Source organism: Enterobacter sp. 22466 (genome assembly GCF_052044775.1).
GTDB classification, from domain to species: Bacteria; Pseudomonadota; Gammaproteobacteria; order Enterobacterales; family Enterobacteriaceae; genus Enterobacter; species Enterobacter dissolvens.
On the sequence record NZ_JBQENX010000007.1, the window covers coordinates 115,344 to 171,008 of the forward strand.

Sequence of the window (55,665 nt, forward strand, 5' to 3'; positions counted from 1 at the left end):
CTGTGGGAGCAGGGCGTTGAGGGCATTGAGAAATACAATGAGATCAACAAAGTCGAGCCGATGAACCGTGCGCTGAAAGAGCTGAACGCGCAGACCTGGTTTGCCGGTCTTCGCCGCGAACAGTCCGGCAGCCGGGCCACGCTTCCGGTGCTGGCCGTGCAGCGCGGCGTGTTTAAAGTGCTGCCGATCATCGACTGGGATAACCGGACGGTGTACCAGTACCTGCAAAAACACGGACTGAAATACCATCCGCTGTGGGACCAGGGTTATCTGTCAGTGGGGGATACCCATACCACGCGCAAATGGGAACCGGGAATGGCGGAAGAAGAGACGCGATTCTTTGGGCTGAAGCGCGAGTGCGGGTTGCACGAAGGGTAATGATTTTTCCTCCCTCTCCCGGTGGGCTGAGGGTTCTCCACAAAATAATGCCTGCACGGAGGACCCCCTCTCCCTTGAGGGAGAGGGTTGTGGTGAGGGCATCAGGCCGCACGACGTCAAGCTTTCCCCGCTTTCGCCAGCTCCTTCACCAGCGGCAGCATCACTTTCACCACATCGCGGCTGCGATGCTCAATCCGCTGCGGTAATGCGCTATCAATGTGCTGCTGATTATCCAGCATCACGTTATGCCAGCTCGTGCCGTCTGGAAAGGCTTTCGTTTTCGTCCGCTGCTGATAGCCATCTTTCTTGCCCAGCGCCCAGTTTGTGGCTTCGACGTACAATACCGGAATACCCGCTTTATCGAACACTTCGCCGTCGTTACAGCAGCCCGTTCCGCGCGGATAAGCAGGATTGCCACCCGGATTGGTTGTGGCATAGACACCATGGCTGCGCGCAATCGCCAGCGCACGGTCACGGGTCAGTTTACGCACGGTACCCGGCGTACTCTGTCCGCTATTAAAATAGAGCTTATCGCCAACGATTAAATTATCGAGGTTAATCACCAGCAGCGTATTTTTCTTCTCCTCCGCGCTCATGCGCTTAAGGAGATTCTCAGCGCCGAGTTTGCCTTCCTCTTCACCGCTGGTGGCCACAAAGCGAATACCGTATTTTGTCGGGATGTCTTTCATTCGCTCGGCCAGTTCAAGCATCACACCGAGACCTGCCGCGTTATCGTCCAGGCCCTGCAGCGTCAGCCCACCCAGATTGTTATCGGTATCGGCGTCACTCAAGGGGGCGTAGGTGTCCAGGTGCGCCATAATAATGATCTGCTCAGCCGAGCTACCTTCGTGTGCCGCAATCACCGTACTGCCGGTCACGTTATGCCAGTTTTTGGTTTTATTGCGTGAGGTATAGATGTAGCGGCTGTGAAACGACCGGATATCGCTCTGGTAGCCCATATCGGCAAACTGCTGGCGAAGATAGTCAGCGGAGAGCATTTCCGCGGGTGAGCCGGTCATGCGGCCGGGAAAAACGGTGGCAATATGCCGCGCCTGCATATTGGCGATTTCACCATACGGTTGATTTTTTGCCTGAGCCGGAAGGATAAAGCAAACGCCGAGCGCCAGGGCTGCAATACGGTGGCGCGTTGCGGAAAACATAGTGAGTCCTTAAAAACAGAGCAAAATTTTAACCCGCTTAGTATGAAACTGTGATCGCCTGGACACAATTTGAATTGCTCTTAAATGCCCGAAATTTCGCGTGTTAAGCACTTTTTGATATTTGCTTTTCCAGAGCGTTATTCCATTGAGTAACTACTCATTCCAATTCGTAATTTCATTCGGTCTAAACCGCCCCCTATAGTCCCACTATTCCTGATTTTGAGTGAGTGTGCGTTTGTGGACTATCTGCCCCTGTTTGCCGCGATAAAAGAGAGACCCGTACTGGTTGTCGGAACGGGTGAGATCGCCGATCGCAAAATCGCGTTTCTTGAGCGTGCAGGGGCGCAAGTGCGGGTCGTGGACGAGGCGGAGTTCGACGAGTCACAAATCGACAGCGTCGTGCTGGTGATTGCGGCAACGGAAGACAGCGCACTCAACCGCCGGATTTCCGACGCGGCTCAGGCACGTCACCGGCTGGTGAACGTCGTGGACGATCAGCCGCTGTGTTCGTTTATCTTCCCGTCGATTGTCGATCGTTCGCCTCTATTGGTGGCGATCTCCTCCGGCGGTACCGCGCCGGTGCTGGCGCGCGTGCTGCGTGAAAAGATCGAAGCGCTGTTACCCACCAGTCTCGGCCGTATGGCAGAGAAAGCGAGCTACTGGCGCAACCATCTGAAAACCCGCCTGACCAGCGTAACGGAGCGCCGTCGCTTCTGGGAGCGGGTATTCCGTGGCCGCTTTGCCAGCCTGATGCATGCCGGTAATGAAACGGCGGCGCAGCAGCTCCTGGAAGACGAACTGGATAATCCCGGCAGCACGGGCGGGGAGATCATTCTGGTGGGTGCCGGGCCGGGTGATGCCGGGTTACTGACCTTACGCGGCCTGCAGGTGCTACAGGATGCGGATGTGGTGTTCTATGACCATCTGGTCACCGATGGCGTGCGCGAGCTAATCCGTCGCGATGCCGAGCAAATCTGCGTGGGTAAACGCGCAGGCGAGCACTCGGTACCGCAGCACGACACCAATCAGATGCTGGTTGCCGCGGCAAAAGCGGGTAAAACCGTGGTGCGCCTGAAAGGGGGCGATCCGTTCATCTTTGGTCGCGGTGGCGAAGAGCTGCAGGCGGCCGCCGAAGCGGGCGTGCCGTTCCAGGTGGTACCGGGCATTACGGCGGCCTCCGCGGTAACGGCCTATGCCGGTATTCCGCTTACGCACCGCGATTACGCCCAGAGCGTGACCTTTGTGACTGGCCATTATAAGGCCGACAGCACGCCGTTTGACTGGTCGCATCTGGCACAGAGCCGACAGACGCTGGCTATCTATATGGGCACGATGAAGGCGGCGGATATCAGTGAACAACTTATTCAGCACGGTCGCGAGGCGACAACGCCGGTGGCTGTCATTTCTCGCGGCACCCGCGTCGATCAGCGTGTGGTGACCGGTACGCTACAAGACCTTGCAATCCTGGCGAAAGACGCCCCGATGCCCGCGCTTATCGTGGTGGGCGAAGTGGTACAGCTGCACAGCACGCTCGCCTGGTTTCAACATACAACAGACTCAGAGGGGTTTGGCTCCTCTGTGGTGAATCTGGCTTAAGGAACGGTTATGGACCAAAAACGACTTACTCACCTGCGACAGCTCGAAGCGGAAAGTATCCATATTATCCGCGAAGTGGCCGCCGAGTTCTCTAACCCGGTGATGATGTACTCCATCGGCAAAGATTCCAGCGTGATGCTGCATCTGGCGCGTAAAGCGTTTTATCCGGGCACGCTGCCGTTCCCGCTGCTGCATGTTGATACCGGCTGGAAATTCCGTGAGATGTACGAGTTCCGCGACCGTACCGCCAAAGCCTACGGCTGTGAGCTGCTGGTGCATAAAAACCCGGAAGGGGTGGCGATGGGCATTAACCCGTTTGTTCACGGCAGCGCTAAACACACCGACATCATGAAAACCGAAGGGCTGAAGCAGGCGCTAAACAAGTACGGTTTTGACGCCGCTTTCGGCGGCGCGCGCCGTGACGAGGAGAAATCCCGCGCCAAAGAGCGTATTTATTCCTTCCGTGACCGCTTCCACCGCTGGGATCCGAAAAACCAGCGTCCCGAGCTGTGGCACAACTACAACGGCCAGATCAACAAAGGCGAAAGCATTCGCGTCTTCCCGCTCTCCAACTGGACCGAGCTGGATATCTGGCAGTACATCTATCTGGAAAATATCGAAATCGTTCCGCTTTACCTGGCGGCTGAGCGCCCGGTGCTGGAGCGCGACGGCATGCTGATGATGATCGATGATGATCGTATCGACCTGCAGCCTGGGGAAGTGATCAAAAAACAGATGGTGCGTTTCCGTACTCTCGGCTGCTGGCCGCTGACCGGCGCGGTGGAGTCCAACGCGCAAACGCTGCCAGAGATCATCGAAGAGATGCTGGTATCGACCACCAGCGAGCGACAGGGCCGCGTCATTGACCGTGACCAGGCAGGCTCGATGGAACTGAAGAAACGTCAGGGTTATTTCTAAGGAGCCGCCATGAACACCACAATTGCCCAACAAATTGCCAATGAAGGCGGCGTAGAAGCATACCTGCATGCGCAACAACACAAGAGCCTGCTGCGCTTTCTGACCTGCGGTAGCGTTGATGACGGTAAAAGCACGCTGATTGGTCGTCTGCTGCACGACACGCGTCAGATCTATGAAGACCAGCTCTCTTCCCTGCATAACGACAGCAAACGTCATGGTACCCAGGGCGAAAAGCTCGACCTGGCGCTGCTGGTGGACGGCCTGCAGGCGGAGCGCGAGCAGGGCATCACCATTGATGTTGCGTATCGCTATTTCTCCACCGAGAAGCGCAAATTTATTATTGCCGACACGCCGGGGCATGAGCAGTACACCCGCAACATGGCCACCGGTGCATCAACCTGTGAGCTGGCGATCCTGCTCATCGATGCCCGTAAAGGCGTGCTGGATCAAACCCGTCGTCACAGCTTCATCTCCACGCTGCTGGGGATCAAACACCTGGTGGTGGCGGTGAACAAAATGGATCTGGTGAACTTCAGCGAAGAGACGTTTGAGGAGATCCGCCAGAGCTACCTGACCTTTGCTGAACAGCTACCGGGTAACCTCGATATCCGCTTTGTACCGCTCTCCGCGCTGGAAGGGGACAACGTCGCCTCCCAGAGCGCCAACATGCCGTGGTACAGCGGCCCGACGCTGCTGGAAGTGCTGGAAACGGTTGAAATTCAGCGCGTGGTGGATACCCAGCCAATGCGCTTCCCGGTGCAGTACGTTAACCGCCCGAACCTCGATTTTCGCGGCTTCTCCGGCACCCTCGCCTCGGGCTCCGTCACGGTGGGGCAGCGCGTCAAAGTGTTGCCGTCCGGTGTGGAATCGTCCATTGCCCGTATCGTCACCTTTGATGGCGATCTGCAGGAAGCCGGCGCCGGTGAAGCGGTAACGCTGGTGCTGAAAGATGAGATTGATATCAGCCGCGGCGATCTGCTGGTGGATGCGCACGAAACGCTGGCAGCGGTGCAGGGTGCTGCTGTGGATGTGGTGTGGATGGCTGAACAGCCGCTGACGGCAGGTCAAAGCTACGACATCAAAATTGCCGGTAAGAAAACACGCGCCCGCGTGGACGGTATCCAGTTCCAGGTGGACATCAATAATCTGACCCAGCGTGAAGTGAGCGAGTTGCCGTTGAACGGTATCGGCCTGGTGGATCTCACCTTTGACGAGCCGCTGGTGCTGGACAAATACCAGCAAAACCCGGTAACGGGAGGGCTTATCTTTATCGATCGCCTGACCAACGTCACCGTCGGTGCTGGCATGGTGCGCGAGCCTAATCAACAGGCGACAGCGGTGTCGGAATTCAGCGCCTTTGAGCTTGAACTGAATGCGCTGGTGCGTAAGCACTTCCCGCACTGGGGTGCGCGCGATCTGCTGGGAGGCAAGTAATGGCCGCCCATGATGAGAACGTCGTCTGGCATCCTCATCCGGTCACCGTCGCTCAGCGCGAGCAACTCCACGGTCACCGTGGGGTTGTGCTGTGGTTTACCGGGCTGTCCGGCTCCGGTAAATCGACGGTTGCGGGGGCGCTGGAAGAGGCATTGCATCAGCAGGGCGTAAGCACCTACCTGCTGGACGGCGACAACGTGCGTCACGGCCTGTGCAGTGATTTGGGCTTCAGCGATGAGGATCGCAAAGAGAATATCCGTCGGGTTGGGGAAGTCGCCAGCCTGATGGCGGATGCCGGGCTGGTGGTGCTGACCGCGTTTATCTCGCCTCACCGCGCCGAGCGCCAGATGGTGCGCGAGCGCGTCGGTCAGGATCGTTTTATCGAGGTGTTTGTCGATACGCCGCTGGAAATCTGTGAAGCGCGCGATCCGAAAGGGCTGTATAAAAAAGCCCGCGCGGGTGAACTGCGAAACTTCACCGGCATCGACTCGGTCTACGAAGCGCCTGAATCCCCTGAGATTCACCTGGAAGGTCAACAATTGGTAACAAATTTAGTAAGCCAATTATTAGACCTGCTCAGACGGGACGATATTATCAGATCCTGAGACGGTATCGTTCGGGAGCTGTCTCCCCGAACGATGAGTCACGGTCACAGGATTAGCTATGCGCAACAGTGAAAACTACATGATTACCACCGGGTCGGATCCGATAGCGACCGACGACGAGACGACCTGGTCATTTCCCGGGGCCTTCGTCGGCTTCGTCTCGTGGTTGCTGGCGCTGGGCATCCCGTTTCTCATCTACGGCGGTAACACGCTGTTCTTCTTTCTCTACACCTGGCCCTTCTTCCTGGCGCTGATGCCCGTGGCGGTTGTCGTCGGCATTGCCCTGCATTCGCTGCTTAACGGCAAACTGCTTTACAGTACCGTTGTCACGATTGTGACGGTGGTCCTGATGTTTGGTCTGTTATTTTTGTGGCTCATGGGCTAACTTCAGCCATAATTCAAACCGTAACCAACTGTGTGACGATATTGTGCAGGGCGATTCTGCGGAAAAAATGTGGTACATTTGCCCGCGATGTTGCGGCATCTCTGTTACTCCGGCATAGAGCGCCGGGGGCGTTGTGGGATGAAGATGCCGTTTTTCAGGGGGCAGGATGGGTAAACTAACGCTGCTGTTGCTGGCTTTGCTGATCTGGCTGCAATATTCGCTGTGGTTCGGTAAGAACGGACTGCACGACTATAGCCGGGTAAGCGATGACGTCGCGGCTCAGCAGGCAACAAACGCCAAACTTAAGGCGCGAAACGATCAACTCTTTGCTGAAATTGATGACCTCAATGGCGGGCAAGAGGCGATTGAGGAACGCGCACGCAATGAACTCAGTATGACTAAGCCGGGCGAAACCTTTTATCGTCTGGTTCCGGATGCGTCTAAACGCAATCAGGGCTCAGCACAGAACAATCGATAATCAGGCCCAGGATTACGACATGGCAGTGACTTTTTCGGACGTATGCGCCGTGGTGCCGGCCGCGGGTTTTGGCCGGCGCATGCAGACAGAATGTCCCAAGCAATACCTCTCTATTGGCGATAAAACGATCCTCGAACACGCTGTGGCGGCGCTGCTGGCGCATCCCCGAGTGACGCGCGTGATCATCGCTATCAGTCCGGGCGATGCCCGATTCGCACAGTTACCGCTGGCACATCATCCGCAGATCACCGTCGTTGATGGCGGCGCCGAGCGCGCCAATTCCGTGCTGGCGGGCATCCAGGCCGCCGGCGATGCCCAATGGGTGCTGGTCCACGACGCTGCACGCCCGTGCCTGCATCAGGACGATCTTGCGCGCCTGCTGGCGCTAAGTGAAACCAGTAAAGTCGGTGGCATTCTGGCCGCCCCGGTACGCGACACCATGAAGCGCGCTGAGCCGGGTAAACAGGCTATCGCCCATACCGTTGAACGTGTCGATTTATGGCACGCGCTGACGCCACAATTTTTCCCCCGTGAATTACTCCACGACTGCTTAACGCGCGCGCTTACGGAAGGTGCGACCATAACGGACGAAGCCTCTGCGCTGGAGTATTGCGGTTTCCACCCAACGCTTGTTGAAGGGCGCGCTGATAATATAAAAGTGACGCGTCCGGAAGATTTACAGCTCGCGGAATTTTATCTTACCCGTTCGACCCATCAGGAGAAGGCATAATGCGAATTGGACACGGTTTTGATGTACACGCCTTTGGAGGCGTTGGCCCAATTATCATTGGCGGCGTGCGCATTCCGTATGAAAAAGGGCTGCTGGCGCATTCTGATGGCGACGTGGCGTTACACGCCTTAACCGACGCCTTACTGGGTGCTGCGGCGCTGGGCGATATCGGCAAGCTGTTCCCGGACACCGATCCGGCGTTTAAAGGGGCAGACAGCCGTGCGCTGTTGCGTGAAGCCTGGCGCCGTATTCAGGCGAAGGGCTACACCCTGGGTAACGTCGATGTGACGATCATCGCTCAGGCCCCCAAAATGCTGCCACATATTCCTCAGATGCGCGTATTTATCGCTGAAGATCTGGGTTGCCATATGGATGACGTTAACGTCAAAGCGACTACCACGGAGAAACTGGGCTTTACCGGTCGCGGCGAAGGCATCGCCTGCGAAGCCGTGGCGCTGCTGGTGAAGGCGAGCAAATGACCGATTTTGACAACCTGACCTACCGGCACGGTAAACCGCAGGAGAGTGGTCTGCTGAAAGCCAGCCCCGAAGATTTCGTGGTCGTGGAAGATTTGGGCTTTGAGCCGGACGGCGAAGGCGAGCATATCCTGGTGCGCATCCTCAAAAATGGCTGCAATACCCGCTTTGTGGCCGATGCGCTGGCGAAATTCCTCAAAATCCATGCCCGCGAAGTGAGCTTCGCGGGACAGAAAGACAAACACGCGGTCACCGAACAGTGGCTTTGCGCGCGCGTTCCCGGTAATGCGATGCCTGATTTAAGCAAATTTGAGCTTGAGGGCTGTAAGGTGCTGGAGTACGCGCGCCACAAGCGCAAACTGCGTCTGGGGGCGTTGAAAGGTAACAACTTTACTCTGGTGTTGCGTGAAGTGACCGACCGTGACGACGTGGAAAAGCGTCTGCAGGCCATTAATGACCACGGCGTGCCGAACTACTTTGGTGCGCAGCGCTTTGGTATCGGCGGCAGTAACCTGCAGGGCGCACTGCGCTGGGCGCAAAGCGATGCGCCGGTGCGTGACAGGAATAAACGCAGTTTTTGGTTGTCGGCGGCCCGCAGTGCGTTGTTTAATCAGATCGTAAGCGAACGGCTGAAAAAACCGGACGCGAATCAAGTTGTTGTCGGCGATGCGCTACAATTAGCGGGACGCGGCAGCTGGTTTGTGGCAACGGCTGACGAAATGGCCGATGTTCAGTCGCGTGTGGACGCCAAAACGCTGATGATCACCGCGGCCTTGCCTGGCACGGGCGACTGGGGTACGCAGGGTGACGCGCTGGCCGCGGAGCAGGCAGCCGTTGCCGAAGCGCAAGAATTACAATCATTGCTGGTGCGGGAAAAAGTCGAAGCAGCACGCCGGGCGATGTTGCTCTACCCGCAGCAGTTAAGCTGGAACTGGTGGGATGACGTAACCGTTGAGTTACGCTTCTGGCTACCGGCAGGTAGCTTTGCCACCAGTGTTGTCAGGGAACTTATCAACACGTCGGGTGATTATGCGAATATTGCTGAGTAACGATGACGGGATCCATGCGCCAGGCATTCAGACGCTGGCGAAACACCTTCGCGAATTTGCGGATGTGCAGGTCGTGGCTCCCGATCGTAACCGCAGTGGAGCGTCTAACTCATTGACGCTGGAGTCGTCGCTTCGCACCTTTACCTTTGAAAATGGCGATATTGCCGTGCAGATGGGCACGCCGACGGACTGTGTGTTTCTGGGGGTGAATGCGCTGATGCGCCCGCGCCCGGATATTGTTGTTTCCGGGATTAACGCCGGGCCGAATCTTGGCGATGACGTGATCTACTCCGGAACCGTGGCGGCCGCAATGGAAGGCCGTCATCTTGGGTTTCCGGCGCTGGCGGTGTCGCTAAACGGTCACACCCACTACGACACCGCAGCCGTGGTGACCTGTTCTATCCTGCGGGCGCTGAACCGTGAACCGCTGCGCACCGGGCGTATTCTTAATATCAACGTGCCGGATCTCCCGCTGAATGAAATCAAGGGCATTCGCGTCACGCGTTGCGGAAGCCGTCATCCGGCCGATCAGGTTATCCCGCAACAGGATCCGCGCGGCAATACGCTTTACTGGATTGGCCCTCCTGGCGATAAGTGCGATGCGGGGCCGGATACCGACTTTGCTGCCGTGGATGAAGGCTATGTCTCGGTGACGCCACTGCACGTAGATTTAACCGCGTATAGCGCGCATGATGTGGTGTCGGGCTGGCTTGATCGCGCAGGAGTGAACGCGCAATGGTAAGCAAACGTGTACAAACTCTTCTGGAACAACTTCGCGCACAGGGGATCCGCGACGAGCATGTGCTGCATGCGCTCGCCCAGGTTCCGCGTGAGAAATTTGTAGATGAGGCGTTTGAACACAAAGCGTGGGAGAACGTGGCGTTGCCCATCGGGCAAGGCCAGACGATTTCGCAGCCCTACATGGTGGCACGCATGACGGAGCTGCTGGAGCTCACCCCCGACTCCCGCGTGCTGGAGATTGGCACCGGGTCCGGGTATCAAACTGCGATTCTGGCGCATCTGGTGCATCATGTGTGCTCGGTTGAGCGGATCAAAGGTTTACAGTGGCAGGCGCGTCGTCGCCTGAAACAACTTGATTTACACAATGTTTCGACACGACACGGTGATGGATGGCAGGGTTGGCAGGCTCGCGCCCCGTTTGACGCGATCATCGTGACGGCCGCTCCACCTGAGATCCCTGCGGCCCTGTTGTCGCAGCTGGATGAGGGGGGCATTCTTGTTCTGCCTGTTGGCGATGAGCAGCAGCTGCTGAAGCGCGTTCGTCGACGTGGCGACGAGTTTATTATCGATACCGTAGAAGCCGTGCGCTTTGTGCCTCTGGTAAAGGGGGAACTGGCCTAAGACTCGGAATTATCCAGGGTTATTAAGGCAAATTCAGCGTATGGTGTGGCGCGAAAGAGTCGTGCCATCACGGTTAATTTTAAGTCACTGGTAGTTAACACATTCCTGGGGGATAAATGAGCGCGGGAAGCCCTAAATTCACCATCAGCCGTGTTGCGGCATTATCACTGGTTTCGCTCTGGCTGGCAGGCTGTACGAGTTCTAACAATGCACCTGCGCCTGTCAGTTCCGTCGGCGGAACCAGCGGCTCCGGTAACACGTCCAGCGGAATGTTGATCACGCCGCCGCCTAAAATGGGTACTGCTGCGCCGCAGCAAACACCACAGATTCAGCCTGTGCAACAACCTGTTACACAGCCAACACAGATTCAGCCAGTCGAACAACCTGTTCAGACCCAAAATGGCCGCATAGTGTATAACCGTCAGTATGGGAACATTCCGAAAGGCAGCTATACCGGCGGCAGCACCTATACCGTGAAACGTGGCGATACGCTGTTCTATATCGCGTGGATCACCGGGAACGATTTCCGTGACCTCGCGCAGCGCAACAACGTCCAGGCACCGTATGCGCTGGAAGTCGGGCAGACGCTCCAGGTGGGCAACGCGACGGGTACGCCGCTTACGCCTGGTAACACCGTTTCTGCAGCGGATGTGACCGCGCAAAATAACAGCGTTAAGCCTGCACAAAAATCCACCACGGTGGTTGCTTCACAACCTGTAATTACGTATTCTGAAGATTCAGGTGATCAGACTGCTAACAAAATGTTGCCGAATAATAAAGGGACTGCGACTGCTGTCACAGCACCGGCTACGGCACCTGTGGTTAGCTCTACTGAACCGACTGCCAGCAGTATGAGTTCCAGTTCGGCAATCTCAACCTGGCGCTGGCCAACTGACGGTAAGGTTATCGAGAACTTCTCTTCCTCCGAAGGAGGGAACAAAGGGATCGATATCGCAGGAAGTAAGGGACAGGCTATCATCGCGACCGCAGACGGACGCGTTGTGTATGCCGGTAACGCTCTGCGCGGTTACGGTAATCTTATCATCATCAAACATAACGATGATTACCTGAGTGCCTACGCCCATAACGACACAATGCTGGTCCGGGAACAACAAGAAGTTAAGGCGGGGCAAAAAATCGCTACCATGGGTAGCACCGGAACCAGTTCTACACGCTTGCATTTTGAAATTCGTTACAAGGGGAAATCCGTAAACCCGCTGCAGTATTTGCCGCAGCGATAAATTGACGGGGCATGCCAGCCAGGGTGTCTCGTTCAGGGATCACGGGTAGGAGCCACCTTATGAGTCAGAATACGCTGAAAGTTCATGATTTAAATGAAGATGCGGAATTTGATGAGAACGGAGCAGAGGCTTTTGACGAAAAAGCCTTAGTAGAAGAGGAACCCAGTGATAACGATTTGGCTGAAGAAGAGCTGTTATCGCAGGGTGCCACACAGCGTGTACTGGACGCGACTCAGCTTTACCTTGGGGAGATTGGTTACTCCCCACTGTTAACGGCCGAAGAAGAAGTCTATTTCGCACGTCGTGCTTTGCGTGGTGATGTTGCCTCGCGCCGTCGCATGATTGAAAGTAACTTGCGTCTGGTCGTGAAAATTGCCCGTCGTTACGGCAATCGTGGTCTGGCTCTGCTGGACCTGATTGAAGAGGGCAACTTAGGTCTCATCCGCGCAGTAGAGAAGTTTGACCCTGAACGTGGGTTCCGCTTCTCCACCTACGCGACCTGGTGGATTCGTCAGACCATCGAACGGGCGATTATGAACCAAACCCGTACGATTCGACTGCCGATTCACATCGTCAAAGAGTTGAACGTCTATCTGCGTACCGCGCGCGAGTTGTCCCATAAACTGGACCACGAGCCAAGCGCAGAAGAGATTGCTGAGCAACTCGACAAACCGGTTGATGACGTAAGCCGCATGTTGCGTCTCAACGAGCGCATTACCTCGGTTGACACCCCGCTGGGTGGCGACTCCGAAAAAGCGCTGCTGGATATCCTGGCCGATGAGAAAGACAACGGTCCGGAAGACACCACGCAGGACGATGACATGAAACAGAGCATCGTCAAATGGCTGTTCGAACTGAACGCCAAACAGCGTGAAGTGCTGGCACGTCGTTTCGGTTTACTGGGGTATGAAGCTGCGACACTGGAAGACGTCGGCCGTGAAATTGGCCTGACCCGTGAACGTGTTCGTCAGATTCAGGTTGAAGGTCTGCGCCGCCTGCGTGAAATTCTGCAGGGGCAAGGTCTGAATATCGAAGCGCTGTTCCGCGAATAAGCAACCTTTCGTCAGAAAAAGGCCCGTCGTGAGACGGGCCTTTTTTATCTCTCACGGCTGCGCTGTTTCGTGCAGCAGACGCCAGCTGATCGTCTCGCCTTCCCGATTGAGCACCGCGGTTGACCAGCGTACGTTGACGGGCTGGTCCGGGCGGGTCTGCGTCTCCCGGTAATGAAGCACCGCACCGTTATCCCATGACTGAATCGTGGCTAACTCATCAATGATGATTTTCAGGCCGGGTCGGCTTCCACGCTGGGCGTGCAGAAAACGGGCAAGGGCGTCATGGTTTAAATGCGCCCCACTCGGGGGAACCATCAGAAAGTCAGGCTGGAAACGGGCGAGCAGGGTATCAACATGACCTTCACCGGCACCCAGCCAGCTTTCCAGTGCGATATGAATATCAATGATGTCGTGTTCGAAAGGCGTCATGGTTTCTCCTGTTGCAGTTGTGCAAGCACCTGCGGGTTGTTAAGACGAAATACAGAGATGACGGGCACCAGGGTGATGGCCGAAGCAACCAGAAACATCCCCTGCCACGCGGCGACGGGGGGCAAATACCTCTGGGCCAGATCCAGCACCTGTGCCAGCAGAAAGGCACCCGTAAAAAAACTCAGCTGACGATTAAGATTCCACAGCGCGCTGGCATCAGCCAGCTCTTCCCGACGCGTTGTCAGAAATGCGCTGCTCTGCGCCGTACTGCTGCAAAGGCTGCCTCCTGCGCCCATTAATGCAAACGCAACGGTCGCTGGCAACGTGCCCGTGGTCGCACTGACGTTGAGCAAAAGCAGAATACCTGACGCCTGAAGCAGGCATCCCGCGATCAACAGAGGTCGGGGGCCGACACGGTTAAAGTAACGGCCCGTTGCGGTGATGGCCATAAACGATGCCAGAGACCACGGCAGCATCAGCATGCCCGTCGCGGCTGGCGTCATGTTGGCCACGCTCTGCAGATAAAACATGCCCGTGACGTTTATTCCGATAAACATGCCGGGGACACATACATAAACCATCATGGAAACGCGCAGAAGCGGATCGGCGAGCAAACTCAGGTTCAGCAGTCGGTTTGCTTTTATCGCTGGCATTTCATGCTTAAGCCACAGACAGGCCAATGCAAAGGTCAGGAGAGCAACCGGGAGGGTAGCAAAAAATACCCACCGCCAGCTTAAAGCCTGAACCAGTAGGCCCCCTAACGCAGGTGAGAATGCGGGGGCAAGCAGTGCAACCAGCATGACGGCGGAAGAGAGCCTGGCGCGTTCATGCGCTTTAAACTGTTGCCAGGTCAGCGCCTGCCCTACGGGGATCAATAAGCCACCGCCCACGCCTTGCAGCACCCGCCAGGCAATCAGAGTTTCAAGTGTGGCAGACAAGCCTGCCGCGGTGGAGGCTACGCTAAAGAGAACCAGCGAGAGAAGGATGACGTGCTTTGCCCCGATGCGGCGCGTCAGGGCACTGCTGAACGGGATCACCAGCGTCAGGCCGACAATATACCCGTTACTGACCCAGGCAAGTGCAGAGGGCGTAGCGTGATAGGTCTGCGCCATTGCCGGAAAGGCGACGCTGGCGATAAACATGTTGATCAAATCAAGAAAAAAGCCCAGCAGATAGACTACGGCGACTTTGCTGCGATACGTCATGGTGGATCCTCCGGTGAGGGGGCGTATCGTATCGGCTTGTCCGGTGCCGATAAACGCAACAATTCGCGATATACTGTCAAAACTATTTTGACAATAATGAAGGTTAACGATGCTGAATCTCCAGCGAACGGCGATGTTTGTGGCGGTAGCGGATGCGGGCAGTTTTACTGCCGCCGCAGAGTCGATGGGGCTGACAAAGGCCGTGGTCAGCTTCAATATTCGCCAGCTGGAAGATGAGCTGGGAGTCACGCTGCTGCTGCGATCCACCCGTCGCCTGACGTTAACCGAGGCGGGCGTGCTTTTTCATCAGCGAAGCGTCAGGCTTTTACAGGAGGCTGAACGCCTGCAGGATGACGTTCGCGCTAACCATGCCGGCCTGACCGGGGAATTGCGGATCACCACCACGCCCGAGTACGGTTCGCAGGTGGTTGTGCCTTTGCTGGCCGAATTTAGCCAGCAGCACCCGGACCTTCGCGTTCGTCATGTTTCGTCGTCTCACCATGCCGATCTCATCTCGGAGCGCTTTGATGTCGCCATCCGGCTGGGAACACTCGCTGATTCGCGCTACCACGCCGCCCTGATTTCACACTTTTCGATCCTGCCGGTTGCCGCCCCCGGGTGGCTGGCTAACCATCCGGTTGAATCTCTCGAACACCTGGCCCAGGCAGAATGGATCGTTCACGAGCGTTTACCTTCGCCGCTGCACTGGCAGGTGAAAGATGCGGATGGCAATCTGGTTGCCTTTGAGATTAAAAAAGCCTCGCGCCTGTACGCCGATAGCGCCCAGGCGCTGATGGCTTTCGCACATGCGGGATGTGGAGTGGCGCTGCTGCCGGAGTGGCTGGTGCGAAACGCACTGAATTCGGGCGATCTGGTATCGATTTTACCGGGATACACCTTTGCTCAGCAGGGCATCTATGCCGTTTATCCGGATGCCCAGCATGTGCCCGCTAAGGTCCGGACATTTATTGATTTTATGCGTGCCCGCGTGAACTAATCGTGCATCATCTTTTTGATCAGTGCCGTAAATTGTTCCCGCTCATCTTTGCTGAGACGCCCTAAAAACGCCTCATCCACCTCGTTGCCGACCGGTTTACAGCTTGCAAGCAGGGCTTCCCCTTCAGGCGTGAGGAAGACAAACCGGCGGCGCTTATCCGCAGGATCATGTTCGCGCTTCACCAGCCCACGTGATTCCATGCGGCTCAGCATTTCGGCCAGCGTCGCTTTTGTGCTTACCGCCACTTCCGTCAGGGCGACCTGTTCGATTCCCGGATTTTCGGCAATAGAGCGCATCACCGCATATTGTGGCTTGGTCAGCTCCGGTAAAGCATGTTGCCAGTGGGCCGTATGCTGTTGAAAAAGCTGCCGTAACAGGTGGAACGCTTCTTGTCTCAGTTCCATGAACACTCCGACGAAAAAATTCTCCCCCTATGATAGCCGCTATTGCCTGCGATTTTAACGCAGCAGTTTTTAGCATTTAGTGTGATCGTATGCGAACGATCTTGTCAGGCAGGCGTTCCGGGAGTAGTTTACTCAATATGTTCGTATGCGAACGAATTGATTGAGGTGCTGAATGAGATTGATAGTCGGAATGACGGGGGCAACAGGTGCTCCGCTGGGGGTGGCTTTACTGCAGGCGTTACGCGACATGCCGGAGGTCGAGACCCATCTGGTGATGTCGAAATGGGCAAAAACCACCATCGAGCTGGAAACGCCTTATACCGCGCAGGATGTCGCCGCCCTGGCTGATGTTGTCCACAGCCCGGCCGATCAGGCCGCCACCATTTCATCCGGCTCGTTTCGCACCGACGGCATGATCGTCATTCCCTGCAGTATGAAAACGCTGGCGGGGATCCGCGCGGGCTATGCCGAAGGGCTGGTGGGCCGTGCGGCAGACGTGGTGCTGAAAGAGGGGCGCAAGCTGGTGCTGGTCCCGCGTGAAACGCCGCTCAGCACTGTTCATCTGGAGAACATGCTCGCGCTTTCCCGCATGGGTGTGGCGATGGTGCCGCCCATGCCTGCGTATTACAACCACCCGCAAACCGCCGATGACATCACCCAACACATCGTGACCCGCGTGCTCGACCAGTTTGGTCTGGAGCATACAAAAGCGCGTCGCTGGAACGGTTTGCAGGCGGCGAAACATTTTTCACAGGAGAATAAAGATGGCATTTGATGATTTGAGAAGCTTCCTGCAGGCGCTCGATGAGCAAGGGCAACTGCTGAAAATTGAAGAAGAGGTCAATGCGGAACCGGATCTGGCGGCGGCCGCCAACGCGACGGGACGAATTGGTGACGGCGCACCTGCGCTGTGGTTCGATAACATTCGCGGATTTACCGATGCCCGGGTGGTGATGAACACCATCGGCTCCTGGCAAAACCACGCTATCTCCATGGGATTGCCTGCAAATACGCCGGTAAAAAAGCAGATCGACGAATTCATTCGCCGCTGGGATAAATTCCCGGTTACGCCCGAGCGGCGCGCCGATCCTGCGTGGGCGCAGAATACGGTAGACGGCGAAGATATCAACCTGTTCGACATTTTGCCGCTGTTCCGTCTGAACGACGGGGACGGGGGCTTTTATCTCGACAAAGCGTGTGTCGTGTCGCGCGATCCGCTCGACCCGGACCACTTCGGCAAGCAGAACGTCGGTATTTATCGTATGGAGGTGAAGGGCAAACGTAAGCTCGGCCTGCAGCCAGTGCCGATGCACGATATCGCCCTGCATCTGCATAAAGCCGAAGAGCGCGGTGAAGATCTGCCGGTGGCGATTACGCTGGGCAACGACCCGATAATCACCCTGATGGGTGCGACGCCGCTGAAATACGATCAATCCGAATATGAAATGGCCGGGGCGCTGCGTGAAAGCCCGTATCCGATTGCCACGGCACCGTTGACCGGTTTCGATGTGCCGTGGGGTTCAGAAGTGATCCTGGAAGGGGTGATTGAAGGCCGTAAACGTGAAATCGAAGGGCCGTTCGGTGAGTTTACCGGGCACTATTCCGGCGGGCGCAACATGACGGTAGTGCGAATTGATAAAGTCTCGTACCGCACCAAACCGATTTTCGAGTCGCTCTATCTGGGGATGCCCTGGACCGAGATTGACTACCTGATGGGGCCGGCGACCTGTGTGCCACTGTATCAGCAGTTAAAAGCAGAGTTCCCGGAAGTCCAGGCGGTGAATGCCATGTACACCCACGGCCTGCTGGCGATTATCTCCACCAAAAAACGCTATGGCGGTTTTGCCCGTGCAGTTGGCCTGCGTGCCATGACCACGCCACACGGTCTGGGCTACGTGAAGATGGTGATCATGGTGGATGAAGACGTGGATCCGTTCAACCTGCCGCAGGTGATGTGGGCGCTGTCCTCGAAAGTGAATCCGGCAGGCGATCTGGTGCAGTTGCCGAACATGTCGGTTCTTGAGCTCGACCCGGGCTCCAGCCCGGCAGGGATCACTGACAAGCTGATTATTGATGCCACCACGCCTGTCGCGCCGGATAACCGCGGTCACTACAGCCAGCCGGTGCAGGATTTACCTGAAACCAAAGCCTGGGCTGAAAAGCTGACCGCGATGCTGGCAGCACGTCAATAAGGAGGAAAAGATGATTTGTCCACGTTGTGCCGATGAGCATATTGAGGTGATGGCCACATCACCGGTGAAAGGGGTCTGGACGGTTTATCAGTGCCAGCACTGTCTGTATACCTGGCGCGATACCGAGCCGCTGCGTCGTACCAGCCGTGAACATTATCCGGAAGCGTTCCGCATGACGCAGAAGGATATTGATGAGGCGCCGCAGGTGCCAACCATTCCGCCATTGTTGTAAAAAAAAGCCCGGTGGCGCTACGCTTACCGGGCGGTAACATCGTGCGGTCTGTTTTGCCGGGTGGCGGCTTCGCCTTACCCGTCCTACAAAACCCGTAGGCCTGGTAAGCGCAGCGCCACCGGGCAAAGAGCGCAGAGAACTACACCAGATTCTTCAGCCGATAAATCCACTCCAGCGCCTGACGCGGCGTCAGGGAATCTGGATCGAGATTCTCCAGCGCTTCAACGGCGGGGGAGGTCTCTTCCGCAGGAGCCAGCAGCGACATCTGCGTGCCATCAATCTGGGTGGCGGCTGCATTCGGGGACAGACTTTCCAGCTCGCGCAGTTTCTGACGCGCGCGTTTAATCACCTCTTTAGGCACACCCGCCAGCGCCGCGACGGCCAGACCATAGCTCTTGCTCGCCGCACCATCCTGCACCGTGTGCATAAAGGCGATAGTATCACCATGCTCCAGTGCATCCAGGTGGACGTTTGCCACGCCTTCCATTTTCTCCGGCAACTGCGTCAGTTCAAAGTAGTGCGTCGCGAACAGCGTCATGGCCTTGATTTTATTCGCCAGGCTTTCGGCACACGCCCACGCCAGCGACAGTCCGTCGTAGGTTGAGGTGCCGCGTCCGACTTCATCCATCAGCACCAGACTGTGTTCTGTTGCGTTGTGCAGGATATTGGCGGTTTCAGTCATTTCAACCATGAAGGTGGAACGACCGCTTGCCAGATCGTCCGCTGCACCCACGCGGGTGAAGATACGATCGATGGGGCCAATCTCCACTTTTTGCGCCGGCACGTAGCTGCCGATGTAGGCGAGCAGGGCGATAAGCGCCGTCTGGCGCATATAGGTACTTTTACCGCCCATGTTCGGACCGGTAATGATCAGCATTCTGCGCTGCGGTGACAGGCTCAGCGGGTTGGCGATAAACGGTTCGTTGAGTACCTGCTCCACCACCGGATGGCGGCCTTCGGTAATGCGAATGCCGGGCTTATCGGTAAAGGTCGGGCAGGTATAGTTCAGCGTTTCAGCGCGCTCTGCCAGGTTCACCAGCACATCCAGCTCCGCCAGCGCACCTGCGCTTAACTGCAGGTCCGCGAGGTGTGGCATCAGCATGTCGAACAGCTCGTCGTAAAGCTGCTTTTCCAGGGCCAGCGCTTTGCCTTTCGAGGTGAGAACTTTGTCCTCATACTCTTTCAGCTCAGGAATGATGTAGCGCTCAGCGTTTTTCAACGTCTGGCGACGCACATAGTGAATCGGCGCCAGATGGCTCTGTCCGCGGCTGATCTGAATGTAGTAACCGTGTACCGCGTTATAGCCAACTTTCAGAGTATCGAGCCCGAGACGTTCGCGCTCGCGGATCTCCAGCTTGTCGAGGTAATCCGTTGCGCCGTCAGCCAGCGCGCGCCATTCGTCCAGCTCTTCGTTATAGCCAGGGGCAATGACGCCCCCGTCGCGGACCAGAACCGGCGGCGCATCAACGATCGCGCGCTCGAGCAGATCGCGGAGTTCAGCGAACTCGCCCATGGTTTCGCGGAGTTTCTGAACCGGTGCGCTGTCAACGTCACTCAGCTGAGCACGCAGTTCCGGCAACTGCTGGAAGGCGTGACGCATCCGTGCAAGGTCGCGAGGCCGCGCCGTGCGCAGTGCCAGGCGAGCCAGAATACGCTCCAGATCGCCCACCTGACGCAGCACAGGCTGCAGCTCGGTGTAGCGATCCTGCAGCGCGGCAATGGTCTGCTGACGACAAACGAGCGTATCCGTATCGCGGACGGGCATATGCAGCCAGCGCTTCAGCATGCGGCTGCCCATCGGCGTCACGGTGTTATCGAGGACGGATGCCAGCGTGTTCTCGACGCCCCCCGCCAGGTTCTGAGTGATCTCCAGATTCCGGCGCGTGGCCGCATCCATAATGATGCTGTCCTGCTGGCGCTCCATGGTGATAGAGCGGATATGCGGCAGGGCGGTGCGCTGGGTGTCTTTCACATACTGCAGCAGGCAGCCTGCGGCGCACAGCCCGCGCGGCGCGTTTTCCACGCCAAAGCCAATCAGGTCACGCGTGCCGAACTGCAGATTGAGCTGCTGGCGCGCGGAATCAATTTCAAATTCCCACAGCGGACGGCGGCGCAGACCGCGACGACCTTCGATCAGCGCCATTTCGGCGAAATCTTCGGCATACAGCAGTTCTGCCGGGTTGGTGCGCTGGAGTTCGGCAGCCATGGTTTCCCGGTCAGCCGGCTCGCTCAGACGAAACCGCCCGGAGCTGATATCCAGCGTGGCGTAACCAAACCCTTTACCATCCTGCCAGAGTGCTGCCAGCAGGTTGTCCTGGCGCTCCTGGAGCAGGGCTTCATCGCTGATGGTGCCTGGCGTGACGATACGCACGACCTTGCGTTCTACCGGGCCTTTTGAGGTGGCCGGATCGCCGATCTGCTCACAGATGGCCACCGACTCGCCCTGATTCACCAGCTTGGCCAGGTAGTTTTCTACCGCATGATGCGGAATGCCTGCCATCGGGATGGGTTCACCTGCCGATGCGCCACGTTTGGTCAGAGAGATGTCGAGCAGCTGCGATGCCCGTTTAGCATCGTCATAAAACAGCTCGTAAAAATCGCCCATACGGTAAAACAACAGGATTTCCGGATGCTGTGCTTTCAGCTTCAGGTACTGCTGCATCATTGGGGTGTGGGCGTCGAAATTTTCAAGTGTACTCATTAGGTTACCGTGTCCATTTTTTTTCAATTTCAATGAGTTGTCTTTTTTATTGTCAGGTTTCTTACTCTCTCATTGGAACGCATGACATCCTGCGTTTCTTATCATGAATCGTTCACGGACCATGATAACGGACTCTGCTGGACAGGAAAACAGACGTGCAGGCTCTTTCGACTAAAATGCGTACCTGATTCCAGCGGTGCTGAAGACGTAGGCCTGTCTTGCCGCAATTGCGGCAGGCGCGCTGGTCCGGTAACGCTAAAGGAACACCGCGCGATATTCCTTGCGTATTAAACGTAAACGGGAATAAAGGCGTCAGAATATAACGTGAACCTTTCTTTTTCTGTTTCAGAAACGTATTTGTCTTCGATGTGGGCACAATATTCTATTATGCTCATATTATTTTTATTTCAGCGTTACTGCTGAACAAACGCCATAACTTACTGCTTTGACAAGGAATATTCGCAGAGTATACTTGCTAACTCTGGCAACAGTTTTCTGATTCTGTTTATTGCATAGTGAGTATCATATGTTCTGGATAATTAACGATAATATTAAATTTTGTCCAGAGAAAAACTTACTTGTCTCTATGGCCCGACCGGAGTTAAGCGTCATTCTGACCACGCCAGCCAGTCGTTGCCTGGTTCTCCTGCTAGAGTCCGCCCCGGAAGTGGTTAATCAAAGGGATTTCTTCACAAAAGTTTGGGGTGAAGACGGAATGTTAGTTCCGGCCAATACCCTTTATCAGAATATCTCCATCATCCGGCGTGGGTTGCGCACGACGGGAGAGACTGATGACACGCTGGTTGCCACGGTACCCAGAAAAGGGTTCCAGATTAAAAAAGAAGTTAAGGTCGCCCGAATTGAAAACGACGTAACAGAATCAGAAAGCGCGAAAGCAGAAGCCCGGCCTGTCACCGTCCCGAAAGAGGTGATTGCGGAAACTGCTGCCGTTCAGGTGAAGGATAAGACCCCGCGTCATCACTATCGTCGCTATCTTCCACTGCTTTTTATGGCCCTCTCTTTTGGGCTGGGCTATTTTATTCTCCATCTGGCCGTGCATGACTATTCAAAGAAAGATTTTTTTAAAGATTACACCATAAGCAGCACCGAAAATGGGTGCCATTTTTTCTCACGAAACGATGATATTAAAAGCATCGGAAACTACACGCGTTATAAAAAAATTATCATGCAAACGGGGCTCGATTGTAAAAAATACCCGTGGGTCTATTTCTCCTCAACCAGTACGGCTCCGGCACTTTCGGTACTTATTTGCAGAAAACCGTATGAACAAGAAGAAGATGCAGGGTGCGTTACGCTTTATTTCAGGGGGTACAATCAGTGACTAAAAAGTCCACTGCCATAATGTGTCTCTTACTGTTTGCTGCGGGCGCACTGGCGTCCTGGCTTTACCATTATCGCTTAGAAAAAAAACATGATACGGAAGCCTGTTCAGTTTCTGTTGTTGTTTATCATGAGGATGTCCGTGCACACCTTACGCTGGACTTTATGTATACCATGCAGAAGCAGACCGGTGTTGTCGCGGTAGGCGGTACGTATTTTAAAAACGATAAGGCGATAGCGTCTATCCGAAGAGACGTGTCTTATATCTGGACTGAAAACAAAGACTCTTTCCAGTTTACCTCCGTTAAGATCCATGACGTTAACGAAGATTCTCTGCCGGATAACGTGCTCGGCGACGTGTTGCCTGATTTCTTTATTTACCCGAACCATAAATTGAACTATACCATTCTGAAACAAGGGCCCAGAGGGTTTCTATTTACCGTCGGTAAGCGTCCTATTTTCTTCTGCTCTCGCTGAGATCTTCTTTCAGTAGTTCGATGACAATTTTCCCCTGTTCAACGCCCACCCGCACCTGAGAGTGGGTGGTAAACCCTGCCTGCTCAAGCCAGTCGCCTTTTAAGCTTAATGCCGCATGTACGCTGTAGCGTGTCGGGATTTTGGTTTTCCGGTTTTCGTGACGTTTTCTGAAATAACCGACTTTTAAGTGGCGATAGTGTTTGGTCATAGCGATCTCTTGCATACAGCCTCCATAACGACGGGCAATGTGTGTTCGTAATGCCTGTATAAAATACCAGTAAAAAACGGCGAGTGTGGGCTTAATAGTGGAAGGTGGCTTCAGAAAACGACATGCAACAACTGAAAATCAGGGTATAAAAAGGTATTATTGATGCATGTTTCAAACGGTGAGCTGCTATGTCTGGTAAACGAATTTCACGAGAAAAAAAGACGATCGCCAGAATGATCGCTCTGTATGAAAAGCAGTGCCCGGAGGCATCTCAGGAAGCGGGGCATTATCAGGTGCTGAACGCCTATGCGGATAAGCGTCTGGATAAGTGTGTCTTTGGTGAGGACAAACCGGCCTGTAAACAGTGTCCGGTACACTGCTACCAGCCTGCCAGGCGTGAAGAGATGAAGCAGATAATGCGTTGGGCAGGGCCACGCATGCTATGGCGTCACCCGATCCTGACGGTTCGTCATCTGCTGGACGATCGTCGTCCGGTGCCGGAATTACCGGAAAAGTATCGCCCCAAAAAGTAACGGCTTCAGCCCCTGAAGGGGCGACAAATGACGTTCAGGGCGACCGCGCTGCATAACGGGAACAGGGCCAGCAGCAGCCAGGGATACATTGCCTGAGGTGAGGGCACCAGGGCGCGATCCAGCAGACTGCCAAACAGTAAATTTCCCGCCAGCACCGCAACACCGCCAGCGGTGGCGAGTGCGCCGTAGTGCGCGCCAAGCGTCGACTCCTCTGCAAAGCGTGGAACCAGATCCTTTGCCGAGGGCACCAGCAGCATCTGCCCCAGCGTCAACAGCGTCACAAGACACACGGACGGAAGTAACCGCAGCCAGCCTTCTGATGGCGCAGCCGGGGCGAACATCGCCACGCTCGCAAAGGAGGCCGAGAGCAGCAAAAAGCCCACCGGCAAAATTCTTACCGCGCCCACGCGTCGGGCGAAACGCGCCAGCGGAAGCTGCAAGGTGATGATCAGCACAGAGGCCAGCATAAACAGGGGGCCGAGATCTTTCTCGTTACCGCCGGCGCGCTGGATCTCCACCGGCAGCGCCAGATAGAGCTGGTTGTAGCTCAACAGCCACGAACTGTAGGCGATGATAAAAGCGACAAAACGCGGCTGACGGAAGGTCGTCCACCAGGGAACAATTGTGAGTGTCTGCTTGCTGTGTCGCGCAGCCGGAAGGCAGAAGTAGAGCACAATCAGCGCGACGACGAAGACCCCCGCGCCAGCCAGTGCCACCTGGCGAAACCCCAGCCCCGTGAGCAAAGCCCCGGCAACCGGGCCCAGCACCGCGCCAAGTTCACCGCAGACGGCAAAGAGCGCAAACCACTCAGCGCGGCTGCGTTTCCCTTTAGTCTCGCTTTGCGTACCCGCCTTTGCCAGCAGCGCTTCGATGGAGGGAGAGAACAACGCGCCGCCAATGCCGGTCAGACAGGCGCCAAGGATGATGGGCCAGAGAGCGTGTCCAAACGCCAGCAGCAGATAACCAGCAACGCGGATGATGCAGCCGCAGAGGATAATGATTTTGGCACCAAAGCGGTCGGAGAGCGCACCGCCGACGATGAACATCCCCTGCTGCGAAAAGGTACGCAGCCCCAGAATCAGCCCGATAAGCCCGCCGGAAAGCAGCATATCGTCGCGCAAAAAAATCGCCAGGAAGGGGACAACCGCGTAAAAACCGATGTTAAACACAAACTGGCTGCCCAGTAAGACGGGCGGCCAGAGCGTCGTGGCAGGGCGCAGGGGCATCATTCTAGTGGCGCCTAAACCATAAAATGGATGTGCTTTTTGCCATGGAACGGCGAGATCTCGATTTTGGTTTTCACCCGAAACACGTCCCACAGCAGCTCCTCTGAGAGGATCTCCTGTGGCGTTCCGGTGGCTACGATTTGCCCCTTCTGCATCACAATCAGCGAATCACAGAACATTGACGCATGGTTGAGATCGTGAATGGCGACAATGCTGGTCACCGGCAGGTCGCTTATCAGGTGCATCAGCTGCATCTGATGGTGAATATCCAGGTGGTTGGTCGGTTCATCCAGCAGAATTTCGGTCGGCGTCTGCGCCAGCGCCCTGGCGATATGCACGCGCTGGCGCTCCCCACCGGAGAGGCTCAGCCAGCCCTGATCGCTTTTTTCCAGCATATCCACCCGCTGCAGGGCCGCGGTGACGGTCTCGTCATCCTGCTTGCTCCAGTTTGAGAACGGGGAGTGATGCGGAATGCGGCCCAGTTTGACGACATCGCGAACGCGCATATTGGCATCGGTCATGCCGTGCTGTTCAACGAAGGCGACCCGGCGCGCAAGCTGCTTTTTGGCGATGCGGGAGATGTTCTGACCGTCCAGCGTCACACAGCCTGCATCCGGGCGGCGCAGGCCAGCCAGAATGCGCAGAAGCGATGATTTACCGCAGCCATTGGGACCAAGCAGTCCTACCGTTTCACCCTGCGCCACGTTGAGCGACACGTCATTGACGATGACCTTTTTGCCGACCTTCCAGGTAATATTTTCAGCGCAAATACTCATCACTTATTCCTTGAACGGTAGATGATCACGGCAAAGAACGGCACGCCAACCAGCGCGGTCACCACGCCCACCGGCAGACTTTGCGGGGCAATCAGCAGACGCGAAGCGATATCTGCCAGCACCATCAGGATGGCACCTGCCAGCGCGCTGGCAATCAGCAATGTGCGATGAAGGGGGCCGAAGAAGAAGCGCATCATATGCGGAACCACCAGCCCGACAAAGCCGATTGAGCCCGCCATGCTGACGATGGTTGCGGTGATCAATGCGGTGGTGGTAAAGAGCGCCAGGCGGACCCACGGAACGGCAATCCCCAGCGAGGCGGCGGCGTCATCACCAAAGGTAAAGGCATCCAGCGCCCGGGAGTAATAAAGACAAATGGCAAGGCCAGCCAGTACCACGACCAGTACCAGTTGAAATTCTGGCCATCGCACCCCGCTGAAGCTGCCCAGCAGCCAGAACATCACATCACGCGCCTGCTGCGCGCTGGCAGAGGTGCTGATGGTATAGGCGGTGATAGCGTTGAATAGCTGTGACGCGGCCACACCTGCGAGGATGGTGCGCTCGTTGCCGCCGCGCGCGCCGTTGGTCAGAAAAGCGACAAACGCAAAGGCGGCGAATGCCCCGGCAAACGCGCCCGCAGAGAGCGACACCGCCCCGGTCCCTATCCCCAGCACCACGACGGAAACCGCGCCGGTGGACGCCCCCGCAGAGACGCCGAGCACGTAAGGTTCAGCCAGCGCGTTTTTCAGCAGGCTCTGCAAAACCGCGCCGCAGATAGCCAGCCCCGCGCCGCAGCAGGCCGCCACCAGCGCACGGCTCAGGCGGAAGTCCCAAATCACGCTCTCGTAGATGCGGTTAAGCGGAACCGCGGTCAGCCCCAGCTTATTACCGATAGCATAAAAGACATTGGACAGCGGAATCGACAACTCTCCGACGCTTACGCCAAGGGCTATCACCAGAAACAACAGGACAATAGCCAGCAGAGCGGAAGTGGTCAGGAACAGGCCCTGCCGGGCCTGAAGTACGGCTGCCGTCATCAGTTCAGCCCCAGTTTTCTGAGCTGTTCGCCCACCTGTTCAGCGCCATAAATGGTACGGATCGTCGGGTTCATTGCCTGGCCGTCCATCACCACGATATGGCCTTTTTTGACCGCATCAAGCTGGCTGACGGCCGGATCGCTTTTCAGGAATTTGATTTTCTCTTCCGCGTTATCCAGCGCCCAGCGGTTACGGTCGAGGCTTGAGACCACAATCACATCCGGGTTAGCGGCAATGATGCTTTCCCAGCCCACGGTTGGCCATTCGGTCTCGGAGGTAATGGCGTTATGCCCGCCCAGTACGTTTGCGATAAACCCGGAGGCGCTGTTCTTACCGCCCACGTAGGCATCAGCAGAAGGGGATGAACTGGAGAACCAGAAGACAAAAGAGAGGTCTTTTTTGCTCTTGCCAAACTCCTGACGCAGGTCTGCCTCCCGCTTTTTGAAATCGGCGATCACGGCCTGGCCACGATCTTCAACGTTGAAAATTTTGGCGAAATCTTCAATTTCTTTATACAGATATGTCATATCCCACAGCTTCTGGCGGCTGCCGTACATATCGCCCGAGGCTTTTTTGGTGGCGCACATACCCGGTGATAAATAGCTGTTCACGCCGACGGTAGCCAGATCCTCACGTTTTGCGACCTTACTTTCTGGCCCGAGCAGCAGCGGCAATTGTGCAGGAACAAAATCGGGGTTTTGCGCAAGGATAGATTCCAGGGTAGGAATTTCGACGGTGAGCGTTTTGATTTTGGCATTCTGTTCCGCCAGCTGCGGCAGCACTTTGGTCGGCCAGAAGGCGCTGGCCTTCACCTTATCTTCCAGACCCAGCAGAAGCAAAATCTCAACGGTATTTTGACCAAGGGCCACGACGCGTTCCGGCGCTTTGGTGAAGGTCTCTTTATAACCGCAGTTTTCAATGGTCAGAGGATAAGTGGTTGCCAGAGCAGAACTGACCGACGCAATCGCCAGGCCTAACGCGCAGATGACCTTCTTCATTAAACGCTACCCTTCATTAAAATTATTATTGATGCAAATGAAACTCATTATTAAGGCGGAATTTTATACAGAGGAATCGATTTTGTGTCAATGAGGGACAATAACGCAGGGTGATGAAAGGCGGTGTCAAAAAACACCGCCGGAATGCGCCTTAAATCAGGCTCTCTTTATCAATTCCGAGACGCTTCATGCGCGACAGCAGGGTGGTGCGTTTTAACCCCAGCCGCTGGGCGGCCCCTTTCGGTCCGGCCACCACGCCGTTGGTCTCTTTCAGCACGCGGACAATCAGCTGATATTCATCTTCCCCGTCCTGAGCCACATCGGTCGCCGTAACGGGCGTTTCCGCCAGAGAGACCTCCGGCAGGGAGAGTTGCAGCACATTTCCGCGTGTCAGCAGCACCGCACGCTCGATAACGTTTTCCAGCTCGCGCACGTTGCCGGGCCACTCCATCGATGAAAGGGTACGTAACGTCTCGGCAGGAATACTGTCGATGTTGCGTCCCATCCGACGGGCAATTTTGGCGGTAAACGCTTTGACCAGCAGCGGGATATCTTCCGGACGCTCGCGCAGGGGCGGCAGGCAAATCGGGAACACGTTCAGACGATAGTAGAGGTCGCTGCGAAACTCGCGGTCGGCGACCATTTTTTTCAGATCGCGGTTGGTGGCGGCAATCAGCCGCACGTCGGTCTGAATCAGCTTATTGCTGCCAAGACGTTCGAACTCCTGCTCCTGCAGCACACGCAGCAGTTTCGGCTGCAGCTCCAGCGGCATATCGCCCACTTCATCGAGGAACAGCGAGCTTTTATCCGCCAGCTCAAAACGGCCCAGTCGCTGGCTGCTGGCGCCGGTAAACGCGCCGCGCTCATGGCCAAAGAGATCGCTTTCCAGCAGACCCGCAGGCATGGCGGCGCAGTTCATTTTCACCATCCGGCGGCTGTTGCGGTTGCTCAGATTGTGGATCGCACGGGCAATCAGTTCCTTGCCGGTGCCGGTCTCGCCCAGGATCAGCACCGTGCTGTCGCTTTGCGCCACCATTTCCACCTGTTTGAGTACGCTGTACATGGCGTCGCTGCGTCCGATGATTTCACCAAACTCGCTGTCGACATTGTTAAGCTGTTCCGTCAGCGCCAGGTTTTCATCCACCAGCCGTTCTTTCAGACGGTGGATCTCCTGATACGCCAGCGCGTTATCCAGCGCGATAGAGATACGCTCTGCAATCTGACGCAGCAGCTTCAGGTTGGCGGTGGTGAACACCCCTTCCTCACACTGCGCCAGCTTGAGAACGCCCAGCATGGTGTTACCGGACATCAACGGCAGCAGGCACAGAGTCTGGATTTTGTTGCCCCAGATGTTAAACAGCATCCGCTCGTAAGGCGCCATCACATCCTGCTCGCTGAGATTGAGCAGCAGGATCTCCTTACTTTTAAACACCCGTTCCGAGAGGGTTCCTGCTTCATCCACCTCGCTCTGCTCATGAGCCGGATTCGCTTCGTCGAGATAGTGGGTGGAGTAGATATTTAGCTTGCCCTTGCGATGGCCGCGCAAGGCAATGCTGATGGCGTCAATTTTGAAGTAGTGATGGATCTCCTTCGACACTTCGCTGACCAGCTCATCCATGTCGAGACGGGAGAGCACGGCGTTGGTGATTGCCACCAGAATGCGGAAGTTGTCACGCTCGCGGCTCAGCAGGTCGTAATCCACATTATTACTGACGCGGCTTTGGATCTGCTCGGCGACGACGGCCACTATCTGGGTAAAGGTGTGCAGACGCTCATATTCCGCCTCGCTCCACGGCTGGTCGGTATTGCGGATAAACTCGCAGCCACCAAAAATATGGCCTTCCACCGCCAGCGGCAGCAGGCTGTAGTGGCCGAATGGCTGGTATAACGCGCTCCGGGCCAGCATGGGCCAGGCCTGGCGGAACTCCTCAAAATTGCAGTGCAGCGCTTCCGGTCGGGAAAGAATACGGCGGATTGGCCCGTGAGCGAGATACGTTTCGTCTTCGTATTCAAACGCTTTTCCGTTTTCTCGTGTGGAGAAGTAGCTCGCACGATGGCTCCCGCTATGCCAGAGCACAATGGCGGCGCTGTCTGCCAGTGCAGATTGCCTGACCAGGCGCGTCAGGGCATCGCTCAGCGCACCCAGGTCGGGCTGCTGTAAAAGTGTTCGCGTAATGTCGAACAGACCCTGCTGTCCGAGATCGCTCATCGGTGTATACGGCATAGTGCTTTCCAGTAGAAACGGGCAAATAAATAAATTCCGTGCCGACCGCTTTTTAGCGCGGTTCTAGCAAATGCGGGGTAACGGTTCCGCGTGCGGCAGCTCCAGCGTGCGCTTCACGCCATACAGTCCGGCCAGGCGCACCCCTTTGCGCTCAACCACCTCACCAATGATTGCGGCCTCTTTTCCTGACGGATGCGCCCGCAACTGTTCAAGTACGGCTTCGGCCGCGGTGCGCTCAACGCCTATCACCAGCTTGCCTTCGTTAGCAAAATTGAGCGGATCCAGCCCCAGCAGCTCGCACAGTCCACGAACCGCAGGCTTCACGGGCAGGTTGCGCTCAGTAAGTTCAATACCGCAGCCGCAGCAGGCCGCGAACTCATGCACCACGGCATTGACGCCGCCACGGGTGGCATCGCGCAGGGCTTTCACGCCGGGGATCGCACGCAGCGTCTGGATGAGCGGGGTGAGCACCGCGCAGTCGCTGCGCAGTTCCCCGTCCAGCCCCAGCCCTTCGCGCAGGTTAAGGATGGTCGCCCCGTGACAGCCCAGCGTGCCGCTGACCAGCAGCACGTCGCCCACGGCCAGCTGCTGCGCGCCCCAGTGAATATCGGCGGGGATCGCCCCCATCCCGGCGGTGTTGATAAAGAGCTTGTCCGCCGCGCCGCGCTGCACCACCTTGGTATCGCCGGTGACGATAGCAATTCCCGACTCGCGCGCGGTGTGCGCCATGCTGCTGACCACCGCCGCGAGCGTCTCCATCGGCAAACCTTCTTCAAGGATAAATCCGCAGGAGAGGTAGCGCGGAATGGCACCGCTGACGGCGACATCGTTCGCGGTACCGCAGACGGCCAGCTTGCCGATATCGCCGCCGGGGAAGAACAGCGGGTCAATCACATAGCTGTCGGTGGAGAAGGCCAGCCTGTCGCCCTGGGCGGTGAGGGAAGCGAGGTCAATGCGGGCCTGGTCTTCCTGCTCGGCGAGCCAGGGATTATCAAAGGCCTCCATAAACAGCCGGTTTATCAGCTGCTGCATCGCCAGACCGCCGCTGCCGTGCGCCATTTCAACCGTCTTCATGCTTCACTCTCCTGGTTGCGATACTGGTACCACGCGGCGCATGCCCCTTCGGAAGAGACCATCAGCGCGCCAAAGGCCGTTTGCGGGTTACAGGTGTTGCCAAATAACGGGCAGTGATGGGGTTTGCATTTTCCTGTCAGAACCTCGCCGCAGCGGGCCCGGGGATCGTCGCAAACCTGTTGTGGCTGTGGACGGAAATGCGTTTCTGCGTCAAACGACCGGTAGGCTGGCGTCAGGCGCACGCCAGATTCAGCAATCAACCCCAGCCCGCGCCACTCGCTGTCGCCTTCAACGCAAAACACGTCAGCTATCGCCTGCTGCGCCCGTTCATTTCCGGCATCCGGCACCACGCGGCGGTACTGATTTTCCACCGCGCTCAGGGCTGCTATTTTCTGCTCAACCAGTATGGTGACGCCTTGCAGTAGATCAAGAGGTTCGAAACCAGCGACAACTAAGGGGCGATGGTAATCGTCAGCGATAAAGCCGTAAGCGTCGGTACCAATCACCATGCTCACATGGCCCGGCGCCAGAAACGCGTCAATGCCGTTGTCCGGCTCTTCCAGCAGGCTACGCAGCGTCGGGATAAGCGTAATGTGCTGGCAGAAAAAGAAAAAATTGGTGACGTTGCTGCGTTTGGCCTGCTGCAGGGTGATTGCCGTGGCGGGCATAGTGGTCTCAAAACCCAGCCCGAAAAATACCACCTTGCGGTCCGGGTTATCGGTTGCAAGCTTCAGGGCGTCCATCGGCGAGTACACGATCCGGATGTCCGCACCTCGCGCTTTGGCCTGCAACAGCGAACCCGTTTTTCCCGGCACGCGCATTGCGTCGCCAAAGGTACAGAAAATGACATCAGACTGGCTGGCTATCTCAATACAGCTGTCGATGCGCCCCATGGGCAGCACGCATACCGGGCAGCCCGGGCCGTGGATAAACTCAATGTTGTCCGGCAGCAACTGGTCGAGGCCAAATTTGAAAATGGCGTGGGTGTGCCCGCCGCAGACTTCCATGATCCGCAGCGGTTTTTGCGCCGTATACGCCAGCAGGGAGGCCCGTGTTTTCAGATGACCGATAAGCTGCATCACCTGCTCAGGTGCGCGGTATTCATCAACGTAACGCATAATTACCGTTCCTCGCCGTACAGCAGCGCGCCGACGTCCGGCTCCACATCGAACATGTTCTGCAGGGCATCCAGCGTGTCGCGCGCTTCCGCTTCGTTAATGACGCTCATGGCGAATCCCACGTGTACCAGCACCCACTGACCAAGGCGCGAGACGCCCGTCTCTTCGGTGCTGCCCACCAGGGTTAAATCCACGTCGCGCAATATGCCGCAGACCGCCACTTTGGCCTGGTTTCCGTCAATGGAATGGATTTGTCCGGGGACGCCTATGCACATCGTTCACTCTCCAGCCAGTTCAGCCAGTGCTCCATGCCGTCGCCGCGCGTGGCGGAGACCAGCAGGATCGCAATGTCCGGGTTCACTTCACGGGCATAAGCCAGGCATTTATCCACGTCGAAATTCAGGTACGGCAGCAGGTCGACTTTGTTCAGCAGCATCAGCGACGCGGCGGCAAACATATGCGGATATTTGAGCGGCTTGTCTTCCCCTTCGGTCACCGAGAGGACCGCTACTTTATGCCGTTCCCCGAGATCGAAGCTCGCCGGGCAGACCAGATTGCCGACGTTTTCAATAAACAGAATGCCGTTATCCGCCAGCGGCAGACGCGGCGCGGCATCGGCAATCATCTGCGCATCCAGATGGCAGCCTTTACCGGTATTGACCTGAATCGCCGGGGTGCCGGTTTCACGAATGCGCGCGGCATCGTTGACCGTTTGCTGATCGCCTTCGATTACCGCGCAGGAGATGCGTTCGTTCAGGCGTTTGAGCGTTTCCGTCAGCAGCGTGGTTTTGCCGGAGCCGGGGCTGGAGACGAGATTCAGTACCAGCTGTTGACGTGCGGCAAACCGGGCGCGGTTGCGGGCGGCGATCTGGTTGTTTTTATCGAGTACATTGATTTCCACGTCCAGCATCTGGCGCTGGCTCATGCCTGGCGCATGGGTACCCGCCTCGCCGTGGCCGTAATGAAGATCGCCCATATCGGAGCGTTGAGGCGCAAAGCGAATGCCGGTGAGTGCCGCTGCCGGACGCGGTGCGGGGGCAAAGGGGGCGGAGCGAAACGCGGAGTGAGGACGGTGTTCATCCCCTTCGATATACAGGTTGCCTTCGGCGCAACCGCAGGTACTACACATACTTTACTCCTTCTCGATTTCAAGGCGTTGGATCTGCATCCCGTCATCCGCCACGACGCGAAGGCCGGTGTGCTGACACTGTGGGCAGCGCTGAACCTTCGACGACAGCAGGGTGACGTACTGCTGACACTGCTCGCACCAGCACTCCGCCTGCTGCTCTTCAATATGAAGTTCGCAGCCTTCCGCCAGCGTGCCGCGGCACACCAGCTCAAAACAGAAGGTGAGGGCGCTGGTTTCGACGCAGGAAAAGGCCCCGACTTTCAGCCAGACGCCGGTCACGCGCGTCGCGTGGTTTTGCGCTGCCTGCTGTTCGATGAGTTCCAGTGCCCGCTGGCAGAGGGTGATTTCGTGCATGACGCCTCCTTAATGAATTGCCCCGTTAATGCAATAACAGTGCCAGCCTGGTTTTGGTTAGGGGATGACGATGTCAACGCTGTCGAAATGACACGTCGACACCCTCACATTGACAGTCTGTTTTGAATTAAATCCATTAAATATCAATGAATTAAAAACTGGCATGGAATCTGCTTAACAGCCGCTATCTCCATTAACCGGATACCTTCTATGACTATTTGGGAAATTAGCGAAAAAGCGGATTACATCGCGCAGCGTCACCAGCAGTTACAGGACCAGTGGCACCTTTACTGCAACTCACTGGTCCAGGGCATCACCCTCTCCAAAGCCCGTCTTCACCACGCCATGAGCTGTGCGGCGCAGGGGGATATGCGCTTTGTTTTGTTCGGCCATTTCACGATTTACGTCACCCTGGCTGACACCTTCAATAGCCACACCATTGAGTACTACGTCGAGACAAAAGAGGGTGAAAAACAGTGTATTGCAAAGGCGCAACTGATGGCCGACGGCATGGTGGACGGTCACGTCAGCAACCGCGATCGCCAGCAGGTGCTGGAGCACTATCTGGAAAAAATCGCGCCGGTTTACAACGGTCTGTACACCGCCGTTGAACACGATCTCCCGGTCAACCTGAAACAGCTGATGGATGAAAATGCCTCAGCGGACGTGGCCTGATCATCACGTGTCGAGAAGTGTCGACATGACAGTTTTTCGTCAAAAATGACTATCACCAGAGGATGACCCGGTGAACCGTTTTGTAATTGCTGACTCGACGGTCTGTATTGGCTGTCGAACCTGTGAGGCGGCCTGTTCGGAAACGCACCGCCTGCACGGGCTCCAGTCCATGCCGCGCCTGCGCGTCATGCGTAATGAAAAAGAGTCTGCCCCGCAGCTCTGCCACCACTGTGAAGATGCGCCGTGCGCGGGTGTCTGCCCGGTGAATGCCATCACCCGCGTTGACGGCGCGGTACAGCTGAACGAAAGCCTGTGTGTGAGCTGCAAGCTGTGCGGTATAGCCTGCCCGTTCGGTGCGATTGAATTTTCCGGCAGCCGTCCGCTGCATATTCCGGCGAATGCCAACACCCCAAAAGCGCCGCCTGCGCCACCGGCTCCGGCACGGGTGAGCACGCTGCTCGACTGGGTGCCCGGCGTGCGTGCGGTGGCGGTGAAGTGCGACCTGTGCAGCTTCGATGAACAGGGCCCGGCCTGCGTGCGCACCTGCCCGACCAAAGCGCTGATTCTGGTCAACATTCGCGATATTGCCCGCACCAGCAAACGCAAGCGCGAGCTGACCATTAATACCGACATCGGCGATCTTTCTCTGCTTCAGGCGCTTAACGAGGGGGCGAAATGAACGCAGTTACGATGATTACCAGCGCGGTGGCGTACTTTGCCGCCGCCGCTGTGCTGGCGTGGCTTCTGTCATTCCATAAAACCCTGAGCGGCTGGATCGCCGGTATCGGCGGAGCGGTCGGAAGCCTGATGACGCTGGCGGCGGGCGGGGTGGTACTGCTTGGTGGACAATCCGCGCAGGCGGTGATGCCGCTGATCCGCCACACCGTGGCGCTTACGCCGCTGAACGCCATCTGGCTTATCACCTTTGGCCTGTGCGGGCTGTTTATCAGCCTGTTCAATATTGACTGGCACCGCCATCCACACACCAGAGCCAATGGTCTGCTGGTCAACCTGCTGCTGGCGACGGCGGTCTGTACCGTTATCGCCAGCAACCTCGGCGCGCTGGTGGTGATGGCGGAGATCATGGCGCTCTGCGGCGTGTTCCTGACGGGGTGTAGCGCCTCCGGCAAACTGTGGTTTGCGCTGGGGCGTCTCGGCACGCTGCTGCTGGCGCTGGCCTGCTGGCTGGTGTGGCAACGTTTCGGCACGCTCGACTTCGCAGCGCTTAACGGTCAGCCGCTGGGAAATGACGTCTGGCTGCTGGGCGTGGTGGGCTTTGGCCTGCTGGCCGGGATTATCCCGCTGCACGGCTGGGTGCCGCAGGCGCACGCGAATGCTTCAGCGCCCGCTGCCGCGCTGTTTTCCACCGTGGTCATGAAGGTCGGTCTGTTCGGCATGCTGACGATCACCCTGACCGGCGGCCAGCCGCCGCTGTGGTGGGGGGTCGCGCTGCTTATCGCCGGTATGGTTACCGCTTTTGTCGGTGGTCTGTATGCGCTGATGGAGCACAATATTCAGCGTCTGCTGGCGTACCACACCCTGGAAAATATCGGCATTATCCTGCTCGGCATCGGCGCAGGCGTGACCGGGCTGGCACTCAATCAACCGGCGCTGATCGCCGCCGGGTTTATCGGGGGGCTGTATCACCTCGTTAACCACAGCCTGTTCAAAAGCACCCTGTTCCTGGGCGCGGGAAGCGTCTGGTTCCGCACCGGTCATCGGGATATCGAAAAACTCGGCGGTATCGGCAAAAAGATGCCGGTGATTTCTCTCGCCATGCTGGTCGGGCTGATGGCGATGGCCGCGTTGCCGCCGCTGAACGGCTTTGCGGGCGAGTGGGTGATCTACCAGTCCTTCTTCGCGCTCGGTCAGAGCGATGCCTTTATCGCCCGGCTGCTCGGCCCGCTGCTGGCGGTTGGCCTGGCAATAACCGGGGCGCTGGCGGTGATGTGTATGGCAAAAGTCTACGGCGTCACCTTCCTCGGCGCACCGCGAACGCGGGAAGCGGAAAACGCCTGCTGCGCGCCAGTGTTGATGGGTGCTTGCGTGGTCGCGCTGGCGCTGTGCTGCATCGCGGGCGGGGTCGCCGCCCCATGGTTGCTGCCGCTGCTGGGTAACGCCATTCCACTGCCGCTGACCACCGCCCATACCACCGTCTCCCAGCCGATGCTGGCGCTGCTGCTGATTGCCGCACCGCTGCTGCCGTTTGTGCTGATGCTGTTCTTCAGACGCGACCGTCTTGCCTCCCGTTCACGCGGGGCGGCCTGGGCCTGTGGCTACGAACACGAACAATCGATGGTGATCACCGCCCATGGTTTTGCCATGCCGGTGAAAGAGAACTTCGCTGCCGTGCTGAAGTTGCGCCACTGGCTGAACCCGGTGGGCTGGATGCCGGGCTGGCAGAGCGCCGCCGTGCCTGTGCTGTTCCGCCGTCTGGCGCTGATCGAGCTGGCGGTGCTGGTGGTGATTGTGATTTCACGAGGAGCCTGACATGAGTCTGTTACTGGCAATACTTCAGGCGCTGGTGCTGTTCGCCGTTGCGCCACTGCTGTCGGGCATCACGCGCGTGGCGCGCGCCCGGATGCACAACCGTCGCGGGCCTGGCGTGCTCCAGGAGTACCGCGATCTCTTCAAGCTGCTCTCCCGCCAGAGCGTGGCGCCGGATGCCGCAGGCTGGGTCTTCCGCCTGACGCCATTCGTGATGGTCGGCGTGATGCTGACCATCGCCACCGCGCTGCCGGTGGTGACGGTGGGGGCACCGCTGCCAGCACTTGGGGATCTGATTACGCTGATTTACCTCTTCGCCATTGCCCGCTTCTTCTTTGCTATTGCGGGCCTCGATACCGGCAGTCCGTTTACCGGTATCGGCGCCAGCCGCGAGGCGATGCTGGGCGTGCTGGTCGAGCCGATCCTGCTGCTGGGTCTGTGGGTGGCCGCGCAGGTCGCGGGTTCCACCCATATCAGCTTCATCACCCACACCGTTTACCACTGGCCGGTGGCCCGGTCCCTTCCGCTGCTTCTGGCCCTGTGCGCTTGCGCGTTCGCCACCTTTATCGAGATGGGCAAACTGCCGTTTGACCTCGCGGAAGCCGAGCAGGAATTACAGGAAGGGCCGCTCACCGAGTACAGCGGCTACGGCTTCGCGGTGCTCAAGTGGGGCATCAGCCTTAAGCAACTGGTGGTCCTGCAGATGTTTGTTGGCGTCTTCTTCCCATGGGGGCAGATGACGCACTTCTCAGCAGGCGGCCTGATCCTGGCCGTGGTGGTTGCCGCGCTCAAGCTGCTGATTGGCGTGCTGGTGATTGCCCTGTTTGAAAACAGCATGGCGCGTCTGCGCTTTGTCGCGACCTCGCGCATCACCTGGGCCGGTTTTGGTTTTGCATTTTTAGCGTTCGTCTCCTTGCTGGTGGCGTGATTAAAGAGAGTATTTATGTCTGAAGAAAAAAAAGGTCAGCAGTATCTCGCCGCGTTGCATCAGGCTTTTCCGGGTGTTGTGCTGGAGGAAGGATGGCAGACCAAAGACCAGGTAACCGTCACCATTAAGGTGAACTATCTGCCGGAAGTGGTGGAGTTTCTTTACTACCAGCAGGGCGGCTGGCTGTCGGTGCTGTTCGGTAATGACGAGCGTCAGCTGTGCGGCAATTACGCGGTATACTACGTGATGTCGATGGAGCAGGGCGAAAAATGCTGGCTTACCGTGCGCGTGGAAGTCGACCCGAATAAACCGGAGTACCCGTCCGTCACGCCGCGTGTGCCTGCCGCCGTCTGGGGCGAGCGCGAAGTGCGCGACATGTACGGCCTCGTGCCGGTGGGGCTGCCGGATGAACGCCGCCTGGTGCTGCCGGACGACTGGCCGGACGAACTGTATCCGCTGCGCAAGGACAGCATGGACTACCGCCAGCGTCCGGCCCCGACCACCGACAGCGAAACCTATGAGTTCATTAATGAGCTCGGCAACAAAAAGAATAACGTGGTGCCGATTGGTCCGCTGCACGTTACCTCTGATGAGCCGGGCCATTTCCGCCTGTTTGTTGACGGCGAAAACATTATCGACGCCGACTACCGCCTGTTCTACGTCCATCGCGGCATGGAAAAGCTGGCGGAAACCCGCATGGGCTATAACGAGGTGACGTTCCTCTCTGACCGCGTGTGCGGCATCTGCGGCTTCGCCCACAGCACCGCCTACACCACCTCGGTGGAAAACGGCATGGGGATCGTGGTGCCGGAGCGCGCGCAGATGATCCGCGCCATTTTGCTGGAAGTGGAACGTCTGCACTCGCACCTGCTGAATCTCGGCCTGGCCTGTCACTTCGTCGGTTTCGACTCCGGGTTTATGCAGTTCTTCCGCGTGCGCGAGGCGTCGATGAAGATGGCGGAGATCCTTACCGGGGCGCGTAAAACCTACGGTCTGAACCTGATCGGCGGGATCCGCCGTGACCTGCTTAAAAACGACATGATCCAGACCCGCCAGCTGGCACAGCAGATGCGTCGCGACGTGCAGGAGCTGGTGGACATGCTGCTCAGCACGCCAAACATCGAGCAGCGCACCGTCGGCATCGGCCGTCTTGATCCGGAAATTGCCCGCGACTTCAGCAACGTCGGCCCGATGGTGCGCGCCAGCGGTCACGCTCGCGATACCCGCGCCGATCACCCGTTTGTCGGTTACGGCCTGCTGCCAATGACCGTGCACAGTGAGCAGGGCTGCGACGTCATCTCCCGCCTGAAGGTGCGTATCAACGAGGTCTTCACCGCGCTGAATATGATCGACTTTGGGCTCGATAACCTGCCGGGCGGCCCGCTGATGGTGGAAGGCTTTACCTACATCCCGAACCGCTTTGCCCTCGGCTTTGCTGAAGCGCCGCGCGGGGACGACATCCACTGGAGCATGACCGGCGACAACCAGAAGCTTTACCGCTGGCGCTGCCGCGCGGCGACCTACGCCAACTGGCCAACCCTGCGCTATATGCTGCGTGGCAACACGGTCTCCGACGCGCCGCTGATCATCGGCAGCCTCGACCCGTGCTACTCCTGCACCGACCGCATGACCGTGGTGGACGTGCGCAAGAAGAAAAGCCAGGTGGTGCCGTACAAAGAGCTTGAGCGCTACAGCATCGAGCGTAAGAACTCGCCGCTGAAATAAGGACTCGTCATGTTTACCTTTATCAAAAAAGTGATCAAAACCGGCACGCCCACCAGCCGCTACCCGCTGGAGCCGATGCCGGTGGATAAAAACTTTCGCGGCAAGCCGGAGCACAACCCGCAGCAGTGCATCGGCTGTGCGGCCTGCGTCAACGCCTGTCCGTCGAATGCCCTGACGGTGGAAACAGATCTGAAAACCGGCGAACTGGCCTGGCAGTTTAACCTCGGACGCTGCATCTTCTGCGGCCGCTGCGAAGAGGTTTGCCCGACGGTCGCCATTCGTCTGTCTCAGGCGTACGAGCTGGCGGTGTGGAAGAAAGAGGATTTTTTGCAGCAGTCGCGTTTTGCCCTGTGTAACTGCCGCGTCTGCAAACGTCCGTTCGCCGTGCAAAAAGAGATCGACTATGCCATCGCGCTGCTGAAGCACAACGGCGATGCCCGCGCGGAGTATCATCGCGAAAGCTTTGAAACCTGTCCGGAATGCAAACGGCAGAAATGCCTGCTGCCGTCCGACCGCATCGATATCACCCGTCATATGAGAGAGGCCAGCTGATGGAAAACTTACTCGGCCCGCGCGACGAGCGGGGCATTCCGGTGCCGATGACGGTGGAGGAGTCCATCGCCAGCATGAAAGCGTCGCTGCTGAAAAAAATCAAACGCTCGGCCTACGTTTACCGCGTGGACTGCGGCGGCTGCAACGGCTGCGAGATTGAGATCTTCGCCACGCTGTCGCCGCTGTTTGACGCTGAACGCTTCGGCATCAAAGTGGTGCCGTCTCCGCGTCATGCCGACATTCTGCTGTTTACCGGGGCCGTCACCCGCGCCATGCGCTCGCCGGCGCTGCGCGCCTGGCAGTCTGCGCCGGACCCGAAAATCTGCATCTCGTACGGGGCCTGCGGCAACAGCGGCGGCATCTTCCACGACCTTTACTGCGTGTGGGGCGGCACCGACAAAATCGTGCCGGTGGACGTCTACATTCCAGGGTGTCCGCCAACGCCTGCGGCCACGCTGTACGGCTTTGCCATGGCGCTCGGCCTGCTGGAGCAGAAAATCCACGCCCGTGAACCGGGTGAATCCGATAATCAGCCTGCGATGATCCTGCACCCGGACATGGTGCAGCCGCTGCGGGTGAAGGTCGACCGCACGGCGCGCAGGCTGGCGGGCTATCGCTATGGCCGTCAGATTGCCGACGATTACCTGCGCCTGCTGAGCCAGGGCGAGCACCAGGTGGCGCGCTGGCTGGAGGCGGAAAACGACCCTCGTCTCAATGAGATTGTGGCGAACCTGAACAGCATTGTGGATGAGGCGCGTATCCGATGAGTGAGACGGTCGTGTTCAGCCAGCTGAGCCGTAGATTTATTGATGAGAACGATGCCACGCCGGACGCGGCGCAGCAGGTGGTCTATTACAGCCTGGCGATTGGGCATCACCTCGGGGTGATCGACTGCCTGGAGGCGGCGCTGAGCTGCCCGTGGTCCGACTATCTGGCGTGGATCGCCACGCTGGAGGAGGGCAGTACGGCGCGGCGCAAAATGGAAGGGGTACCGAAGTACGGTGAGATCGTTATCGACGCCAACCATATTGCGATGCTGGCGAACGCGTTTGACGCGGCGCTGAAACGGCAAACCCCCGAACAGCAGGCGTGGAGCAAAACGCTGCTCAGCATGCTGCATGACATTCATCAGGAAAGTGCCATCTACCTGATGGTGAGGAGATTACGTGACTGACGTTTTACTGTGTGTCGGCAACAGCATGATGGGCGACGACGGCGCAGGCCCGCTGCTGGCAGAGATGTGTGCCGCGAACCCGCAGGGCAACTGGGTGGTGATTGACGGCGGCAGCGCGCCGGAAAACGACGTGGTGGCCATCCGCGAACTGCACCCTGATCGGCTGTTGATTGTCGATGCTACAGATATGGGGCTGAACCCGGGGGAAATCCGCCTGATCGACCCGGACGACATTGCCGACATGTTCATGATGACCACGCATAATATGCCGCTTAACTATCTGGTGGATCAGATCAAAGAGGACGTTGGCGAGGTGCTGTTTTTGGGCATTCAGCCGGACATTGTTGGGTTTTATTACCCGATGACGCCACCGGTGAAAGCGGCGGTGGAAGTGGTCTATTCACGGCTTGCCGGGTGGGCTGGAAAGGGTGGGTTTGAACCCCTCTCCCCATAGGGGAGAGGGTGTTTTTTGTCCCCTCTCCCTGTGGGAGAGGGTTAGGGTGAGGGCAACAGCCTACGCCAGATCCGCCCCGTTACTCGCAATCACCTTCTTGTACCACCAGAACGATTTCTTGCGTTTGCGCTCCAGCGTGCCGTTTCCGGCATCGTCGCGGTCAACGTAGACAAACCCGTAGCGCTTGCTCATTTCGCCCGTTGAGGCTGCCACCAGGTCAATGCAGCCCCAGGTGGTATAGCCCATCAGCGGCACGCCGTCTTCAATGGCATCGCCCATCGCGCGGATATGCTCGCGCAGATAGCTGATGCGGTAGTCATCGTTAATTTCGCCGTTTTCATCAATGACATCTTTTGCGCCGAGGCCGTTTTCCACCAGGAACAGCGGTTTCTGATAGCGGTCGTACATCATGTTCATGGTGATGCGCAGGCCGAGCGGATCGATGCCCCAGCCCCATTCGCTCACCTGAATATGCGGGTTGCGCAGAGATTTGACGATGTTCGCCGCATTGGTATTGTCCGCGTTCATATCGGCCGACGCGCAGCGCGAAGCGTAATAGCTGAACGACACAAAATCGACGGTGTTTTTCAGCAGTTCGTCGTCGCCCGGATCTTTGACAATCACCACCCCTTTTTCGCGGAACACGCGGGCGGAGTAGGCCGGATAGCTGCCGCGCGCCTGCACATCGATAAAGAACAGGTTCTCGCGATCTTTTTCCAGCGCCATCCAGACGTCTTCCGGCTTGCAGGAGTAAGGGTAGAAATTCCCGCCCGCCAGCATGCAGCCGACCTGGTTTTCCGGGTTGACCTCGTGGGCGATTTTGGTCGCCAGCGCGCTTGCGACCAGCTCGTGGTGCGCGGCCTGGTATTTCACCTGATCTTCGTTTTCACCTTCTTCAAACACCAGCCCCGCGCCGGAAAACGGGCTGTGCAGCATGATGTTGATCTCGTTGAAGGTGAGCCAGTATTTCACCAGACCGTTAAATTCTTCGAAACAGGTGCGGGCGTAGCGGGCAAAGAAATCGACCATCTTGCGGTTGCGCCAGGAGCCGTACTCCGTCACCAGATGCATCGGCACGTCGAAGTGGCACAGGGTGACCAGCGGCTCAATGTTGTACTTTTTGCACTCTTCAAACACCGCCCGATAGAAGGCAATGCCCTCTTTGTTCGGCAGCGGCTCGTCGCCGTTCGGGTAGAGGCGGCTCCAGGAAATTGAGGTGCGGAACACCGTAAAGCCCATCTCCGCCATCAGGGCGATGTCCTCTTTGTAGCGATGGTAAAAATCAATCGCCTCGTGGCTTGGGTAAAACTCGTCGTCACGCAGCGAAAAACGCTTTTCCTTACCAAGCTTCACCGCCAGGCGGTTTGCGCCGTGGGGGATCATGTCGACCGTGGTCAGCCCTTTGCCGCCTTCACGGTAAGCGCCTTCGCTCTGGTTGGCGGCAAGCGCGCCGCCCCATAAAAATCCTTGTGGAAAAACAGACATTTCTACCTCGTTATACGGTTAAACTTGTGCGGTTTTGGCCTGCACCGGCGCGCTCTGCAGGGCGCGGGCTTTTTCAGCCTCGTCTTCGACCGGGATATCTTCAAAGCCTAATATCAGGGTCAGCACGAAGGAGAGCACGACCGCCAGCGCCATGACGCCGAATACCCAGACAATGGTCATCGGGTTGGCCGGATCGAAGAACTGCACGCTGGTAAACAGCCCCGGCGCCGCCATCGAGTGGCTGGCAAGACCCGCAATCCCGGCCACCGCGCCACAGATAAAGCCGCTAATCAGGCTGGCAATCAGCGGGCGTTTCAGACGAACCGCCACGCCGTACAGCGCCGGTTCAGAGATGCCCGCCATGATGGCGGAAGCCGCCGCGGCCAGCGCCGTCTGGCGCAGCTCCGGGTTTTTGGTTTTCCACGCCACCGCCAGGGATGAACCGCCGAGCGACAGGTTGGCACCGATTTCCGACGGCATCACCATCCCCTCTTTACCCGTTTCGGCAATGGTCTGAATGATAGTCGGGGTAAAGACGCGGTGCATCCCGGTCATGACCAGCAGCGGCCAGAGCGCCCCCATAATCGCCACGGAGAGCCAGCCCAGATAGCCGTGGATGGTATAGACCAGCGCGGAGATCGCGCTACCGATCCAGATCCCCAGCGGCCCAATCAGCACGATGGCGAGCGGGGCGGCAATCAGCACGATCAGCATCGGCTTGAGGAAGTTTTTCGTCACCGCAGGCGTAATGCGATCCACCCAGCGTTCGATATACGACAGGCACCAGGTCATCACCAGCGCCGGGATCACGGTGTAGGTGTACTTCACCGCCGTCACCGGAATAAACGCGAATTCGACGTGCTCACCCTGTGCGGCTTTCGCCATCAGCTCGATAAAGCTCGGGTGCACCAGCACCCCCGCAATGGCAATCGCCAGCGACATGTTGGTTTTGAATTTCACCGCGGCAGACGCTGCCACCATCAGCGGCAGGAAGAAGAACGCCCCGTCGCCGATCACGGTCAGGATGGTGAGCGTCGGCGCGCCTTTCTCCAGCACGCCGGTCATCTCAAGGATCATTGCCAGCAGTTTAACCATCGAGCCGCCTATGATCGCCGGGATCAGCGGTGACATGGTGCCAATCAGCGCGTCGAGGATCCCCGCACCGATCCGGCGCAGGGTCAATTTCTGCGGGCCTTCCGGCACGGCAGGCTGCAGGTGGGTGGGCAGCAGGTTCACCACCTCACGGTACGCCTGAGAAACGGTATTGCCGATAATCACCTGGCACTGGTTGTCGTTACGCACGACGCCCAGTACGCCGCTGATGCTTTTCAGGCGTGCGGCATCGGTAAGGGTTTCGTCTTTCAGCACGAAACGCAGTCGCGTCATGCAATGGGTGACGGCGACGATGTTGTCTTTGCCGCCAAGCGCGCTGACAACGTCTTGCGCCAGCGCGGCATAATTTTTGGCCATCGGATGTGATCCTGTTGTCGTTGTGAGAGTATGTAGGAAACCGGTTCCACATAATCATCATGAGTTTCTTTGAATGAAACAAGATCGCATTTTGACCATTTTTTCATTTCGTGATGACGATCACCAGTCGGCACAAAAAGCGTGCGATCGTCGCTACGACAATTGTTTTGCAGTGCAGTACACTGCGTGGCATCTGTGTGAAAGGGAATAACAACATGACCACGATGCTTGAAGTGGCGAAGCGGGCAGGCGTTTCGAAAGCGACGGTTTCCCGGGTGCTGTCGGGGAATGGCTATGTCAGCCAGGAGACCAAAGACCGGGTGTTTCAGGCCATCGAAGAGAGCGGCTATCGCCCCAATTTGCTGGCGCGTAACCTGGCGACCAAACGCACCCAGACGCTGGGACTGGTGGTGACCAACACCCTGTATCACGGCGTCTATTTTAGTGAGTTGCTGTTTCACGCCGCTCGCATGACGGAAGAGAAAGGGCGGCAGCTGATCTTGGCGGACGGTAAGCACAGCGCGGACGAAGAGCGCGAGGCGATCCAGTACCTGCTCGATATGCGCTGTGACGCGGTGATCATCTATCCACGTTTTCTGAGCGTGGAGGAGATGGACGAGATCGTCGAGAAATACGAACAGCCGATCATGGTACTGAACCGCCGCTTGCGAAAAAACAGCAGCCACAGCGTCTGGTCAGATCATAAAGCCTCCTGCCAGGAGGCGGTGTCGCAGCTGATTGAGAAAGGGCATCGTGACATTGCGTTTATCACCGGCTCGCTGGATTCGCCCACGGGCGTAGAGCGTCTCTCCGGCTACAAAGACGCGCTGGCGCAGCACCAGATCCCGCTGCGCCCGAGGCTGATCGCGCAGGGCAAGTGGAACCCCGCCAGCGGCGCGGCGGCAGTGTCTGAGCTGCTGTCGCACGGCGAAACCTTTACCGCGCTGGTGGCGAGTAACGACGATATGGCGATTGGGGCCATGAAACAGCTTCACGACAGCGGCATCGCCACGCCCGGCGCGGTGTCGGTGATAGGCTTCGACGATGTGGCGATTGCGCCCTACACCGTGCCCTCGCTCTCCAGCGTGCGCATTCCGGTCACGGAGATGATTAAAGAGACCATCAGCCGCCTGATTTTCATGCTCGACGGCGGCGAGTTTAAGTATCAGCAAACCTTCTCGGGTGAGCTTATCCTGCGCGACTCTGTTATCGACGGCCCGCACCGCTGATGTCGACAGCTGTCATCGTCAGAAGTGACGATGACAGCCCCGCCGTCATTTTCTAAATCACTATAAATCAACGAGTTAAAAACTGGCACGGTTTATGAATATCTCCGCGCATGACTGTAATGCTGGAGAAGCAGATGAACCGTTTTATTATGGCCGATGCCAGTAAATGCATTGGCTGCCGTACCTGTGAAGTGGCGTGCGTGGTGTCTCATCAGGCGGAGCAGGATTGCGCTTCGCTGACGCCTGAGACCTTTTTGCCGCGGATCCACGTCATCAAAGGCGTGAATATTTCCACCGCCGCCATCTGTCGTCAGTGCGAAGATGCGCCGTGCGCCAATGTCTGCCCGAACGGGGCGATCAAACGTGAAAAAGGGTTTGTGCATGTGATGCAGGCGCGCTGCATCGGCTGCAAAACCTGCGTGGTCGCCTGCCCGTATGGCGCGATGGAGGTGGTTGTTCGTCCGGTCGTGCGCAACAGCGGCATGGGGCTGAACGTGCGGGCGGAAAAAGCCGAAGCCAACAAATGCGATCTCTGCTACCACCGTGACGCCGGTCCGGCCTGTATGGAAGCCTGTCCGACACACGCGCTGGTGTGCGTGGATCGCGACAAGCTTGAGCAGATGAGCGCCGAAAAGCGCCGTCGCGCAGCGTTCGATACCACCTCATCTCTGCTGTTCTGATCCGTCATGGGCGGTAACGGCGTACAGTTGCGGGTGCGTGGCAAGGTGCAGGGCGTGGGCTTTCGGCCCTTCGTCTGGCAACTGGCTCAGGCGCTGCAGTTGACCGGCGATGTCTGCAACGACGGAGAGGGCGTGCTGGTGCGCCTCGCGGGTAATGGGGGGCATTTCACCGCGAGGCTGCGCCAGGACTGCCCGCCGCTGGCGCACATCGAGAGTATCGACACGCAGCCGTTCCACTGGTCAACGGTGCCGGAGACATTCACCATCCGCCACAGTGCGGGTGGCGCAATGGACACCCAGATTGTACCGGATGCGGCCACCTGTCCCGCGTGCCTTGCGGAGATGAACGACCCGCACGAGCGCCGTTATCGTTATCCGTTTATTAACTGCACCCACTGCGGCCCGCGTTTTACCATTATCCGCGCCATGCCGTATGACCGACCGGCAACGGCCATGGCGCCATTCCCGCTCTGCTCGCCGTGCGAAACGGAATACCGCAACCCTGCGGACCGGCGTTTTCACGCCCAGCCCGTGGCTTGCCCGGACTGTGGCCCTGAGCTTGAGTGGCGTGCAACCGATCGGGTTGTCACCCGCGAGCTGGCGCTGAACGTGGCGGTGGAGAGGCTGAAAAACGGTGGCATCGTGGCCATCAAAGGGCTGGGGGGATTTCATCTGGCCTGCGACGCGCTTAACCCACAGGCGGTGGCAACGCTGCGGGCACGTAAGCAGCGTCCGGGGAAACCGCTGGCGGTGATGATCCGCAGCACCGACGGCCTTCCGCAGGCGGTGCAAGCGCAGCTGCGCTCGCCCGCCGCGCCCATCGTGCTGATCCCCAAGGCGTGGCTGCCGACCTTCCCGGACGACATCGCGCCGGGCCTGGATACCATTGGTGTGATGCTCCCGGCCAATCCACTGCAGCATTTGCTGATGCAGGAGACTGAGCGCCCGCTGGTGATGACCTCCGGCAACCTCAGCGGCAGACCGCCTGCCATCACTAATTCACAGGCGCTGGAACAGCTCGCAGAGATCGCTGACGGTTTTCTGCTCCATAACCGCGACATCCTGCAGCGGATGGACGATTCCGTGATGGATCGGGACGGCGCCTTGCTGCGTCGGGCGCGTGGTTTCGTGCCGGATGCCATCACGTTACCCGCCGGTTTTTGCCATCTTCCCGCCATTCTGGCGACCGGTGCCGACATGAAGAATACCTTCTGTCTGGTGCGCGGTAACCAGGCGGTGCTGAGCCAGCACTTTGGCGATCTCAGTGACGACGGTGTCGAGGCCCAGTGGCGGTCGGCACTGTCGGTGATGCAGCAGATCTACGCCTTTCAGCCAGAGCGGCTGGTGTGCGATGCCCATCCGGGTTATCACGCCCGGCACTGGGCAGAGGAGCAGGCTCTGCCGGTCGATACCGTGTTGCATCATCACGCGCACGCGGCGGCCTGCCTTGCGGAGAACGGCTGGCCGCTCGACGGCGGGGATGCGATCGCCCTGACGCTGGACGGGATTGGCATGGGTGAGCACGGCGCGCTGTGGGGCGGGGAGTGTCTGCGGGTGAACTACCTTGAGTGTGAGCATCTGGGCGGCCTGCCCGCCGTGGCGATGCCGGGCGGCGATCTCGCGGCCATGCAGCCCTGGCGAAATCTGCTGGCACACTGCCTGGCGTTTGTGCCTGACTGGCAACGCTACCCGGAAACCCGTGCCGTACGTTCGCAAAACTGGCCGCTTTTAGCGACCGCCGTTCAGCGCAGCCTTAACGCGCCGCTGGCGTCGTCCTGCGGCCGGTTGTTTGATGCCGTGGCTTGTGCTCTGGGTATTGAAACACAACGCTATGAAGGCGAAGCCGCCTGCAGGCTTGAGGCGCTGGCCGCGCAGTGCCCGGGTGTTGAGCACCCGGTGACACTTCAGGTTGAAAACCTTGCGCTCTTCTGGCAGCAGTGGCTGGCCTGGCAGGCGCAACCCTGCGAGCGCGCATGGGCCTTTCACGACGCGCTGGCAAAAGGGCTGGCGGCGTTAGCCCGGCACCATGCCCGACGCCTGTCGCTCTCTACCGTCTGTTTCAGCGGTGGCGTGTTGCATAACCGCCTGCTGCGGGCGCGTCTGCGGGAATACCTCTCTGATTTCACGCTTCTTTTTCCCCATCATCTGCCTGCGGGTGATGGGGCTATCTCCTTCGGGCAGGCGGTGGTTGCCGCAGCCCGGTCATGTTCAAAAAGGATTTAAAATGTTACGACGCTTACGCAATGAACCTCGCGCCGCGCTCCTGCTGCTGGCGCTGGTAATGGCTAATCTTCTGGCGTGGGGCTGGGCGTGGAACGCCTTTAGCGGCAGTTCTGCGTTAATGGCCGCAAGCCTGCTTGCGTGGTGCTACGGGCTGCGTCACGCGGTGGATGCTGACCACATCGCGGCCATTGACACGGTGACACGCAAGATGATGCAGCAGGGCAAGCGCCCCTCTGGCGTCGGGGCGTGGTTCTCGCTGGGGCACTCGACCATTGTGGTGCTGGCCTCCATTGCCATTGCCGCGACGGCGACCGCGTTTCAGAAAAATATGGCCTGGTTTCATGAAACCGGCAGCCTGATTGGCACGGCCGTCTCCGCGACGTTCCTGCTGGCGATGGCGTTAGTCAATATGGTGATTTTGCGCGGCGTCTGGCGTAATTTTCAGGCGCTGAAAAACGGACAGGCGGTACAGGATGACATGACCCTCCCGGTGCAGGGTGGGGTCATGCACTGGCTGTTTGGCGCGACCTTCCGCCTGGTCAACAAAAGCTGGCAGATGTATCTGGTCGGTTTTCTGTTCGGGCTTGGCTTTGATACCGCCACCGAAATCGGCGTGCTCGGGATCTCTGCCGCCAGCGCCTCAAACGGCATGTCGGTGTGGTCAATCATGATCTTCCCGGCGCTTTTCGCCAGCGGCATGGCGCTGGTGGATACCCTCGACAATATGCTGATGGTGGGGGCATACGGCTGGGCATTCAACAAGCCGCAGCGCAAGCTCTACTACAACATGACCATCACCGGCACCTCTGTGGTGGTGGCGGTGTTCATCGGCGGGCTGGAGGCGCTGGGGCTGCTGATGGATAAATTTGCTCTCAGCGGCGGCATCTGGGATCGCATTGGTGCCGTCAACGACAACCTCGGCAATGCCGGATTCGTGGTGGTCGGGCTGTTTGTCGCCTGCTGGCTGATCTCCATGATCAACTACCGCTGGCGCGGCTACGATGCGCTGGTGGTGCGCTCCTGAGCAGGCGGTAGCCAGGCGCGGGTAAAATCAAGCCAGCCGCTGGCGGTCAGCACAATGTCCTGCACATTTTCCAGGGTATTCAGGCGATAGCGGTAGTGGAACAGCGGCGTGCAGACGCCGCTTTCAAGCACGCGTCGAAAGAAAGCGGGCAGATGGGTGTGCAGGCTCTTCTCGCTTTCGCAATAACCCATCAGTTTCTGCTTCTCACGTTGCCATATGGTTTCACCCAGTGCGGCCCCCCATGCCGGTTCATCGACGAACCACTCTGCCAGCGCAAACGCCGGAGACTCGCCCGACAAATAATCGCCCAGCAGCAGGTTGGCCTGCGCCAGCGCGTCCGGAATATGCCACGCTTCGCGGTCTTTAAAGGACACCTGCAATTCGCAGCCGCGCGTTCTCAGGCGAGTTTGCAGCATGCTGGCAAGCTCGCACAGCGCCGGCGTGTCATAACAGACCAGTGAAAGCGTGGCAGGAAGCGTGACGTCAGAAGCTTTTGGCACTGAGGGCGTCGTCAGACCGGGGAGGATTTCGGTGCGGGTTTCGACATCATTCCGATGGGCAATATGCTGGTTGATCTGCTGAACGTCCTGACGCAACCAGGCCGCGAGCGAAGGTGGCAGCCCGGCATTCACCATGAGCCAGGTAAAACCGCCGCTGACCGAGGTTGCTGTGTTCTGCGCGTTTTGTCCCTTACCGACGGTGATCCAGGCCGGTTTTTGTGTCTCTGAGCGGGTTCGCCAGAATTCAATCGCATGCAGTAGCGGGTGTGTGGCAAAGTACCAGGGCTGACGCTCAAGGCGCAGATAGTGCGAATGATGATGGGCGATGGCAAACGGCCCGGCCCCGATGGTCGGTTGCAGTGGATGCGGCAGACGGCAAACGTGATGGGCAAGACGATGCGCCAGCATGGCATCGGGGATATTCAGCGTGATCTCCAGACACCAGGGGGCGACAAGCGATATCCGGGAAACGTGCAACAGCCCCGCGTTGCGTGCCGGATCCGCCAGCAGCTGGTGCAAGGCGCTGAGTATATCCTCATCGCTGATGGCCTGCCCGTTATGCCAGTGCGCGCCGCTGCGCAGGTAAAAGTACCAGCAGCGTTTGTCTTCACTGGCATGCCAGTGGTGAGCCAAATCCGGCACGGGGTCAGGATGACCTGGCGTGTATCGCGTTAACCCCGCGTGAACCGCGCAGATAATATGCTGCTCGGCGCGGCGACGCTGCAAGGCAGGACAGAGCGACGTCAGTGGACGGTACCACGGAATACGCAGCGTGGGCTGGTGCTTGAGCCATTTACCGCCTAAAAATGGGGTGATGATGTGATGCAGGCTGGCCGGATCACCGTCTGCCAGCTGCAGTGCGCTCTGGTAATCCCCTTTCTCCAGACAGGCATGCATCAGCGGCGCGCTCAGTTCGCTGGTGGTCGTCAGACAATGCAGAATGGCACGATGCCCGCGTCCCGGCTGGGCCTGCCAGCTTAACCAGCCGCTCTGCGCGAGCTGGCGCAGCAGGGTACGCGCGTGGCGTTCACTGCACAGCGCAACCTCAGCCACTTGAGCGATGGTGGTGGGCTTTGGCACAGCACCATAGTGCTGATAAAGCCGTTGATATTGTCGGATTTTCTGAAGCTGGCGCATGGCGACATACCGGAGATGATAAGGGATGCTGAGAGTGTAGGGCGTTTTGCGGAATAAATAAGGTCTGGAAAGGTAAAGTGTTCCGGTTTTATTCCCTCTCCGGTACGGAGAGGGAACAGCAACGCGCCGCGTCAGGCTTTTGTCTGTGCCCGAATCTTCAGGGCAATACGTTCAGCTTGGGGGCCAAGTATGACCTGCGCATTCCGGGTCCCCATCTTCAGAATACCTTTGGCACCCAGCGCTTTCAGCTCCGGTTCATCCAGCAGGCTGTTATCCACCAGCGTCAGGCGCAAGCGGGTAATGCAGGCATCGACGCTCGTCAGATTTTCTTTGCCGCCTAACGCCACGATGTACCGGGCAATGGCCTCGCTCTGATCGTCAGAATCACCCGTTATTGCGTCCTCTTCCTCACGACCCGGCGTTTTCAGCCTGAAGACGCGAATAGCGAACGTGAACACCACAAAATAGATCGCGAAGAACAGCACAATCAGCGGGATTAAAATCCACGGTTTCGTGGCAAGCCCCCAGTTGAGCACAAAGTCGATCAACCCGGCGGAGAAACCAAAGCCGTGCAGCACGCCGAGGCTGTTGGCGATCACCATGCTGACGCCCGCAAGTACTGCATGCAGGGCGTACAGGGCAGGAGCAAGGAACAGGAAGGAGAATTCGATGGGTTCGGTGATGCCGGTCAGGAAGGCCGTTAGCGCCACAGAGAGCAGCATCCCGCCCACGGCTGAACGGCGGGCTTTCGGCGCGGCGAAATACATTGCCAGCGCAGCTCCCGGCAGGCCGCCCATAAAGATGGGGTACGCCCAGGCCATGTAGACGCCAGCATGCGGGTCACCCGCGAAGAAGCGGTTAAGGTCGCCACGGTTCAGGTCAGTGGCAATCTGTGTGATGGTGGAGCCCTCGATGCCCGGTACGGTACCACCGACAACCAGCCCTTTCACCACATCCGGCGCGAGACAGATGTTATGAACTGCACTCGCGGCATCATAGGTCACCTTCAGACAGTCGCCGAGGCTAAACCAGAAAACGGAGTGCAGAATGTAGTGCAGGCCAAACGGAATCAACGCCCGGTTAAGCACCCCATAGATAAACCAGCCCGGTTCGCCGCTGCGGGAAACGAGCAGGCTAAAAGTATCAATACCGTGCTGCACCGTAGGCCAGACGTAGCCGCACACCCAGGCGATGAACAGGCAGATAAGCCCGGTCATGATGGGGACCAGACGCTTGCCCGCAAAGAAGGCAAGAAAGTCCGGTAGTTTGGTATTCGAGAAGCGGTTATAGCAGTGGCCAGCCACCACGCCAGCAATAATCCCCGCGAAGAAGGACATGTTAATGGAGGCGTTAATGACCGCCGTGGCTTTGGTGAGCACCAGGAAGCCAACGGCACCGGCAAGGGCCGCCGCGCCCGCGTTGTCTTTAGCCAGACCAATGGCGATACCAAGGGCAAAAAGGAGCGGTAAGCTGTCGAAAATACCGCCCCCCGCACTGGCAATAAAGGGAATATTAAAAACATCAGGCTGACCGAGACGTAATAATATCGCTGCCACCGGCAGCGTGGCGATTGGCAACATCAGGGCTTTACCCAGACGTTGCAGATAACTAAATGCATTCATGTGAGTGGATTCCAGTAGAACTTAATTCACGACAAAAAATAACAGCTTTAATTTTAATGCGAAAGCAGGAAGGATGAAATTGTGATGGAAGATAAATTAATTTTTATTATATTTTCTCAGTTAATTAATATTTAAATAAACAATGATGAGTTCAATTATTTGTTCCGCTTTTTGCCGGGTTGCACTGCGCATACCCGGCCTGTAAGCTCTGGATGTGTTCATCGTTTCGTGTGGTTCAGGGGCATCATCAGTTCACGCAGACGCTCAATGCGTGCCTCCGGGCTAAGATAGAGCCAGCGAAATAATATACGCTCTGATTTTTTTACCCGCGTAAAATAGGCTGAAAGATAGTTTAGCTCTTTGGTGAACGTCGCCATGGGATATCTCCGGTTGAGTCATTAATCATCAGACTAAGCCGGGAGCAGGGAATAAAACAGGTTGATGTTTTACAGCTGTTCCGCATTTAAATAATTATGGACGGAATGAATAAGGGATTAAAAACGATGATTTATCTAATATGTATTTACCTCATGAATAAGATGCGCCAAAAAAAGCCCCGGGACAGCGGGGCGGCGGACACTAAAATCCAGAGATCACGTCAACGTGGCAGGCGACGCCGGATTAAGCAGGCAGTGATTTCAGCAGAGCGAAAGCCTCCTTCATCCGGTCTTCACTGACGACAAAGGCGCGTATCTGACCCTCGTTATCCACGCCTCGCGCGACCATGCCCTGCGGGTCGAGGGTGATTTGCCAGTGCAGATCCTGGCGCTGCGTTTCGCCTGCCAGATGCAGCGGCATGTCAGGCGTTTTCACCTTCACCAGCATGGCCGGTAATTTCAGCGGTGCGCTGCCGCCGAGCAGGTTTTTTGCCAGATGCATGGCGCCAAGCTGGATCGGCTGCAGGAAAGGCAGCACCTGACCGTTGATTTCCGCACAGTCCCCCAACGCGTAAATGTCGGGCTGCGTGGTTTGCAGGTAGCTATTCACCTTCACGCCACGGCCTGTTTCAGCGCCTGCGCGGTGCGCCAGCGCGGTTTCCGGGCGCAACCCCGTCGCGGCAACCACCACATCGACTTCTATGCTGCGGTTGCGGTCAAGCGTTGCGCGAATGCCGTCTTCGGTTTTGCTCAGACTCTGCAACTGCGATTTCAGCAGCAGATGCACGCCCATGTCGGTCAGACGGTGTTGTAAGCGACTGCTTACTTCTGCGGGCATCAAGGCCGACAGAATGCTTGCCGCGTGGTCGACCAGAGTGACGGCTTTACCTGCGCGACAGAAATCCATCGCCAGTTCGGTGCCAATCAGACCGCCGCCAACAATCATCACCCGCCTTGCGTCGCAAAGCGTCGTTTCACAGGCCTGGTACGCCTGCTGACTGTTCAGGGTGATCATCAGCTCGCGGCCTTCAACCGGCGGCACGAAAGCTGAGGCTCCCGTCGCCAGCACCAGCTTGTCGTACTGCCAGGTTTTGTCTTTCGCTTTTACCACGTGCGCGGCAGCGTCGATATCGGTGACCCAGGTGTAGGGAAACAGGCGCAGGTTGAACTGCTCCGCGAACTCTCCCGCCGTCTGGCGGGTGAGATCGTCAGAGCGCTGGTTCAGGCTAATCACATGGCTTAAATCAGGCTTGTTGTACTCATTCATGCTGTCGGCGGCGATGACCGTCAGCGGCACGTTTGCATCCTGTTTGCGGATATTTTTCACCAGCTGGCGGGCGGCAAAGCCCGAGCCGATGATGACAATGCCATTGCTCATTTTGCCTCCGTTGCCAGTTCGTCAAAGACGTCTTTCCCAAGGGAACATTCCGGGCAGAGGAAGGTGTCCGGCACCTCACTCCACGGCGTACCCGGTGCGACATCCTGCAGCGGCTCGCCCTGTTCCGGATCGTAGATCCACTGGCAGACACTGCACTGCATGCGTGGGCCAGGATCGGCGGTCGCGGCGCAGGCCTCCTGCTGTTCGGTCGGTTTCGCTGCCTGCGGAAGCGGTGCGAGCGCCCACTGACGCGCAATATCGCGGCCGTGCTGACGGCAGATTTCCAGCGCGTCGAGATCAGGCCGCCATTTGGCCTTCAGGCTCATGGACATCTCAAAACCGGCATCCTGCAGGCGGGTGGAAAGACGATCTACCGCACCGCCGCTCCAGCCGTGGGAGCCAAAGGCGCTGGCGCGTTTGTTGCGAAAGCGCAGGCCGGTCATCTCTTCCACCAGGCCGGCTATTTTCGGCATCATCACGTTGTTCATGGTGGAGGTGCCCACCAGCACGCCCTTAGAGCGGAACACGTTGGTGAGGATCTCGTTTTTATCGCTGCGCGCCACGTTGAAGATTTTCACCGCCACGTTCGGGTCCGCTTCGTTGATGCCCTGGGCAATCGCATCCGCCATCATGCGGGTGTTGTTGGACATGGTGTCGTAGAAGAGGGTGATGCGGTCTTCCTGATAATCCGCTGCCCATTTCAGGTACAGCTCAACGATCTGGGTAGGGTTTTCACGCCACACCACGCCGTGGGAGGTGGCAATCATATCCACCGGCAGGTTGAAGCCGAGGATCTCGTTGATTTTTGGCGTCACCAGACGGCTAAACGGGGTCAGGATGTTGGCGTAGTAGCGCTGGCACTGTTCAAACAGCTCGGTCTGATCCACTTCATCGTTAAACAGACGTTCGTCGCAGTAGTGCTGACCAAAGGCGTCGTTGCTGAACAGTACCGCATCGCCGGTCAGGTAGGTCATCATGCTGTCCGGCCAGTGCAGCATCGGGGTTTCCACGAAGATCAGCTGTTTG

57 protein-coding genes (2 of these 57 running past the window's edge) are annotated in these 55,665 nt (G+C 57.8%); 34 read left to right on the plus strand and 23 right to left on the minus strand.

The window, feature by feature from the left end; all coding sequences use genetic code 11:
• A protein-coding gene (gene cysH / locus ACTJJI_RS17995) for a phosphoadenosine phosphosulfate reductase (protein ID WP_047361421.1) crosses the window boundary here: on the plus strand, positions 1–378 show its 3' portion. The gene continues 357 nt to the left of window position 1, outside the view; the window shows 378 of its 735 coding nt (coding positions 358–735); its start codon lies beyond the left edge, outside the window; its stop codon occupies positions 376–378.
• A 116-nt stretch (positions 379–494) separates the two neighbouring features.
• Here the strand turns inward: cysH and ACTJJI_RS18000 are convergent, their stop codons facing one another.
• Positions 495–1,538: an aminopeptidase gene (locus ACTJJI_RS18000; RefSeq protein ID WP_440655056.1), complete on the minus strand. Its 1,044-nt coding sequence runs from the start codon at positions 1,536–1,538 to the stop codon at positions 495–497.
• A gap of 246 nt (positions 1,539–1,784) precedes the next feature.
• On the opposite strand from ACTJJI_RS18000, the gene cysG reads away from it, so the two are divergent.
• The 13 genes from cysG (at position 1,785) to rpoS (ending at position 12,864) form a co-directional block, all read left to right on the plus strand.
• The gene (gene cysG, locus ACTJJI_RS18005) at positions 1,785–3,134 is read left to right on the plus strand and encodes a siroheme synthase CysG (protein WP_172666385.1); all 1,350 of its coding nucleotides are present in this window, start codon (positions 1,785–1,787) and stop codon (positions 3,132–3,134) included.
• A 9-nt stretch (positions 3,135–3,143) separates the two neighbouring features.
• Positions 3,144–4,052, plus strand: a complete 909-nt coding sequence (gene cysD / locus ACTJJI_RS18010) for a sulfate adenylyltransferase subunit CysD (protein ID WP_008499613.1) — start codon at positions 3,144–3,146, stop codon at positions 4,050–4,052.
• A gap of 9 nt (positions 4,053–4,061) precedes the next feature.
• Entirely contained in the window at positions 4,062–5,486 is a 1,425-nt protein-coding gene (gene cysN, locus ACTJJI_RS18015) for a sulfate adenylyltransferase subunit CysN (protein WP_014833082.1), read from the plus strand.
• Complete coding sequence (gene cysC / locus ACTJJI_RS18020; RefSeq protein WP_013098503.1) at positions 5,486–6,091, plus strand: adenylyl-sulfate kinase; 606 nt, start codon at positions 5,486–5,488, stop codon at positions 6,089–6,091. The genes cysN and cysC overlap by 1 nt, the downstream gene beginning before the upstream one ends.
• A 58-nt stretch (positions 6,092–6,149) precedes the next feature.
• On the plus strand, positions 6,150–6,476 hold the full coding sequence (locus ACTJJI_RS18025; RefSeq protein ID WP_013098502.1) for a DUF3561 family protein: 327 nt from the start codon (positions 6,150–6,152) through the stop codon (positions 6,474–6,476).
• A gap of 166 nt (positions 6,477–6,642) precedes the next feature.
• Positions 6,643–6,954 (plus strand): cell division protein FtsB, encoded by a 312-nt coding sequence (ftsB, locus tag ACTJJI_RS18030; RefSeq protein WP_008499609.1) that lies wholly within the window; start codon positions 6,643–6,645, stop codon positions 6,952–6,954.
• A gap of 19 nt (positions 6,955–6,973) precedes the next feature.
• On the plus strand, positions 6,974–7,684 hold the full coding sequence (ispD, locus tag ACTJJI_RS18035; RefSeq protein ID WP_063426794.1) for a 2-C-methyl-D-erythritol 4-phosphate cytidylyltransferase: 711 nt from the start codon (positions 6,974–6,976) through the stop codon (positions 7,682–7,684).
• Positions 7,684–8,163: a 2-C-methyl-D-erythritol 2,4-cyclodiphosphate synthase gene (gene ispF, locus ACTJJI_RS18040; protein ID WP_013098499.1), complete on the plus strand. Its 480-nt coding sequence runs from the start codon at positions 7,684–7,686 to the stop codon at positions 8,161–8,163. Before ispD ends, ispF begins: the two co-directional genes overlap by 1 nt.
• Positions 8,160–9,209 (plus strand): tRNA pseudouridine(13) synthase TruD, encoded by a 1,050-nt coding sequence (gene truD / locus ACTJJI_RS18045; RefSeq protein ID WP_440655060.1) that lies wholly within the window; start codon positions 8,160–8,162, stop codon positions 9,207–9,209. Before ispF ends, truD begins: the two co-directional genes overlap by 4 nt.
• Positions 9,190–9,951, plus strand: coding sequence for a 5'/3'-nucleotidase SurE (gene surE, locus ACTJJI_RS18050; protein ID WP_014833079.1), 762 nt, complete (start codon positions 9,190–9,192; stop codon positions 9,949–9,951). Before truD ends, surE begins: the two co-directional genes overlap by 20 nt.
• Entirely contained in the window at positions 9,945–10,571 is a 627-nt protein-coding gene (locus tag ACTJJI_RS18055; protein WP_014833078.1) for a protein-L-isoaspartate(D-aspartate) O-methyltransferase, read from the plus strand. Before surE ends, ACTJJI_RS18055 begins: the two co-directional genes overlap by 7 nt.
• A gap of 116 nt (positions 10,572–10,687) precedes the next feature.
• Positions 10,688–11,812, plus strand: a complete 1,125-nt coding sequence (gene nlpD, locus ACTJJI_RS18060; protein WP_440655063.1) for a murein hydrolase activator NlpD — start codon at positions 10,688–10,690, stop codon at positions 11,810–11,812.
• A gap of 59 nt (positions 11,813–11,871) precedes the next feature.
• A complete protein-coding gene (gene rpoS, locus ACTJJI_RS18065) occupies positions 11,872–12,864 on the plus strand; it encodes an RNA polymerase sigma factor RpoS (RefSeq protein ID WP_013098493.1) in 993 nt (330 codons plus the stop codon).
• A gap of 51 nt (positions 12,865–12,915) precedes the next feature.
• Here rpoS and ACTJJI_RS18070 read toward each other — a convergent pair whose 3' ends face one another.
• Together ACTJJI_RS18070 and ACTJJI_RS18075 are read right to left on the minus strand one after the other, a co-directional pair.
• The gene (locus tag ACTJJI_RS18070; protein WP_163280832.1) at positions 12,916–13,293 is read right to left on the minus strand and encodes a DUF4440 domain-containing protein; all 378 of its coding nucleotides are present in this window, start codon (positions 13,291–13,293) and stop codon (positions 12,916–12,918) included.
• Positions 13,290–14,498 (minus strand): MFS transporter, encoded by a 1,209-nt coding sequence (locus ACTJJI_RS18075; RefSeq protein ID WP_440655065.1) that lies wholly within the window; start codon positions 14,496–14,498, stop codon positions 13,290–13,292. Before ACTJJI_RS18075 ends, ACTJJI_RS18070 begins: the two co-directional genes overlap by 4 nt.
• A gap of 109 nt (positions 14,499–14,607) precedes the next feature.
• Between ACTJJI_RS18075 and ACTJJI_RS18080 the strand changes: the two genes are divergently transcribed.
• On the plus strand, positions 14,608–15,495 hold the full coding sequence (locus tag ACTJJI_RS18080) for a LysR substrate-binding domain-containing protein (protein WP_440655067.1): 888 nt from the start codon (positions 14,608–14,610) through the stop codon (positions 15,493–15,495).
• Here the strand turns inward: ACTJJI_RS18080 and ACTJJI_RS18085 are convergent.
• Complete coding sequence (locus tag ACTJJI_RS18085) at positions 15,492–15,899, minus strand: MarR family winged helix-turn-helix transcriptional regulator (RefSeq protein ID WP_014833073.1); 408 nt, start codon at positions 15,897–15,899, stop codon at positions 15,492–15,494. The genes ACTJJI_RS18080 and ACTJJI_RS18085 overlap by 4 nt on opposite strands.
• A gap of 172 nt (positions 15,900–16,071) precedes the next feature.
• Between ACTJJI_RS18085 and ACTJJI_RS18090 the strand changes: the two genes are divergently transcribed.
• The 3 genes from ACTJJI_RS18090 to ACTJJI_RS18100 are packed head-to-tail and all read left to right on the plus strand — an operon-like array spanning position 16,072 to position 18,323.
• Complete coding sequence (locus tag ACTJJI_RS18090) at positions 16,072–16,674, plus strand: non-oxidative hydroxyarylic acid decarboxylases subunit B (protein WP_014833072.1); 603 nt, start codon at positions 16,072–16,074, stop codon at positions 16,672–16,674.
• A complete protein-coding gene (locus tag ACTJJI_RS18095) occupies positions 16,664–18,091 on the plus strand; it encodes a non-oxidative hydroxyarylic acid decarboxylases subunit C (protein ID WP_014833071.1) in 1,428 nt (475 codons plus the stop codon). Before ACTJJI_RS18090 ends, ACTJJI_RS18095 begins: the two co-directional genes overlap by 11 nt.
• A gap of 10 nt (positions 18,092–18,101) precedes the next feature.
• Entirely contained in the window at positions 18,102–18,323 is a 222-nt protein-coding gene (locus ACTJJI_RS18100; protein WP_003862116.1) for a non-oxidative hydroxyarylic acid decarboxylases subunit D, read from the plus strand.
• 139 nt (positions 18,324–18,462) lie between these two features.
• Here ACTJJI_RS18100 and mutS read toward each other — a convergent pair whose 3' ends face one another.
• Positions 18,463–21,024: a DNA mismatch repair protein MutS gene (mutS, locus tag ACTJJI_RS18105; protein WP_440655071.1), complete on the minus strand. Its 2,562-nt coding sequence runs from the start codon at positions 21,022–21,024 to the stop codon at positions 18,463–18,465.
• A 526-nt stretch (positions 21,025–21,550) separates the two neighbouring features.
• Between mutS and ACTJJI_RS18110 the strand changes: the two genes are divergently transcribed.
• Positions 21,551–22,366, plus strand: coding sequence for a winged helix-turn-helix domain-containing protein (locus tag ACTJJI_RS18110; protein ID WP_440655073.1), 816 nt, complete (start codon positions 21,551–21,553; stop codon positions 22,364–22,366).
• 20 nt (positions 22,367–22,386) lie between these two features.
• Positions 22,387–22,842 carry a hypothetical protein gene (locus ACTJJI_RS18115; RefSeq protein WP_014833068.1) on the plus strand — a complete coding sequence of 152 codons (456 nt, stop codon included), beginning with the start codon at positions 22,387–22,389 and terminating at the stop codon, positions 22,840–22,842.
• Here ACTJJI_RS18115 and ACTJJI_RS18120 read toward each other — a convergent pair.
• The gene (locus ACTJJI_RS18120; protein ID WP_046889043.1) at positions 22,820–23,065 is read right to left on the minus strand and encodes a SymE family type I addiction module toxin; all 246 of its coding nucleotides are present in this window, start codon (positions 23,063–23,065) and stop codon (positions 22,820–22,822) included. The two genes, ACTJJI_RS18115 and ACTJJI_RS18120, sit on opposite strands and share 23 nt — an antisense overlap.
• 173 nt (positions 23,066–23,238) lie before the next feature.
• On the opposite strand from ACTJJI_RS18120, the gene ACTJJI_RS18125 reads away from it, so the two are divergent.
• On the plus strand, positions 23,239–23,583 hold the full coding sequence (locus ACTJJI_RS18125; protein ID WP_014833066.1) for a nitrous oxide-stimulated promoter family protein: 345 nt from the start codon (positions 23,239–23,241) through the stop codon (positions 23,581–23,583).
• 5 nt (positions 23,584–23,588) lie between these two features.
• On the opposite strand, the gene ACTJJI_RS18130 is transcribed toward ACTJJI_RS18125, so the two are convergent.
• From ACTJJI_RS18130 to hypA, 10 genes are all read right to left on the minus strand, one after another.
• On the minus strand, positions 23,589–24,809 hold the full coding sequence (locus ACTJJI_RS18130) for an MDR family MFS transporter (RefSeq protein WP_046889058.1): 1,221 nt from the start codon (positions 24,807–24,809) through the stop codon (positions 23,589–23,591).
• 14 nt (positions 24,810–24,823) lie between these two features.
• Positions 24,824–25,585: an ABC transporter ATP-binding protein gene (locus ACTJJI_RS18135; protein WP_014833064.1), complete on the minus strand. Its 762-nt coding sequence runs from the start codon at positions 25,583–25,585 to the stop codon at positions 24,824–24,826.
• A complete protein-coding gene (locus ACTJJI_RS18140) occupies positions 25,585–26,622 on the minus strand; it encodes a FecCD family ABC transporter permease (protein WP_014833063.1) in 1,038 nt (345 codons plus the stop codon). Before ACTJJI_RS18140 ends, ACTJJI_RS18135 begins: the two co-directional genes overlap by 1 nt.
• Positions 26,622–27,620 carry an ABC transporter substrate-binding protein gene (locus ACTJJI_RS18145; protein WP_047361434.1) on the minus strand — a complete coding sequence of 333 codons (999 nt, stop codon included), beginning with the start codon at positions 27,618–27,620 and terminating at the stop codon, positions 26,622–26,624. Before ACTJJI_RS18145 ends, ACTJJI_RS18140 begins: the two co-directional genes overlap by 1 nt.
• A 151-nt stretch (positions 27,621–27,771) precedes the next feature.
• Entirely contained in the window at positions 27,772–29,844 is a 2,073-nt protein-coding gene (gene flhA / locus ACTJJI_RS18150) for a formate hydrogenlyase transcriptional activator FlhA (RefSeq protein WP_047361435.1), read from the minus strand.
• Between the two features lie 63 nt (positions 29,845–29,907).
• Positions 29,908–30,918 carry a hydrogenase expression/formation protein HypE gene (hypE, locus tag ACTJJI_RS18155; RefSeq protein WP_063426776.1) on the minus strand — a complete coding sequence of 337 codons (1,011 nt, stop codon included), beginning with the start codon at positions 30,916–30,918 and terminating at the stop codon, positions 29,908–29,910.
• The gene (hypD, locus tag ACTJJI_RS18160) at positions 30,915–32,036 is read right to left on the minus strand and encodes a hydrogenase formation protein HypD (protein WP_440655077.1); all 1,122 of its coding nucleotides are present in this window, start codon (positions 32,034–32,036) and stop codon (positions 30,915–30,917) included. Before hypD ends, hypE begins: the two co-directional genes overlap by 4 nt.
• Before the next feature lie 2 nt (positions 32,037–32,038).
• On the minus strand, positions 32,039–32,311 hold the full coding sequence (locus ACTJJI_RS18165) for a HypC/HybG/HupF family hydrogenase formation chaperone (RefSeq protein WP_063426772.1): 273 nt from the start codon (positions 32,309–32,311) through the stop codon (positions 32,039–32,041).
• On the minus strand, positions 32,302–33,165 hold the full coding sequence (hypB, locus tag ACTJJI_RS18170) for a hydrogenase nickel incorporation protein HypB (protein ID WP_063426770.1): 864 nt from the start codon (positions 33,163–33,165) through the stop codon (positions 32,302–32,304). The genes ACTJJI_RS18165 and hypB overlap by 10 nt, the downstream gene beginning before the upstream one ends.
• A 3-nt stretch (positions 33,166–33,168) precedes the next feature.
• Positions 33,169–33,519: a hydrogenase maturation nickel metallochaperone HypA gene (hypA, locus tag ACTJJI_RS18175; RefSeq protein ID WP_063426768.1), complete on the minus strand. Its 351-nt coding sequence runs from the start codon at positions 33,517–33,519 to the stop codon at positions 33,169–33,171.
• A gap of 210 nt (positions 33,520–33,729) precedes the next feature.
• Here hypA and hycA point away from each other — a divergent pair, with 210 nt between their 5' ends.
• The 9 genes from hycA (at position 33,730) to hycI (ending at position 41,514) form a co-directional block, all read left to right on the plus strand.
• Entirely contained in the window at positions 33,730–34,194 is a 465-nt protein-coding gene (hycA, locus tag ACTJJI_RS18180) for a formate hydrogenlyase regulator HycA (protein WP_047361441.1), read from the plus strand.
• Positions 34,195–34,264: 70 nt separating this feature from the next.
• Complete coding sequence (locus tag ACTJJI_RS18185; RefSeq protein WP_063426765.1) at positions 34,265–34,873, plus strand: 4Fe-4S dicluster domain-containing protein; 609 nt, start codon at positions 34,265–34,267, stop codon at positions 34,871–34,873.
• Positions 34,870–36,684, plus strand: coding sequence for a formate hydrogenlyase subunit 3 (gene hycC / locus ACTJJI_RS18190; RefSeq protein WP_440655081.1), 1,815 nt, complete (start codon positions 34,870–34,872; stop codon positions 36,682–36,684). The genes ACTJJI_RS18185 and hycC overlap by 4 nt, the downstream gene beginning before the upstream one ends.
• A 1-nt stretch (position 36,685) precedes the next feature.
• Positions 36,686–37,609, plus strand: a complete 924-nt coding sequence (locus tag ACTJJI_RS18195) for a respiratory chain complex I subunit 1 family protein (protein ID WP_014833053.1) — start codon at positions 36,686–36,688, stop codon at positions 37,607–37,609.
• A 15-nt stretch (positions 37,610–37,624) separates the two neighbouring features.
• The gene (gene hycE, locus ACTJJI_RS18200) at positions 37,625–39,334 is read left to right on the plus strand and encodes a formate hydrogenlyase subunit HycE (RefSeq protein WP_047361446.1); all 1,710 of its coding nucleotides are present in this window, start codon (positions 37,625–37,627) and stop codon (positions 39,332–39,334) included.
• Between the two features lie 9 nt (positions 39,335–39,343).
• Complete coding sequence (locus ACTJJI_RS18205; protein ID WP_063412156.1) at positions 39,344–39,886, plus strand: formate hydrogenlyase complex iron-sulfur subunit; 543 nt, start codon at positions 39,344–39,346, stop codon at positions 39,884–39,886.
• On the plus strand, positions 39,886–40,653 hold the full coding sequence (locus ACTJJI_RS18210; protein WP_434131951.1) for an NADH-quinone oxidoreductase subunit B family protein: 768 nt from the start codon (positions 39,886–39,888) through the stop codon (positions 40,651–40,653). Before ACTJJI_RS18205 ends, ACTJJI_RS18210 begins: the two co-directional genes overlap by 1 nt.
• Positions 40,650–41,060: a formate hydrogenlyase maturation HycH family protein gene (locus tag ACTJJI_RS18215; RefSeq protein ID WP_440655085.1), complete on the plus strand. Its 411-nt coding sequence runs from the start codon at positions 40,650–40,652 to the stop codon at positions 41,058–41,060. The genes ACTJJI_RS18210 and ACTJJI_RS18215 overlap by 4 nt, the downstream gene beginning before the upstream one ends.
• Positions 41,053–41,514 (plus strand): hydrogenase maturation peptidase HycI, encoded by a 462-nt coding sequence (hycI, locus tag ACTJJI_RS18220; RefSeq protein WP_047361448.1) that lies wholly within the window; start codon positions 41,053–41,055, stop codon positions 41,512–41,514. Before ACTJJI_RS18215 ends, hycI begins: the two co-directional genes overlap by 8 nt.
• A 60-nt stretch (positions 41,515–41,574) precedes the next feature.
• Here the strand turns inward: hycI and ACTJJI_RS18225 are convergent, their stop codons facing one another.
• Entirely contained in the window at positions 41,575–42,999 is a 1,425-nt protein-coding gene (locus tag ACTJJI_RS18225; protein ID WP_440655087.1) for a 6-phospho-beta-glucosidase, read from the minus strand.
• 18 nt (positions 43,000–43,017) lie between these two features.
• Positions 43,018–44,469: a PTS cellobiose/arbutin/salicin transporter subunit IIBC gene (gene ascF / locus ACTJJI_RS18230; protein WP_063412159.1), complete on the minus strand. Its 1,452-nt coding sequence runs from the start codon at positions 44,467–44,469 to the stop codon at positions 43,018–43,020.
• 215 nt (positions 44,470–44,684) lie between these two features.
• Between ascF and ACTJJI_RS18235 the strand changes: the two genes are divergently transcribed.
• The 4 genes from ACTJJI_RS18235 to ACTJJI_RS18250 all read left to right on the plus strand — a co-directional run bounded on the left by ACTJJI_RS18235 (position 44,685) and on the right by ACTJJI_RS18250 (position 49,625).
• Positions 44,685–45,698, plus strand: a complete 1,014-nt coding sequence (locus ACTJJI_RS18235; protein ID WP_096927737.1) for a LacI family DNA-binding transcriptional regulator — start codon at positions 44,685–44,687, stop codon at positions 45,696–45,698.
• A gap of 134 nt (positions 45,699–45,832) precedes the next feature.
• Positions 45,833–46,378 carry an electron transport protein HydN gene (hydN, locus tag ACTJJI_RS18240; RefSeq protein ID WP_014833044.1) on the plus strand — a complete coding sequence of 182 codons (546 nt, stop codon included), beginning with the start codon at positions 45,833–45,835 and terminating at the stop codon, positions 46,376–46,378.
• Positions 46,379–46,384: 6 nt separating this feature from the next.
• A complete protein-coding gene (gene hypF, locus ACTJJI_RS18245) occupies positions 46,385–48,601 on the plus strand; it encodes a carbamoyltransferase HypF (RefSeq protein ID WP_440655090.1) in 2,217 nt (738 codons plus the stop codon).
• Between the two features lies 1 nt (position 48,602).
• Positions 48,603–49,625, plus strand: coding sequence for a HoxN/HupN/NixA family nickel/cobalt transporter (locus tag ACTJJI_RS18250; RefSeq protein WP_153907483.1), 1,023 nt, complete (start codon positions 48,603–48,605; stop codon positions 49,623–49,625).
• On the opposite strand, the gene ACTJJI_RS18255 is transcribed toward ACTJJI_RS18250, so the two are convergent.
• The 5 genes from ACTJJI_RS18255 to norV form a co-directional block, all read right to left on the minus strand.
• The gene (locus tag ACTJJI_RS18255) at positions 49,598–51,262 is read right to left on the minus strand and encodes an SgrR family transcriptional regulator (protein ID WP_440655093.1); all 1,665 of its coding nucleotides are present in this window, start codon (positions 51,260–51,262) and stop codon (positions 49,598–49,600) included. The two genes, ACTJJI_RS18250 and ACTJJI_RS18255, sit on opposite strands and share 28 nt — an antisense overlap.
• Positions 51,263–51,393: 131 nt before the next feature.
• Positions 51,394–52,884: an N-acetylglucosamine-specific PTS transporter subunit IIBC gene (gene nagE / locus ACTJJI_RS18260; protein WP_440655095.1), complete on the minus strand. Its 1,491-nt coding sequence runs from the start codon at positions 52,882–52,884 to the stop codon at positions 51,394–51,396.
• A gap of 218 nt (positions 52,885–53,102) precedes the next feature.
• Positions 53,103–53,261, minus strand: coding sequence for a hypothetical protein (locus ACTJJI_RS18265; RefSeq protein ID WP_014833039.1), 159 nt, complete (start codon positions 53,259–53,261; stop codon positions 53,103–53,105).
• Positions 53,262–53,505: 244 nt separating this feature from the next.
• Positions 53,506–54,639 (minus strand): NADH:flavorubredoxin reductase NorW, encoded by a 1,134-nt coding sequence (gene norW, locus ACTJJI_RS18270; protein ID WP_440655097.1) that lies wholly within the window; start codon positions 54,637–54,639, stop codon positions 53,506–53,508.
• On the minus strand, positions 54,636–55,665 hold the 3' portion of the coding sequence (norV, locus tag ACTJJI_RS18275) for an anaerobic nitric oxide reductase flavorubredoxin (protein ID WP_440655099.1). The gene runs 404 nt beyond the window's last position; 1,030 of the gene's 1,434 nt are visible here — the last part of the coding sequence; its start codon lies off the right edge, out of view; its stop codon occupies positions 54,636–54,638. Before norV ends, norW begins: the two co-directional genes overlap by 4 nt.

What these genes read in the sequence shown, in the direction of transcription:
- ACTJJI_RS18135 (WP_014833064.1), bottom strand. Translation starts at nt 25,585, where the DNA reads ATGAGTATTTGCGCTGAAAATATTACCTGGAAGGTCGGCAAAAAGGTC.
- ACTJJI_RS18140 (WP_014833063.1), bottom strand. Translation starts at nt 26,622, where the DNA reads ATGACGGCAGCCGTACTTCAGGCCCGGCAGGGCCTGTTCCTGACCACT.
- hypE (WP_063426776.1), bottom strand. Translation starts at nt 30,918, where the DNA reads ATGAAGACGGTTGAAATGGCGCACGGCAGCGGCGGTCTGGCGATGCAG.
- ACTJJI_RS18120 (WP_046889043.1), bottom strand. Translation starts at nt 23,065, where the DNA reads ATGCAAGAGATCGCTATGACCAAACACTATCGCCACTTAAAAGTCGGT.
- cysC (WP_013098503.1), top strand. Translation starts at nt 5,486, where the DNA reads ATGGCCGCCCATGATGAGAACGTCGTCTGGCATCCTCATCCGGTCACC.
- ACTJJI_RS18070 (WP_163280832.1), bottom strand. Translation starts at nt 13,293, where the DNA reads ATGACGCCTTTCGAACACGACATCATTGATATTCATATCGCACTGGAA.
- hycE (WP_047361446.1), top strand. Translation starts at nt 37,625, where the DNA reads ATGTCTGAAGAAAAAAAAGGTCAGCAGTATCTCGCCGCGTTGCATCAG.
- ACTJJI_RS18080 (WP_440655067.1), top strand. Translation starts at nt 14,608, where the DNA reads ATGCTGAATCTCCAGCGAACGGCGATGTTTGTGGCGGTAGCGGATGCG.
- ACTJJI_RS18075 (WP_440655065.1), bottom strand. Translation starts at nt 14,498, where the DNA reads ATGACGTATCGCAGCAAAGTCGCCGTAGTCTATCTGCTGGGCTTTTTT.
- rpoS (WP_013098493.1), top strand. Translation starts at nt 11,872, where the DNA reads ATGAGTCAGAATACGCTGAAAGTTCATGATTTAAATGAAGATGCGGAA.
- ACTJJI_RS18000 (WP_440655056.1), bottom strand. Translation starts at nt 1,538, where the DNA reads ATGTTTTCCGCAACGCGCCACCGTATTGCAGCCCTGGCGCTCGGCGTT.
- ACTJJI_RS18210 (WP_434131951.1), top strand. Translation starts at nt 39,886, where the DNA reads ATGGAAAACTTACTCGGCCCGCGCGACGAGCGGGGCATTCCGGTGCCG.
- hypB (WP_063426770.1), bottom strand. Translation starts at nt 33,165, where the DNA reads ATGTGTAGTACCTGCGGTTGCGCCGAAGGCAACCTGTATATCGAAGGG.
- ACTJJI_RS18130 (WP_046889058.1), bottom strand. Translation starts at nt 24,809, where the DNA reads ATGCCCCTGCGCCCTGCCACGACGCTCTGGCCGCCCGTCTTACTGGGC.
- ACTJJI_RS18250 (WP_153907483.1), top strand. Translation starts at nt 48,603, where the DNA reads ATGTTACGACGCTTACGCAATGAACCTCGCGCCGCGCTCCTGCTGCTG.
- ACTJJI_RS18265 (WP_014833039.1), bottom strand. Translation starts at nt 53,261, where the DNA reads ATGGCGACGTTCACCAAAGAGCTAAACTATCTTTCAGCCTATTTTACG.
- ACTJJI_RS18225 (WP_440655087.1), bottom strand. Translation starts at nt 42,999, where the DNA reads ATGTCTGTTTTTCCACAAGGATTTTTATGGGGCGGCGCGCTTGCCGCC.
- hypD (WP_440655077.1), bottom strand. Translation starts at nt 32,036, where the DNA reads ATGCGTTACGTTGATGAATACCGCGCACCTGAGCAGGTGATGCAGCTT.
- ACTJJI_RS18205 (WP_063412156.1), top strand. Translation starts at nt 39,344, where the DNA reads ATGTTTACCTTTATCAAAAAAGTGATCAAAACCGGCACGCCCACCAGC.
- hydN (WP_014833044.1), top strand. Translation starts at nt 45,833, where the DNA reads ATGAACCGTTTTATTATGGCCGATGCCAGTAAATGCATTGGCTGCCGT.
- ACTJJI_RS18255 (WP_440655093.1), bottom strand. Translation starts at nt 51,262, where the DNA reads ATGCGCCAGCTTCAGAAAATCCGACAATATCAACGGCTTTATCAGCAC.
- ACTJJI_RS18025 (WP_013098502.1), top strand. Translation starts at nt 6,150, where the DNA reads ATGCGCAACAGTGAAAACTACATGATTACCACCGGGTCGGATCCGATA.
- ACTJJI_RS18145 (WP_047361434.1), bottom strand. Translation starts at nt 27,620, where the DNA reads ATGAAGAAGGTCATCTGCGCGTTAGGCCTGGCGATTGCGTCGGTCAGT.
- ACTJJI_RS18085 (WP_014833073.1), bottom strand. Translation starts at nt 15,899, where the DNA reads ATGGAACTGAGACAAGAAGCGTTCCACCTGTTACGGCAGCTTTTTCAA.
- mutS (WP_440655071.1), bottom strand. Translation starts at nt 21,024, where the DNA reads ATGAGTACACTTGAAAATTTCGACGCCCACACCCCAATGATGCAGCAG.
- hycC (WP_440655081.1), top strand. Translation starts at nt 34,870, where the DNA reads ATGAACGCAGTTACGATGATTACCAGCGCGGTGGCGTACTTTGCCGCC.
- cysN (WP_014833082.1), top strand. Translation starts at nt 4,062, where the DNA reads ATGAACACCACAATTGCCCAACAAATTGCCAATGAAGGCGGCGTAGAA.
- cysD (WP_008499613.1), top strand. Translation starts at nt 3,144, where the DNA reads ATGGACCAAAAACGACTTACTCACCTGCGACAGCTCGAAGCGGAAAGT.
- ispD (WP_063426794.1), top strand. Translation starts at nt 6,974, where the DNA reads ATGGCAGTGACTTTTTCGGACGTATGCGCCGTGGTGCCGGCCGCGGGT.
- hycA (WP_047361441.1), top strand. Translation starts at nt 33,730, where the DNA reads ATGACTATTTGGGAAATTAGCGAAAAAGCGGATTACATCGCGCAGCGT.
- surE (WP_014833079.1), top strand. Translation starts at nt 9,190, where the DNA reads ATGCGAATATTGCTGAGTAACGATGACGGGATCCATGCGCCAGGCATT.
- ACTJJI_RS18095 (WP_014833071.1), top strand. Translation starts at nt 16,664, where the DNA reads ATGGCATTTGATGATTTGAGAAGCTTCCTGCAGGCGCTCGATGAGCAA.
- ACTJJI_RS18165 (WP_063426772.1), bottom strand. Translation starts at nt 32,311, where the DNA reads ATGTGCATAGGCGTCCCCGGACAAATCCATTCCATTGACGGAAACCAG.
- truD (WP_440655060.1), top strand. Translation starts at nt 8,160, where the DNA reads ATGACCGATTTTGACAACCTGACCTACCGGCACGGTAAACCGCAGGAG.
- nagE (WP_440655095.1), bottom strand. Translation starts at nt 52,884, where the DNA reads ATGAATGCATTTAGTTATCTGCAACGTCTGGGTAAAGCCCTGATGTTG.
- flhA (WP_047361435.1), bottom strand. Translation starts at nt 29,844, where the DNA reads ATGCCGTATACACCGATGAGCGATCTCGGACAGCAGGGTCTGTTCGAC.
- ACTJJI_RS18110 (WP_440655073.1), top strand. Translation starts at nt 21,551, where the DNA reads ATGTTCTGGATAATTAACGATAATATTAAATTTTGTCCAGAGAAAAAC.
- ACTJJI_RS18215 (WP_440655085.1), top strand. Translation starts at nt 40,650, where the DNA reads ATGAGTGAGACGGTCGTGTTCAGCCAGCTGAGCCGTAGATTTATTGAT.
- ascF (WP_063412159.1), bottom strand. Translation starts at nt 44,469, where the DNA reads ATGGCCAAAAATTATGCCGCGCTGGCGCAAGACGTTGTCAGCGCGCTT.
- ACTJJI_RS18115 (WP_014833068.1), top strand. Translation starts at nt 22,387, where the DNA reads ATGTGTCTCTTACTGTTTGCTGCGGGCGCACTGGCGTCCTGGCTTTAC.
- ACTJJI_RS18235 (WP_096927737.1), top strand. Translation starts at nt 44,685, where the DNA reads ATGACCACGATGCTTGAAGTGGCGAAGCGGGCAGGCGTTTCGAAAGCG.
- ftsB (WP_008499609.1), top strand. Translation starts at nt 6,643, where the DNA reads ATGGGTAAACTAACGCTGCTGTTGCTGGCTTTGCTGATCTGGCTGCAA.
- ACTJJI_RS18055 (WP_014833078.1), top strand. Translation starts at nt 9,945, where the DNA reads ATGGTAAGCAAACGTGTACAAACTCTTCTGGAACAACTTCGCGCACAG.
- ispF (WP_013098499.1), top strand. Translation starts at nt 7,684, where the DNA reads ATGCGAATTGGACACGGTTTTGATGTACACGCCTTTGGAGGCGTTGGC.
- ACTJJI_RS18100 (WP_003862116.1), top strand. Translation starts at nt 18,102, where the DNA reads ATGATTTGTCCACGTTGTGCCGATGAGCATATTGAGGTGATGGCCACA.
- nlpD (WP_440655063.1), top strand. Translation starts at nt 10,688, where the DNA reads ATGAGCGCGGGAAGCCCTAAATTCACCATCAGCCGTGTTGCGGCATTA.
- ACTJJI_RS18090 (WP_014833072.1), top strand. Translation starts at nt 16,072, where the DNA reads ATGAGATTGATAGTCGGAATGACGGGGGCAACAGGTGCTCCGCTGGGG.
- hypA (WP_063426768.1), bottom strand. Translation starts at nt 33,519, where the DNA reads ATGCACGAAATCACCCTCTGCCAGCGGGCACTGGAACTCATCGAACAG.
- norW (WP_440655097.1), bottom strand. Translation starts at nt 54,639, where the DNA reads ATGAGCAATGGCATTGTCATCATCGGCTCGGGCTTTGCCGCCCGCCAG.
- ACTJJI_RS18125 (WP_014833066.1), top strand. Translation starts at nt 23,239, where the DNA reads ATGTCTGGTAAACGAATTTCACGAGAAAAAAAGACGATCGCCAGAATG.
- ACTJJI_RS18195 (WP_014833053.1), top strand. Translation starts at nt 36,686, where the DNA reads ATGAGTCTGTTACTGGCAATACTTCAGGCGCTGGTGCTGTTCGCCGTT.
- hypF (WP_440655090.1), top strand. Translation starts at nt 46,385, where the DNA reads ATGGGCGGTAACGGCGTACAGTTGCGGGTGCGTGGCAAGGTGCAGGGC.